Annotated in this window: 60 protein-coding genes, 3 pseudogenes and 1 riboswitch (1 of these 64 only partly in view); of the genes and pseudogenes, 46 read left to right on the top strand and 17 right to left on the bottom strand. The window is 47.1% G+C overall.

The window, feature by feature from the left end:
* Positions 1-63: 63 nt before the first annotated feature.
* The 9 genes from A4U59_RS01295 to A4U59_RS22300 all read left to right on the top strand — a co-directional run bounded on the left by A4U59_RS01295 (position 64) and on the right by A4U59_RS22300 (position 7021).
* Positions 64-429 carry a carboxymuconolactone decarboxylase family protein gene (locus A4U59_RS01295; RefSeq protein ID WP_070119480.1) on the top strand — a complete coding sequence of 122 codons (366 nt, stop codon included), beginning with the start codon at positions 64-66 and terminating at the stop codon, positions 427-429.
* Between the two features lie 252 nt (positions 430-681).
* Positions 682-834 carry a YuzK family famiily protein gene (locus A4U59_RS21580; RefSeq protein WP_169823887.1) on the top strand — a complete coding sequence of 51 codons (153 nt, stop codon included), beginning with the start codon at positions 682-684 and terminating at the stop codon, positions 832-834.
* Between the two features lie 318 nt (positions 835-1152).
* Positions 1153-1938: a Fe-S cluster assembly ATPase SufC gene (gene sufC, locus A4U59_RS01290; protein ID WP_070119479.1), complete on the top strand. Its 786-nt coding sequence runs from the start codon at positions 1153-1155 to the stop codon at positions 1936-1938.
* A gap of 17 nt (positions 1939-1955) precedes the next feature.
* Positions 1956-3269 (top strand): Fe-S cluster assembly protein SufD, encoded by a 1314-nt coding sequence (sufD, locus tag A4U59_RS01285; RefSeq protein ID WP_070119478.1) that lies wholly within the window; start codon positions 1956-1958, stop codon positions 3267-3269.
* Positions 3266-4486 (top strand): cysteine desulfurase, encoded by a 1221-nt coding sequence (locus tag A4U59_RS01280; RefSeq protein WP_070119477.1) that lies wholly within the window; start codon positions 3266-3268, stop codon positions 4484-4486. Before sufD ends, A4U59_RS01280 begins: the two co-directional genes overlap by 4 nt.
* A complete protein-coding gene (gene sufU / locus A4U59_RS01275) occupies positions 4476-4925 on the top strand; it encodes a Fe-S cluster assembly sulfur transfer protein SufU (RefSeq protein ID WP_070119476.1) in 450 nt (149 codons plus the stop codon). The genes A4U59_RS01280 and sufU overlap by 11 nt, the downstream gene beginning before the upstream one ends.
* 84 nt (positions 4926-5009) lie before the next feature.
* On the top strand, positions 5010-6410 hold the full coding sequence (sufB, locus tag A4U59_RS01270) for a Fe-S cluster assembly protein SufB (RefSeq protein ID WP_070119475.1): 1401 nt from the start codon (positions 5010-5012) through the stop codon (positions 6408-6410).
* 55 nt (positions 6411-6465) lie between these two features.
* Positions 6466-6639, top strand: a complete 174-nt coding sequence (locus A4U59_RS21575) for a hypothetical protein (RefSeq protein ID WP_169823886.1) — start codon at positions 6466-6468, stop codon at positions 6637-6639.
* Positions 6640-6889: 250 nt separating this feature from the next.
* Positions 6890-7021 (top strand): hypothetical protein, encoded by a 132-nt coding sequence (locus A4U59_RS22300; RefSeq protein ID WP_281183297.1) that lies wholly within the window; start codon positions 6890-6892, stop codon positions 7019-7021.
* 339 nt (positions 7022-7360) lie between these two features.
* On the opposite strand, the gene A4U59_RS01265 is transcribed toward A4U59_RS22300, so the two are convergent.
* Positions 7361-8956, bottom strand: a complete 1596-nt coding sequence (locus A4U59_RS01265) for a peptide ABC transporter substrate-binding protein (protein WP_070119517.1) — start codon at positions 8954-8956, stop codon at positions 7361-7363.
* A 253-nt stretch (positions 8957-9209) separates the two neighbouring features.
* Between A4U59_RS01265 and A4U59_RS01260 the strand changes: the two genes are divergently transcribed.
* The 9 genes and pseudogenes from A4U59_RS01260 to A4U59_RS01220 all read left to right on the top strand — a co-directional run bounded on the left by A4U59_RS01260 (position 9210) and on the right by A4U59_RS01220 (position 19031).
* Complete coding sequence (locus A4U59_RS01260) at positions 9210-10061, top strand: DUF72 domain-containing protein (protein WP_070119474.1); 852 nt, start codon at positions 9210-9212, stop codon at positions 10059-10061.
* A gap of 12 nt (positions 10062-10073) precedes the next feature.
* A pseudogene (locus tag A4U59_RS01255) lies at positions 10074-10843 on the top strand (sulfite exporter TauE/SafE family protein).
* Positions 10844-10863: 20 nt separating this feature from the next.
* A complete protein-coding gene (locus A4U59_RS01250; RefSeq protein ID WP_070119473.1) occupies positions 10864-12258 on the top strand; it encodes a bifunctional metallophosphatase/5'-nucleotidase in 1395 nt (464 codons plus the stop codon).
* A 75-nt stretch (positions 12259-12333) separates the two neighbouring features.
* Positions 12334-12636 carry a YunC family protein gene (locus tag A4U59_RS01245; protein ID WP_070119472.1) on the top strand — a complete coding sequence of 101 codons (303 nt, stop codon included), beginning with the start codon at positions 12334-12336 and terminating at the stop codon, positions 12634-12636.
* A gap of 347 nt (positions 12637-12983) precedes the next feature.
* A complete protein-coding gene (locus A4U59_RS01240; RefSeq protein ID WP_070119471.1) occupies positions 12984-14105 on the top strand; it encodes an HD-GYP domain-containing protein in 1122 nt (373 codons plus the stop codon).
* Positions 14106-14226: 121 nt separating this feature from the next.
* On the top strand, positions 14227-14979 hold the full coding sequence (gene yunB / locus A4U59_RS01235) for a sporulation protein YunB (RefSeq protein WP_070119470.1): 753 nt from the start codon (positions 14227-14229) through the stop codon (positions 14977-14979).
* A 134-nt stretch (positions 14980-15113) separates the two neighbouring features.
* Positions 15114-15294, top strand: a riboswitch (Lysine riboswitch).
* Between the two features lie 139 nt (positions 15295-15433).
* Entirely contained in the window at positions 15434-17017 is a 1584-nt protein-coding gene (locus tag A4U59_RS01230) for a Na+/H+ antiporter NhaC family protein (protein WP_070119469.1), read from the top strand.
* Positions 17018-17126: 109 nt separating this feature from the next.
* Positions 17127-17909 (top strand): sulfite exporter TauE/SafE family protein, encoded by a 783-nt coding sequence (locus A4U59_RS01225; RefSeq protein ID WP_070119468.1) that lies wholly within the window; start codon positions 17127-17129, stop codon positions 17907-17909.
* A 195-nt stretch (positions 17910-18104) separates the two neighbouring features.
* A complete protein-coding gene (locus tag A4U59_RS01220) occupies positions 18105-19031 on the top strand; it encodes a selenium metabolism-associated LysR family transcriptional regulator (protein ID WP_070119467.1) in 927 nt (308 codons plus the stop codon).
* A gap of 377 nt (positions 19032-19408) precedes the next feature.
* Here A4U59_RS01220 and A4U59_RS21570 read toward each other — a convergent pair whose 3' ends face one another.
* Positions 19409-19594: a hypothetical protein gene (locus tag A4U59_RS21570; protein WP_070119466.1), complete on the bottom strand. Its 186-nt coding sequence runs from the start codon at positions 19592-19594 to the stop codon at positions 19409-19411.
* A 575-nt stretch (positions 19595-20169) separates the two neighbouring features.
* Here A4U59_RS21570 and A4U59_RS01210 point away from each other — a divergent pair.
* Both A4U59_RS01210 and A4U59_RS20720 read left to right on the top strand, forming a co-directional pair.
* A complete protein-coding gene (locus A4U59_RS01210) occupies positions 20170-21678 on the top strand; it encodes a sodium-dependent transporter (protein ID WP_070119465.1) in 1509 nt (502 codons plus the stop codon).
* 1 nt (position 21679) lies between these two features.
* The gene (locus A4U59_RS20720) at positions 21680-21781 is read left to right on the top strand and encodes a methionine/alanine import family NSS transporter small subunit (protein WP_083270582.1); all 102 of its coding nucleotides are present in this window, start codon (positions 21680-21682) and stop codon (positions 21779-21781) included.
* A gap of 119 nt (positions 21782-21900) precedes the next feature.
* Here A4U59_RS20720 and A4U59_RS22295 read toward each other — a convergent pair whose 3' ends face one another.
* A complete protein-coding gene (locus A4U59_RS22295; protein ID WP_281183296.1) occupies positions 21901-22029 on the bottom strand; it encodes a hypothetical protein in 129 nt (42 codons plus the stop codon).
* Positions 22030-22152: 123 nt separating this feature from the next.
* A complete protein-coding gene (locus A4U59_RS01205; RefSeq protein WP_425388865.1) occupies positions 22153-23154 on the bottom strand; it encodes a M23 family metallopeptidase in 1002 nt (333 codons plus the stop codon).
* A 385-nt stretch (positions 23155-23539) separates the two neighbouring features.
* On the opposite strand from A4U59_RS01205, the gene lipA reads away from it, so the two are divergent.
* Complete coding sequence (gene lipA / locus A4U59_RS01200) at positions 23540-24418, top strand: lipoyl synthase (protein ID WP_070119464.1); 879 nt, start codon at positions 23540-23542, stop codon at positions 24416-24418.
* Between the two features lie 105 nt (positions 24419-24523).
* Here lipA and A4U59_RS01195 read toward each other — a convergent pair whose 3' ends face one another.
* A complete protein-coding gene (locus tag A4U59_RS01195) occupies positions 24524-25168 on the bottom strand; it encodes a YhcN/YlaJ family sporulation lipoprotein (protein WP_425388864.1) in 645 nt (214 codons plus the stop codon).
* A gap of 132 nt (positions 25169-25300) precedes the next feature.
* Between A4U59_RS01195 and A4U59_RS01190 the strand changes: the two genes are divergently transcribed.
* Positions 25301-25576, top strand: coding sequence for a YutD family protein (locus A4U59_RS01190; protein WP_070119463.1), 276 nt, complete (start codon positions 25301-25303; stop codon positions 25574-25576).
* Between the two features lie 59 nt (positions 25577-25635).
* Here A4U59_RS01190 and A4U59_RS01185 read toward each other — a convergent pair whose 3' ends face one another.
* From A4U59_RS01185 to glpX, 3 genes are all read right to left on the bottom strand, one after another.
* Positions 25636-25857, bottom strand: a complete 222-nt coding sequence (locus A4U59_RS01185; RefSeq protein ID WP_070119514.1) for a cytosolic protein — start codon at positions 25855-25857, stop codon at positions 25636-25638.
* 224 nt (positions 25858-26081) lie between these two features.
* Positions 26082-26354, bottom strand: coding sequence for a DUF3055 domain-containing protein (locus tag A4U59_RS01180; RefSeq protein ID WP_070119462.1), 273 nt, complete (start codon positions 26352-26354; stop codon positions 26082-26084).
* 112 nt (positions 26355-26466) lie between these two features.
* Positions 26467-27435 (bottom strand): class II fructose-bisphosphatase, encoded by a 969-nt coding sequence (gene glpX, locus A4U59_RS01175; protein ID WP_070119461.1) that lies wholly within the window; start codon positions 27433-27435, stop codon positions 26467-26469.
* A gap of 384 nt (positions 27436-27819) precedes the next feature.
* Here glpX and A4U59_RS01170 point away from each other — a divergent pair, with 384 nt between their 5' ends.
* From A4U59_RS01170 to A4U59_RS01160, 3 genes are all read left to right on the top strand, one after another.
* Positions 27820-28260, top strand: a complete 441-nt coding sequence (locus tag A4U59_RS01170) for a DUF86 domain-containing protein (protein WP_070119460.1) — start codon at positions 27820-27822, stop codon at positions 28258-28260.
* A gap of 110 nt (positions 28261-28370) precedes the next feature.
* A complete protein-coding gene (locus A4U59_RS01165) occupies positions 28371-29000 on the top strand; it encodes a helix-turn-helix transcriptional regulator (protein WP_070119459.1) in 630 nt (209 codons plus the stop codon).
* A gap of 136 nt (positions 29001-29136) precedes the next feature.
* On the top strand, positions 29137-29898 hold the full coding sequence (locus A4U59_RS01160; RefSeq protein ID WP_157888109.1) for a TIGR01457 family HAD-type hydrolase: 762 nt from the start codon (positions 29137-29139) through the stop codon (positions 29896-29898).
* A gap of 234 nt (positions 29899-30132) precedes the next feature.
* Here A4U59_RS01160 and A4U59_RS01155 read toward each other — a convergent pair whose 3' ends face one another.
* Entirely contained in the window at positions 30133-30633 is a 501-nt protein-coding gene (locus A4U59_RS01155; protein ID WP_070119457.1) for a phosphatidylglycerophosphatase A family protein, read from the bottom strand.
* A gap of 206 nt (positions 30634-30839) precedes the next feature.
* Between A4U59_RS01155 and yutH the strand changes: the two genes are divergently transcribed.
* From yutH to thrB, 5 genes are all read left to right on the top strand, one after another.
* Positions 30840-31847 (top strand): spore coat putative kinase YutH, encoded by a 1008-nt coding sequence (yutH, locus tag A4U59_RS01150; protein ID WP_070119456.1) that lies wholly within the window; start codon positions 30840-30842, stop codon positions 31845-31847.
* A gap of 98 nt (positions 31848-31945) precedes the next feature.
* Complete coding sequence (locus A4U59_RS01145; protein ID WP_070119513.1) at positions 31946-32932, top strand: 2-hydroxyacid dehydrogenase; 987 nt, start codon at positions 31946-31948, stop codon at positions 32930-32932.
* Positions 32933-33119: 187 nt separating this feature from the next.
* On the top strand, positions 33120-34421 hold the full coding sequence (locus A4U59_RS01135) for a homoserine dehydrogenase (protein ID WP_070119454.1): 1302 nt from the start codon (positions 33120-33122) through the stop codon (positions 34419-34421).
* Positions 34421-35479, top strand: coding sequence for a threonine synthase (gene thrC / locus A4U59_RS01130; RefSeq protein WP_169823889.1), 1059 nt, complete (start codon positions 34421-34423; stop codon positions 35477-35479). The genes A4U59_RS01135 and thrC overlap by 1 nt, the downstream gene beginning before the upstream one ends.
* The gene (thrB, locus tag A4U59_RS01125) at positions 35476-36393 is read left to right on the top strand and encodes a homoserine kinase (RefSeq protein WP_070119452.1); all 918 of its coding nucleotides are present in this window, start codon (positions 35476-35478) and stop codon (positions 36391-36393) included. Before thrC ends, thrB begins: the two co-directional genes overlap by 4 nt.
* Positions 36394-36455: 62 nt before the next feature.
* Here the strand turns inward: thrB and A4U59_RS01120 are convergent.
* A pseudogene (locus tag A4U59_RS01120) lies at positions 36456-36677 on the bottom strand (NifU family protein); the annotation flags it as partial.
* Positions 36678-36933: 256 nt separating this feature from the next.
* Between A4U59_RS01120 and A4U59_RS01115 the strand changes: the two are divergent.
* Together A4U59_RS01115 and A4U59_RS01110 are read left to right on the top strand one after the other, a co-directional pair.
* Positions 36934-37257 (top strand): YuzD family protein, encoded by a 324-nt coding sequence (locus A4U59_RS01115; protein WP_070119451.1) that lies wholly within the window; start codon positions 36934-36936, stop codon positions 37255-37257.
* A gap of 290 nt (positions 37258-37547) precedes the next feature.
* Positions 37548-37784, top strand: coding sequence for a YuzB family protein (locus A4U59_RS01110; protein ID WP_070119450.1), 237 nt, complete (start codon positions 37548-37550; stop codon positions 37782-37784).
* Between the two features lie 144 nt (positions 37785-37928).
* Here A4U59_RS01110 and A4U59_RS22525 read toward each other — a convergent pair.
* Together A4U59_RS22525 and A4U59_RS01105 are read right to left on the bottom strand one after the other, a co-directional pair.
* Positions 37929-38075, bottom strand: a pseudogene (locus tag A4U59_RS22525) (IS3 family transposase); the annotation flags it as partial.
* A gap of 734 nt (positions 38076-38809) precedes the next feature.
* Positions 38810-39511 carry a DUF2225 domain-containing protein gene (locus A4U59_RS01105; protein WP_070119449.1) on the bottom strand — a complete coding sequence of 234 codons (702 nt, stop codon included), beginning with the start codon at positions 39509-39511 and terminating at the stop codon, positions 38810-38812.
* 381 nt (positions 39512-39892) lie between these two features.
* Here A4U59_RS01105 and A4U59_RS01100 point away from each other — a divergent pair, with 381 nt between their 5' ends.
* The 3 genes from A4U59_RS01100 (at position 39893) to A4U59_RS01090 (ending at position 42660) form a co-directional block, all read left to right on the top strand.
* Entirely contained in the window at positions 39893-41113 is a 1221-nt protein-coding gene (locus A4U59_RS01100) for a NupC/NupG family nucleoside CNT transporter (RefSeq protein ID WP_070119448.1), read from the top strand.
* A gap of 218 nt (positions 41114-41331) precedes the next feature.
* Positions 41332-42198: a diaminopimelate epimerase gene (gene dapF, locus A4U59_RS01095; protein ID WP_070119447.1), complete on the top strand. Its 867-nt coding sequence runs from the start codon at positions 41332-41334 to the stop codon at positions 42196-42198.
* A gap of 108 nt (positions 42199-42306) precedes the next feature.
* Positions 42307-42660 (top strand): HesB/IscA family protein, encoded by a 354-nt coding sequence (locus tag A4U59_RS01090; RefSeq protein ID WP_070119446.1) that lies wholly within the window; start codon positions 42307-42309, stop codon positions 42658-42660.
* A 63-nt stretch (positions 42661-42723) separates the two neighbouring features.
* On the opposite strand, the gene A4U59_RS01085 is transcribed toward A4U59_RS01090, so the two are convergent.
* Positions 42724-43713, bottom strand: coding sequence for an NAD(P)/FAD-dependent oxidoreductase (locus tag A4U59_RS01085; RefSeq protein WP_070119445.1), 990 nt, complete (start codon positions 43711-43713; stop codon positions 42724-42726).
* 390 nt (positions 43714-44103) lie between these two features.
* Between A4U59_RS01085 and A4U59_RS01080 the strand changes: the two genes are divergently transcribed.
* The 5 genes from A4U59_RS01080 to A4U59_RS01060 all read left to right on the top strand — a co-directional run bounded on the left by A4U59_RS01080 (position 44104) and on the right by A4U59_RS01060 (position 47966).
* On the top strand, positions 44104-45315 hold the full coding sequence (locus tag A4U59_RS01080) for an NAD(P)/FAD-dependent oxidoreductase (protein ID WP_070119444.1): 1212 nt from the start codon (positions 44104-44106) through the stop codon (positions 45313-45315).
* 169 nt (positions 45316-45484) lie between these two features.
* Entirely contained in the window at positions 45485-45964 is a 480-nt protein-coding gene (locus tag A4U59_RS01075) for an NUDIX hydrolase (RefSeq protein WP_070119443.1), read from the top strand.
* 513 nt (positions 45965-46477) lie between these two features.
* Positions 46478-46597 carry a YuiA family protein gene (locus tag A4U59_RS21190; protein ID WP_157888106.1) on the top strand — a complete coding sequence of 40 codons (120 nt, stop codon included), beginning with the start codon at positions 46478-46480 and terminating at the stop codon, positions 46595-46597.
* A 182-nt stretch (positions 46598-46779) separates the two neighbouring features.
* Positions 46780-47097 (top strand): YuiB family protein, encoded by a 318-nt coding sequence (locus A4U59_RS01065; RefSeq protein WP_070119441.1) that lies wholly within the window; start codon positions 46780-46782, stop codon positions 47095-47097.
* A gap of 170 nt (positions 47098-47267) precedes the next feature.
* Complete coding sequence (locus tag A4U59_RS01060; RefSeq protein WP_070119440.1) at positions 47268-47966, top strand: 3D domain-containing protein; 699 nt, start codon at positions 47268-47270, stop codon at positions 47964-47966.
* Between the two features lie 207 nt (positions 47967-48173).
* Here the strand turns inward: A4U59_RS01060 and A4U59_RS01055 are convergent, their stop codons facing one another.
* Both A4U59_RS01055 and A4U59_RS01050 read right to left on the bottom strand, forming a co-directional pair.
* The gene (locus tag A4U59_RS01055; RefSeq protein ID WP_070119439.1) at positions 48174-48980 is read right to left on the bottom strand and encodes a cobalamin-binding protein; all 807 of its coding nucleotides are present in this window, start codon (positions 48978-48980) and stop codon (positions 48174-48176) included.
* Between the two features lie 24 nt (positions 48981-49004).
* Positions 49005-49481 (bottom strand): divergent PAP2 family protein, encoded by a 477-nt coding sequence (locus A4U59_RS01050; RefSeq protein WP_070119438.1) that lies wholly within the window; start codon positions 49479-49481, stop codon positions 49005-49007.
* A 186-nt stretch (positions 49482-49667) separates the two neighbouring features.
* Here A4U59_RS01050 and A4U59_RS01045 point away from each other — a divergent pair, with 186 nt between their 5' ends.
* Entirely contained in the window at positions 49668-50048 is a 381-nt protein-coding gene (locus A4U59_RS01045; RefSeq protein WP_070119511.1) for a DUF309 domain-containing protein, read from the top strand.
* 91 nt (positions 50049-50139) lie between these two features.
* Positions 50140-51651 (top strand): leucyl aminopeptidase, encoded by a 1512-nt coding sequence (locus A4U59_RS01040; protein WP_070119437.1) that lies wholly within the window; start codon positions 50140-50142, stop codon positions 51649-51651.
* A 77-nt stretch (positions 51652-51728) separates the two neighbouring features.
* On the opposite strand, the gene A4U59_RS01035 is transcribed toward A4U59_RS01040, so the two are convergent.
* Positions 51729-52247, bottom strand: a complete 519-nt coding sequence (locus A4U59_RS01035) for a DUF3221 domain-containing protein (RefSeq protein ID WP_070119436.1) — start codon at positions 52245-52247, stop codon at positions 51729-51731.
* 164 nt (positions 52248-52411) lie between these two features.
* Here A4U59_RS01035 and A4U59_RS01030 point away from each other — a divergent pair, with 164 nt between their 5' ends.
* Positions 52412-53734 carry a Na+/H+ antiporter family protein gene (locus A4U59_RS01030; RefSeq protein ID WP_070119435.1) on the top strand — a complete coding sequence of 441 codons (1323 nt, stop codon included), beginning with the start codon at positions 52412-52414 and terminating at the stop codon, positions 53732-53734.
* Positions 53735-53897: 163 nt separating this feature from the next.
* On the opposite strand, the gene A4U59_RS01025 is transcribed toward A4U59_RS01030, so the two are convergent.
* Positions 53898-54518, bottom strand: coding sequence for a biotin transporter BioY (locus A4U59_RS01025; protein ID WP_070119434.1), 621 nt, complete (start codon positions 54516-54518; stop codon positions 53898-53900).
* A 168-nt stretch (positions 54519-54686) separates the two neighbouring features.
* Here A4U59_RS01025 and A4U59_RS01020 point away from each other — a divergent pair, with 168 nt between their 5' ends.
* The 3 genes from A4U59_RS01020 to A4U59_RS01010 all read left to right on the top strand — a co-directional run.
* On the top strand, positions 54687-55283 hold the full coding sequence (locus A4U59_RS01020; protein ID WP_070119433.1) for a sulfite oxidase-like oxidoreductase: 597 nt from the start codon (positions 54687-54689) through the stop codon (positions 55281-55283).
* A 170-nt stretch (positions 55284-55453) separates the two neighbouring features.
* Positions 55454-56095 (top strand): PAQR family membrane homeostasis protein TrhA, encoded by a 642-nt coding sequence (trhA, locus tag A4U59_RS01015; protein WP_070119432.1) that lies wholly within the window; start codon positions 55454-55456, stop codon positions 56093-56095.
* A 44-nt stretch (positions 56096-56139) separates the two neighbouring features.
* On the top strand, positions 56140-56455 hold the beginning of the coding sequence (locus A4U59_RS01010; protein ID WP_070119431.1) for a 50S ribosomal protein L11 methyltransferase. It continues 566 nt past the right edge of the window; 316 of the gene's 882 nt are visible here — the first part of the coding sequence; it begins with the start codon at positions 56140-56142; its stop codon lies off the right edge, out of view.

Below are 56455 nucleotides of genomic sequence, written 5' to 3'. Positions count from 1 at the left end.
GGATAGTTCCTATTTATATGCATCATAATAATCACGAACCAAATTCAGATAGGAGTGAAAAGGATGTACCATGAACCACGCAATTCAACAGAAGCAGCTTTGCATGAATACAAAGAAGGGCTGGGGATCTTTACACAAAAAATGCCGGATATCGCCCGCCATTATAATGCATTTACCGAAACATGCTTTGAGGAAGGAATGCTGAGCCGCCGTGAGAAGCAGCTCATCGCCCTGGGAATCAGCCTTAATTCACAGGACGAGTATTGTATCATCTATCACGTGAAAGGCTGTCTGGACGAAGGGTGTTCAGAAGAAGAAATTCTTGAAGCGGTCGGAGTGACGGCAGCCTTTGGAGGCGGAGCTGCCATGAGCCAGGCGGTAACGCTTGTACAGGAAGCAGTATCTGAACTTACCGACCTGAAACAATAAGACTTCAACGATGCGAACTGAATTTTCTAACAAATCCCGCCCAAATAAGAGGATATGATTGCAAATGGGAGCAATAGTGCCCTTTATTCAGCTGAAGTATTCCGGTACCCCGCCAGCCTTTATTATCGTGAAATGTTTACGATATGGGTCTTTGTGGTAAATGTAGTAACGTGATACGATTAATCACGAAGTTAAAACCATTGAAAGGATGGGTTCATTATTAGTGACCTGGAGCTGAATTATACAGCTGAAATGGAAAAGGCGATGTATCAGTCTCATGGAATGGGATATGAGGAGTACGGGCGGAAGCTCGATAAACGCCTCAAGGTGGAAAAACGGCGTGAACAGGAATATGAAAAGAGTTTGCGTGTCGTAGATCAAGCCAGTCGCCGCATCGGATTTTAACTTGAAAATAACGATAAAGCCTATAGCATGATAAACAAGAAAAAAACCAGTTCGTATAACTGGTTTTTTTCTTGTTTATCCGTCATCATAGTGTAGGAAGCTGAAAACGGCACAAAATAAGCGGAGCCGGTTCTTCGCGTGCAGAATACTCTGGGGTGGAACCAGAGCTTCTGTCATGGAAAAAAATGTTTTAGGCTATTGAGGTTGATTATACTTTTCATTTGTTATAACATTGGAATGAGAATAGAATGAGAATACAGCAGTAATAATAAAATTCTAGAAAAAACCAGGAATATTAAGATTATTGGAGGTATAAAAATGGCAGGTTCAACACTTAAGATTGAGAATTTACACGTATCAATTGAGGGAAAGGAAATCCTCAAGGGCGTTAATTTAGAAATTAAAGGCGGGGAAATCCACGCTGTCATGGGTCCAAACGGAACAGGAAAATCAACACTTGCTTCAGCGGTCATGGGTCATCCCAAGTACGAAGTGACTGAGGGCACAATCACGTTTGACGGTCAAGATGTTCTCGAAATGGAAGTGGATGAGCGGGCGCGTGTCGGGATGTTCCTGGCTATGCAATACCCGAGTGAAATCGACGGCGTTACAAATGCCGACTTCCTTCGTTCCTCCATCAATGCACGGCGCGGGGAAGGAAATGAGATTTCGCTCATGAAGTTTGTTAAAACACTTGATAAAAAAATGGATTTCCTCGACATGGATCCAAATATGGCCCAGCGTTATCTGAACCAGGGATTCTCCGGCGGCGAGAAAAAGCGGAATGAAATCCTGCAAATGATGATGCTTGAACCGAAAATCGCAATTCTGGATGAAATTGATTCCGGCCTTGATATCGATGCGTTGAAAGTCGTTTCCAACGGCGTAAACGAAATGCGCGGCGAAGACTTCGGCTGCTTAATCATTACCCACTATCAGCGTCTGCTTAACTACATCACACCTGATAAAGTGCATGTCATGATGCAGGGCAGGATCGTAAAATCAGGCGGACCGGAACTGGCCCAGCGCCTTGAAGAAGAAGGATATGACTGGATCAAAGAAGAGCTTGGCATCGAAGACGAAACAGTAGGCCAGGAAGCGTAAGCGGAAGGGGGATGAACATGTCAGTGGATACGAAGTTACAATACGACCAGGACTACATTAAACAGTTTTCACAGAAAAATGGTGAACCCGAGTGGCTGACGCAATTCCGCCTTGATGCACTGGCAAAAGCGGAAGACCTGCCGATGCCCCGCCCGGATAAAACCAAAATCGATAATTGGAATTTCACGCAATTCAAGCATGATTCCTCTGGTGAAAAAATCAATTCTTTAGACGAACTGCCAGAAAAAATCAAATCGCTGATCGACCTTGAGGAAACGGACAGAAACCTGCTTGTACTGAGAAACAATGCACCTGCATTCAGTTCCCTTTCAGAAGAACTGAAAAACAAAGGTGTGATCTTCACGGATATGCTTACTGCAGCTAAGGAACACGGTGATCTTCTGAAAAAGCACTTCATGAAAGATGCCGTTAAAGTTGATGAACACCGGCTGACTGCTCTGCATGCCGCTCTTATGAACGGCGGGGCATTTGTCTATATTCCACAGGGTGTTGAACTGGAAACGCCTTTCCAGGCCGTTTTCTGGCAGGATGATGCTGAAGCGGCATTATTCAACCACGTGCTGCTGGTTGCAGAAGACAACAGCTCTGTCACCTATGTTGAAAATTATATTTCAACCGGGAATGGAGAAGCTTCTACAGTTGCCAACCTGATTACAGAAGCCATTGTCGGAGAGAATGCGAAAGTAAGCTACGGTGCTGTCGATACACTAGGAGAAGGTGTGACCGGATATGTGAACCGCCGCGGACGTGTTGGACGGGACGGTAAGCTGGAATGGGCACTTGGCCAGATGAATGACGGAAATACCGTTTCCGAAAATCTCACATATCTTATCGGTGACGGATCTTATGGTGATGCGAAAACGGTAACCGTCGGAAAAGCCAGCCAAAAACAAAACTTCACGACAAACATTACCCATTTCGGAAAAAATTCAGAAGGGTACATCCTGAAGCACGCAGTCGTGAAAGACAGCGCAACTTCCGTATTCAACGGCATCGGAAAAATTGAACACGGCGCATCCGGTTCAAATGCCGAACAGGAATCTCGCGTCCTGATGTTAAGTGAAAATGCACGCGGGGATGCCAACCCGATCCTGCTCATCGATGAAGATGATGTCACTGCCGGACACGCTGCTTCGGTAGGCCGGGTTGATCCGATTCAGCTATACTATCTCATGAGCCGCGGCATTACGAAACATGAAGCAGAGCGTCTCGTCATTCACGGATTCCTTGCACCGGTAGTCAAAGAACTTCCGATTGAAACTGTCAAAAAGCAGCTTGTGGAGGTCATTGAAAGGAAAGTAAAGAAATGAACGTAAATGAAATCCGCAAACAGTTCCCGATCCTTGATCAGGAAGTGAACGGAAACCGTCTCGTATACCTGGACAGTGCAGCGACTTCCCAAAAACCTGCTTCTGTAATTGAGACACTCGACAACTATTACCGGGAATACAATTCCAACGTTCATCGCGGCGTCCATACACTTGGAACGAAAGCGACCGATGCGTATGAAGGCGCCCGGGAGAAGGTCAGGAATTTCATTAATGCAGCGTATACGGAAGAAATCATTTTCACGCGGGGAACGACAACCGCAATCAATACGGTTGCACACAGTTACGGACGCGCAAACCTGTCTGAGGGTGATGAGATCGTCATCACCTATATGGAGCATCACAGCAACATTATTCCATGGCAGCAGGTTGCCCGGGCAACCGGTGCTGAATTGAAATATATCCCGCTGCAGGAGGATGGAACCATCAGCCTGGAGGATGTTGAGAATACAGTTACCGAAAACACGAAAATCGTTTCGGTCATGCAAGTTTCCAACGTCCTTGGCACAATCAACCCCGTCAAAGAAATAGCAGCCATTGCCCATAAGCATGGAGCCGTGATGATGGTGGACGGCGCCCAGAGCGCCCCGCACATGAAAGTCGATGTAAAGGAGCTTGATTGTGACTTTTTCGCCTTTTCTGCCCATAAAATGTGTGGCCCGACCGGAATAGGGGCATTGTATGGCAAGAAGGATTTACTTGAAAAAATGGAGCCGGTAGAATTCGGCGGCGAAATGATCGACTTTGTAAACTTATACGATTCCACCTGGAAAGAGCTTCCCTGGAAATTCGAAGGCGGCACGCCAATCATCGGCGGTGCCATCGGCATGGGGGCTGCCATTGATTTCCTGGAAGAGGTGGGGCTTGAAAATATTGAAGCACATGAACATCGCCTTGCCGAGTATGCCTTGAACAGATTACGTGAAATGGAAGATGTCGACGTATACGGACCAGATCAAAGGGCCGGGCTCGTCACCTTTAATCTGAAAGATGTCCATCCACATGATGTCGCGACCGTACTGGATGCGGAAGGCATTGCGGTCAGGGCCGGCCATCACTGTGCACAACCGCTCATGAAGTGGCTGAAGCAAAGTGCGACAGCCCGGGCCAGCTTTTACCTGTATAATACGGAAAAAGATGTGGATGCGTTTATCTCCGGCCTACAAAAGACAAAGGAGTATTTTTCATATGGCTTTTAACAACAACCTTGATACCCTTTACAGACAGGTGATCATGGATCATTATAAAAATCCGCGCAATAAAGGCGCGATTGCTGAAGACAGCGTCACAATCGCGATGAACAATCCTACTTGCGGAGACAGGATCCAGCTTCACCTCGAAGTGGAAGACGGTGTCGTAAAAGATGCGAAGTTCGATGGAGAAGGCTGCTCAATCAGCATGTCATCCGCATCCATGATGACCGAGGCAGTAAAGGGCCTGCCAGTTGAAAAAGCATTGAAACTTTCCTCCATTTTTTCTGATATGATGCAAGGCAATGATTATGACGAAGAAGACCTGGAACTCGGCGATATTGAAGCCCTGCAGGGAGTGGCCAAATTTCCTGCACGGATCAAATGTGCAACACTTGCCTGGAAAGCGATGGAGAAGGGTGTTCAGCAGGATGAAGACGAAAAGTAAACCGTCCGTATGTTAATGGCTTCCTGGCAACAGGGTGCAGGGGTGCCTCCCTGCCGCACGAAAAGATAAGGAGGGCGATTTCGGATGGCAAAAAATATGCCTGATATCAGTGAAGAGTATAAATATGGTTTCCACGATAAAGATGTTTCAATTTTCCGCTCTGAGCGTGGTTTGACAAAGGAAATAGTCGAAGAGATTTCACGCATGAAGGAAGAACCGCAATGGATGCTTGATTTCCGTTTGAAATCTCTTGAGCTATTTTATAAAATGCCGATGCCTCAATGGGGCGGTGACCTGAATGAGTTGAACTTCGATGAAATCACCTATTATGTAAAGCCTTCTGAGAAATCAGAGCGCTCATGGGATGAAGTTCCGGAGGAAATCAAACAGACATTTGACAAGCTCGGTATCCCTGAAGCGGAACAAAAATGGCTTGCTGGCGTATCCGCCCAGTATGAGTCAGAGGTTGTTTACCACAACATGAAGGAAGACCTTGAAGAAATGGGAATCGTCTTTAAAGATACCGATTCAGCACTCAAGGAAAATGAAGATATCTTCAAGGAACATTTCGGAAAAGTCATACCGCCTTCCGATAATAAGTTCGCAGCATTGAACTCAGCGGTATGGTCCGGCGGTTCTTTCATCTATGTTCCAAAAGGAGTTAAAGTGGATACGCCTCTGCAGGCTTATTTCCGCATCAACTCTGAGAATATGGGACAGTTTGAGCGTACGCTGATCATAGCCGATGAAGGCGCACATGTCCATTATGTAGAGGGTTGTACTGCACCTGTTTATACAACGAACTCCCTGCACAGTGCAGTCGTTGAAATTGTAATCAAGAAAGATGCGTACTGCCGGTACACGACCATCCAGAACTGGGCGAACAACGTGTATAACCTGGTAACGAAGCGTGCAGTTGCTGAAGAAAATGCGACAATGGAATGGATCGACGGGAATATCGGATCCAAGCTTACAATGAAGTATCCTGCTGTCATCCTGAAAGGGGAGGGCGCACGCGGCCTGACACTTTCCATAGCGATTGCCGGCAAAGGCCAGCACCAGGATGCAGGTGCCAAAATGATCCACCTTGCACCAAACACGTCATCCACCATCGTATCAAAATCGATTTCCAAGCACGGCGGAAAAGTGACCTACCGCGGCATCGTGCAATTCGGCCGCAAAGCGCAAGGGTCCCGCTCAAACGTCGAATGCGATACGCTTATCATGGATAACAAGTCAACGTCCGATACGATCCCGTACAATGAAATCATGACGGAAAACGTATCGCTTGAACACGAAGCGAAAGTTTCCAAAGTTTCCGAAGAACAGCTCTTCTATTTGATGAGCCGCGGCATTTCCGAACAGGAAGCGACTGAAATGATCGTTATGGGCTTCATCGAGCCGTTCACACGCGAGCTTCCAATGGAATACGCAGTTGAAATGAACCGCCTGATCAGCTTTGAAATGGAAGGTTCGATCGGCTAAATTATAATTGTGAGAAACCGGCATCTGTATTGGCAGATGCCGGTTTTTTGGTTGTATGCTGCAGGTGTATCGGGCGGCAATATGCACACATGCGGAATTTGGAAATGGGCAGGACGATGCGCTTGTTTGTGTATCGGCAGGCGATATGCCGGGAGGAGTCAGGATAAACAGTATATCGGCATGTGATATGACCTGGGAGCTGACCGGGCAACAGTATATCGGCATGTGAAATCTGGAAAGGTGTGCCTAACAGATTCCTGCCACGGCACTTTAAAACGCCGGGAACAGGTGCCGGTTAATCATTAAAAATGGTCAGATTGTGTATTGGAAAGCGCTATGCTGCACTTGGGGATGAGGCAACAGATGGGGCAGTGGTGTATAGCGGGGGGCGATATGCCTGATATTTGGACTGTATCGATTGGCATCAGGCGATATGCTTGAAAAGGCAGGGGGTTGACGCGAAACCTTGAAGTTGCGGCGTGAAAAGGGCCATTTGGCGCGTAAAGTACTTCATACGGCGTGAAACAGGTCCAGTTAGCCGTGAAAAAGCACCTGATCCGCGCGTAATCGGCGTTATCTGGCGTGAAAGCGGCAATCTGCTCTTAGCTTGAGGAACGGTTGGCGTGAAACGGCCAGGATATGGCGTGAAACTGGCCGGCTACGGCGTGAAAACCTCATGCTATGGCGCGAATACCACGGACCATGCCTGAATCGCAAACAGATCTCCTCAAATCACTTATGATTTTAATCAAAAGTGTGTTATATTTCATTTTAGCTGAAGCGCTGACTAACACGCAGGCTCCTGACAACAATTAATGAGAAAATTCCGCCTGGCTTCGCATTCCAAGCAAAAAACCACTATGCTCTTGCCGCACCACCTTCCAAGACAACACCTTATGCACAAAAAAGCACATCCCGCTAACAGCGGAATGTGCTTCAATTTTTATCTGTTATTCAACATGTGCCCATTTCAGAGAGAACTCAGGCCCGAATGGATGCAGGTAAAGGTCTTTAATGAACGAACGCTGCATATAGGCATTACCGCGCTGGTACATTGGCGTAATAGCGGCATCTTCCTCAAGAAGAATGCGTTCTGCTTCCTGAAGCATTTCCCAGCGCTTCTGGACATCGGTTTCCGACTGGGCGTCCTGAATCAATTTATCATATTCAGGATTGGAATAATCCATTTCATTATGAGGGTTCCCGGTTACAAACATATCAAGGTATGTCATCGGATCCTGGTAATCCGGTCCCCAGATGCTGAAGGAAATATCATAATCAAGTTTGGACTCAAGGGCGAGCTTTTGCTTGAAAGGCTGCTGCTTGATTGTCAATGTCAATCCTTCAAGGTTCTTTTCAAGCTGGTTTTTTATATATTCGCCGATTTTTTTACTTGATTCTGTATCAAAATTAAGGAATTCAAGTTCTGCCTGGTCTTTGCCCAGCGTTTGCAGGCCTTTCTGCCAGTGTTCTTTCGCCTTTTCGATATCGGTTTTGTTGAATTCAGGATATTTTTCCCGGAATCCTTCGCCATTTTCATTTGCTACAAAGTCTTTTGGTACAATGAAGTTTGCAGGGATGGAACCGTTGTTCAGGATGACGTCGATCATGCCCTGTTTATCCCAGCCCATGTTGATTGCAAGGCGGATGTCTTTGTTTTTAAGCAATTCATTTGTTTGATTCAAGCGGAAAAATGCGACTGTCGGATCTACAAATGTATTGAACTCTTTGTGATCTTTGTATTGATCGACATATTCAGCGGAAAGCACGGCACGGTCAATGTCGCCGGCTTCGTAAAGGTTTACGCGTGCTGAAGTGTCTTTTATGATGTTATAGTTTGCCTGTTCAAGTTTGACTGTATTTTTATCCCAGTATTCATCGTTTTTCACAAGCTTGAAGCCTTGACCCTGCTTCCAATCCTGCATTACGAATGGTCCATTGTACAGCATTTTATCGTCTTCGAGTGCAAATTGGCTGCCCTGTTCGTTCACATACTCTTCTTTTTGCGGATAAAACGTCGGGAAAGTGGTGAGGCTCAGCAAGTACGGAATCGGCTTGGAAAGCTCCACTTTCAGCGTATGGTCATCCACTGCTGTTACTCCAAGTTTTTCAACCGGCATTTCTCCAGCTTGAACGGCCGCAGCATTTTTGACCGGATCCATAATATACGCATATTCAGAAAGTGATTCGGGGTTGTTCACCTTTCTCCATGCAAACACAAAGTCATGTGCTGTTACAGGGGATCCGTCGCTCCACACAGCATCTTCCCTTAGAGTGAAGGTGTATGTAAGTCCGTCTTCGCTTTTCTGAACGTCTTTTGCCATGCCTTCAACAGGTTTATTGTCTTTGTCGAGGCGATACAGGCCCTCAAATACATTGTTCATAATGTTAAAGGAAACAGCATCAGTTGCCTGGGTAGTGTCCATGGATGGAAGTTCAGCAGACTCATACAGGTTCAATACCTGCTTTTCATTGCCGTCGTCACCGTTGCCGGCATTTTCATCATTGTTTTCTCCACCGCCGCAAGCTGCAAGGAACGTACTCATTGCAAGCAGAAGCGTAAGGAGGACTGGCCATTTTTTCAAGTGAAAAACCCCCTAGATATTTTTCTAATATAAATGCTTTGCAGCATCTTTATTAAGTATAATTCAGATTTTCTAAAATCCATTTATTTTTATTATTGTTAGTATTAAAAGGATTTATTCGATTGTAAGTGTTGTGAAAATTGGAATTTCTGAACACTTTATTTCCTGGATAAAAGATATTTTAATAAAACATTATTATAGAGGAAGGGATTCCATGATTTACATTGGTGTAACGGGATGGGGTGATCATGATACCCTCTACCCGCCAAATCAAAAAAGTCGTGATAAACTGAAAGTATATGCAGGGCATTTTCCGGTTGTTGAGGTCGATTCTTCTTTTTATGCGATTCCGGCCGAAAATACGGCGTTGAAGTGGCTTGAAGATACTCCAGACGGATTCTCGTTTGTCATTAAGGCGTATAGTGCGATGACCGGACATAAGAGAACAGATATCCCGTTTGAAAGCAAAGACGAAATGTATGATGCTTTTTTGTCATTTCTTGAACCTTTTGCAGGGCGGGAAAAGCTTGCGATGGTATTATTCCAATTTCCGCCCTGGTTCGATGCTGCAAAGCCCCATGTCGAGATCTTGCGTGATATTAAGCGGCGGATGGGAAGCATACCCGTTGCGCTGGAGTTCCGGAATCGGACGTGGTTTACGGATGCTTATTACAAAAAAACACTTGAGTTCATGCATAAGGAAAGCTGGATCCACAGTGTTGTCGACGAGCCGGATGCAGGGGTAAAATCGATTCCGACTGTTTTGAAGGCGACAGATCGGGAGAAAACGCTTGTGAGGATGCACGGCCGCAACCGCCATGGATGGAATGGGGCCGCAAAAGGGCAGAACTGGCGGGATGTCCGCTATTTGTACCGCTATAACAAAACCGAACTGCTCGAATGGAAAGAGAAGCTTTTTGCCCTTGAAAAGCAGTCAGGTGATGTATATGTCGTATTTAATAATAACTCGGGCGGGGATGCGGCGGATAACGCGAAAATGATGATTGAGCTGCTCGGGGTTTCCTATACCGAGCTTGCACCGCGGCAGCTTGATTTGTTCGAATAGGCGGTGTGCATATTGGTGGTTCTTATATTGATCTTGATCGGTGTCGTATCAGGGACAATCGGCAGCCTTGCGGGGCTTGGCGGTGGCATCATAACGGTTCCGGCCCTGCTGTTTTTGGGCAGCGCAACAAAACTGCTGCCGCCTGTAACCCCGCAAACGGCGGTCGGGACATCGCTCGCCGTCATTATTTTTACTGCGCTGTCTTCCGCTCTCAGTTATATGAAAGAAGGAGAAGTGGATTATCGGAGCGGATTGCTGCTTTTTGCAGGCAGCGGGCCGGCCGCTCTTGCCGGAGCCTGGTTTAACAAGTTTCTTGATATGAACCAGTTTTATTTCTATTTTGGAATATTTGTCATGGCGATGGCTGGAATGATGTTTTTGAAGGATCGGGCGAAGAAGCATCACCGGAATTCTGCAAAGTCTGTCCCGCTGTTTGGCGGCCTTGCTGTGGCTGTGGCTGTCGGCTTGATGTCTGGGCTATTTGGTATCGGCGGCGGGGCTTTGATGATTCCGGCAATGGTCCTTATTTTTATTTTACTATTCGCACTGCTGTGGCAACGTCCATGTTCATAATCTTTTTTTCCGCCGGACTTGGGACAATTGCCCACATTGCACTTGGTAATGTTTCCTTGCTGTATGCGGCGGGGCTGATTCCGGGAGCGTGGATCGGCGGCAAGCTTGGAGCAGGAATGAATAAACGGTTAAGGAGCCGGACAATTGAACTGGCTTTGAGGGTATTATTGGTTTTAATCGGCATCCAGCTGATGCTGAAAGGAAATTGATGAGAAGCGGGGGATGGAGAATGGAGACGAAACTGTATTTTTATCATTCCAACGATTTGCATAGCAATCTTGGCCAGTGGCCCAAAATGATGGATTATTTCGAAAGTGCCAGGGCGCTCCATGAACAAAAGCATGAAGCGGCCATGTTTTTTGATATCGGCGATCATGTCGACCGTTCCCATCCGATTACGGAATCATCGCTCGGTAAATTCAATGTCGAGCTGATGAATCTTGCCGGCTATGATTTTGTTACGTTCGGCAATAATGAAGGGATCACTCTTCCCCATGAGAGCCTGGATTCGTTGTATGAGGAAGCGAACTTCACCGTGCTCGGCGCCAATCTATATGATGTGGACGGAACGCGTCCTGACTGGGTGAAGCCTTATGGGGTGAAGGAACTTGAAGGCGGCATCAAAGCAGGCGTTATCGGTGTGACCGTGCCATTCAAGTCATTTTACAGGCAGCTCGGTTGGAAAGTCGAGGATCCTTTTGAGATGCTGCAGGACCTCATTATGGAAGTAAGGGAGAAAGCGGATATCATCATTCTCTTATCCCACCTCGGCATGAATGATGACCGCCGCATAGCGGAGCAGATGGCCGGGATTGATATTATTCTTGGCGGGCATACTCACCACCTGCTCAAAAATGGGGAATATGTGAATGGCACGCTGATCGGCCAGGCTGGAAAATTCGGGCATTACGTTGGACAGGTTGCTGTCACATATGATTTGGAAGAGGGGAAAATTACGGATAAGAAAGCCTGGGCTGTGCCTGTTGATAACATGGAAGGAAATCAGAAGGCTTTTTTCGAGCTGCAAAGACTTGAGAATGAAAGCAAGATCATGCTTTCTGAAACGATCACTGAACTGGATGAACCCTTGCCGGTTGACTGGTATGGCGAGACACGGTTTGCCAGCCTGCTGGCAGATGGATTAAAAGATTGGTGCAGTGCGGAAGCTTCCATGGTAAATGCAGGCGTCCTGCTGTCCGGGCTTGGGAAAGGCCCCGTATCAAAGGCCGACATCCACAAAGTATGCCCTCATCCGATTAATCCGTGCAAGGTCGAACTGCCTGGCGATAAGCTGAGTGAAGTCATACATCAGGCATTCACGGATGATATGCAGGGACTGAAAATCCGCGGCCTCGGTTTCCGCGGAAAAGTGATGGGACGCATGGTATTTTCAGGCATTGATGTAAAGACGAAAAAGATGGCGGATGGATTGACGCATGTCACAGAGATCAAAGTGAACGGAAATCCGATTGATGGAGATCGTATGTATGAAATCGCCACAGTCGACATGTTCACATTCGGTCCTCTTTATCCGGAAATCAGCCATTCTCCAAAAAAGCGGTACTATATGCCGGAAATGCTTCGTGATGTCCTCACATGGCAGCTTGGCAGGGTCTTTGGCTGAAACGGGCGCTGATATCGTGAACGTCTCCCTTCTTTCATCATAAATTGGTTATGAACGGAAGGAGGATGATGGAATATGGTCAGCATGTCCCCGGTCACCATTGCAGGGCACCAGTTTACAGCCGTGACTGTCAAGCTTCCGAAAACTAATTTAATGGCTGTCACAAGTGATAAGGGGTACATTATGTGCGGAGCACTTGATATCGCGTTATTTAATGAAAAGTTAAAAGACCGAGGCATTATCGCCGGCCGTGCCGTTGGTGTCAGGACAATCGACCAGCTGCTTGATGCGCCGCTGGAATCGGTGACAATTGAAGCGGAGCAGCACGGCATTACCGTTGGGATGAAAGGCAGGGATGCCCTGCTTAAAATGATATAAACAAAGGAAACCGACCGTCAATCCGGGCCGGATGATATAAGTTGGATGAACCGGTCCGGCAGCTTGCCGGGCCGGTTTCTTTTCGGTAGATAAGAAAGTTTTTTTGAAAGATCAATGTCCAGCTGCGAGTCCTGGCGGCTACCGTCATAAGCATTGCCCCCCCATGAAGGGAGAGAGCGCCCTTCCTGTTGCGGCCCTGCTTATGCGGGTCCCCCCACTTATCCTTATGCCGCTAAGCTGACGCATTGCGTTTTTCTTATGATTTCAAAAAATGTAGAATTACGGCGAATTATGGCAGAATCTCCGGTATAATCAGAGATGTACCCGGTTAATAAAGGAGCAGTCATATGAGACTCATATCAACAAAACAGCTAAAGCCCGGCGATCAGTTACATGATCCGGTATATAACGAACGCGGCGACACCTTGATTCAAAGGAAGATCCCCCTGACTGTACGAATGATCCAGAGGCTCATTGGAATGGGTATTTCCTTTGTGTATGTTGAGGATCCGGCTACTGAAGATGTGGTCATGGTGCATCCGATTTCGAAACAAACAAGAAGAAGAGCCGTTCAGCAAATCCGGACAACCTTTAATGGTTTCGAAGAAGAAAAGTTAAAAAAATCATTTCATCTTGATGAAGCCGTATCTGACTTTACGAATATTGTGAGGGATATTTTGAGTGACCTCCATAAAAACAAAGATGCAATCAACCTGCTGTCTGAGGTGATCGGCTATGACAGCTACATATTCAGTCATTCTGTCAATGTGACAATTTATTCACTTGCACTAGGATTGGAGATGAAAATGCCGCAGCGGCGGCTCGAAGAGATCGGACTTGGAGCGATCCTGCATGATATCGGTAAAATGTATGTGCCGCACCAGGTTCTTAATAAGCCTGGAAAACTGGATGAGCAAGAATTCCAGACCATAAAGGAACATACGACAAATGGTTTTCAGCTGCTTCGCAGCATCCCTGCTATTCCGCTTGTTGCCGCCCACTGTGCGTACCAGCATCATGAACGTCTTGATGGTTCAGGCTACCCGCGCGGCATTTCGTCTGAAGATATCCATCAATATGGAAAACTGATGGCAGTGACAGATGTATTTGATGCTGTGACTTCGAATCGGGTATACCGTCAGGCGATGCTGCCCCATGAGGGAATGGAGCTCTTATATTCCGGAGCCGGAACGCTGTTTGACTCCAGGGTTGTGGAAGCTTTCCGAAGAACGGTGGTGCTTTATCCAAACGGTATCACGATCAAATTGTCAGATGGGACTACAGGTGTTGTCATCCGGCAAAATAAAGGACTTACCGAACGGCCGGTCGTCCGTATTTTGGAAGAAGCGGGCAGAAAAATCCAGCACCCCTATGAAGTGGATCTAAGTAAGGAACTGTCTTTGATGGTTATTGAGTGTCATACTCAAATGAAAGAAGATGAATCAGCAGCATCCCTAAACACGCTGTGACACCAGTCAAGTATTGGATCACTTATGCTGGTAAAGCAATAATAAGTTGTACTTCTCTTCCTGGCCGGGTCATACCCTTTAGTAAAGAGGGAATCCCGTTACGTGCAGGAGGAGATTTTTTATGTCCCGTTTTCGCCGTAAAGGACCGCTGCCGTTCCGGCATGTTATCATTATTACCTTTGTTTTGTTCATCATCTTTACGGTCCAGGGTCTCTGGATCATTAACAGAGGAATCGAACCAGCTTTGATGAGTATTGCCGAAACCGAATCAATGCGGCTGGCACGCCAGGCGATCAACTACTCGATCAGTAAAAAGATTACAGAGGATGTAGAAGCTGAAGATTTGATAGAAGTGGTTGAAGATGAACAGGGGAGAATATCCACTGTTGGATATAATCGAAAAGTGGTAACCGACCTGCTGGCCAAAACTACCCTGAGAGTCCAAAATTACCTGGACAAAATCGGGGAAGGGGAAGAACCTGAAATTGGAGTCCCTCCCGAAATAGAAATCCAGACGGAGCCCGGCACGAATGAGTCGACAGGAATCATTTATGAGATTCCCCTCGGCCAGGCGACCAATAATGCCCTCCTTGCCAACCTGGGGCCGAAAGTGCCGGTCAGGTTCACGGCAATCGGAGACGTTCAGTCCAATATTAGTACAGATGTCACACCTTATGGCATCAATAATATGCTGCTGCATATTTCCATCCATTATGAAGTGAATGTTAAGGTCGTTATTCCTTTTTCGACCAAAACTGCAAAAGTAGCCACTGATATTCCGGTTGATATCCGTGTAATACAGGGAGAAGTCCCTTATTTCTACAACAGCAGTGAAGGAGGTGCTTCTCCTTCGTTCGAAATGCCGGTGGAATAACAACGTACGGTTTGCCGCAGGCTGTGTCTGACATCTGTCCGCATCCACTTTTTTCATTTTATTTTTCAATTGTTTTGCCGCTTGTGATTTGCTATACTGTTTCTATATGTAAACTGCATAACGCCTTATCAGAACGATGAGGTAGAGGTGCACAAAACATCAGTATGCTGTGCGAGGATGACAACGACGACCGCAGCTGAAAGGGTTTTGGGCCGAAGTGAAAATAGGTGTCTGAACTGTTTTTACTGGCAGTACTTTGAAAAAAGGTACTGTTGTCACTGCAATGCAACGCTGCAGTGGAGCGCTACTGATCGTGATGGAGGATAACACGGCATTACAAAGAGTAATGATGGTTATTTTCGATCCATCTTACTTTTTTTTTATTGCTTCTTTCCTTCTCTCCATCCTTTCGTATGCGAACCTCAAGGCAGCCAACAAACTAGGAGGTTTACTCATGGAAGGAACAATTATTTCCCTCATTCCGCCGCTGCTGGCATTAGTTATGGTAGTGATCACAAGGCGGGTATTATTATCACTTGGAACAGGCATCATTGCCGGTGCATTAGTTGTTTCCGATTTTTCCCCGGCAGGCACAGTCAAAAAAATTTATGACAGCTTTGCAGGAACGTTTGTATCTGACGGTGCACTAAATACATGGAATGTTTATATTCTGTTGTTCTTGCTGCTGCTCGGTATGATGACAGCATTCATTTCTATGGCCGGAGGCAGCCGCGCATTTGGCGAATGGGCCCTTAAACGGGTGAAAACCCGGGCTGGAGCCCAGATAGTTACAGCGATTCTTGGTGTATTGATTTTTATAGATGACTATTTCAACAGTCTTGCCGTCGGGCAAGTAAGCCGGCCGCTGACCGACCGTCATGGAGTTTCTCGGGCCAAGCTTGCTTATATTATCGATTCGACTTCGGCGCCAATTTGCGTCGTATCCCCTGTTTCCAGCTGGGGGGCGTATATTATCGCGCTAATAGGAACTGTACTGGCTACACACAGTGTAACTGGCTATAGTGCGTTTTCAGCTTTCATTGCCATGATTCCGATGAACATTTATGTGTTTATATCCATTTTGACAGTGTTTGCCGTTGCTATTTTCAACCTTGATTTCGGGGCAATGAAAATTCACGAAAAACGCGCTCTGAATGAGGGTCAAATGACGGACCCGGACCGCGGAAAAGTGCCTGGAGAATTGAAGGATGATCTTCCTGTCAGCGACAAAGGCACTGTAGGTGCACTTGTCTGGCCAATTGTGGTGTTAATCATCGCCACAGTCGGTTCGATGGTCCTGACTGGCCGCAGTGCAGCGATCGAAGCAGGTACGGAGGTAACGATCCTTACGATTTTTGAAAACACAGATGTAGCAGCTTCCTTGCTGTACGGCGGGCTGATCGGGCTTGCGGCGACAATCGCCTTCTACGTGAAAACCGCCGGGTTTAGCGGTTCGGTGTTTAAAACTGGTATAGTGGAAGGGATTCGTTCCATGCTTCCGGCTGTCTATATTCTTGTTTTCGCCTGGTCGATTGTTACGATCATTGATGAACTTGGCACAGGTGCCTATCTTGCAGGACTTGTTGAGCAATCCAATATGAATGTTGACTTCCTGCCGGTCGCCCTTTTTGCAGTGGCAGGCATTATGGCGTTCGCTACAGGGACTTCATGGGGAACGTTTGGCATCATGCTGCCGATCGCAGGTGAAATTGCGGCTGCTTCTGATATCACGCTGCTGCTCCCTTCACTGGCGGCTGTTCTTGCCGGATCCGTATTCGGAGACCACTGCTCGCCTATTTCTGACACGACGATTCTGTCATCGACGGGCGCAGGAAGTCATCATATTGACCATGTGATCACGCAGCTTCCATATGCAATCAGCAGTGCCGTTATCTCAGCAATCGGCTTTGTTGTCCTTGGCCTCACCGGAAGCACATGGATTGCCCTTGCAGTTGCCATCATTTTATTGGCGGCAGTTGTTGCGGTATTGAAATTAAGTGTCGGCAAATCCTACCGTGAAGCTAATGAAAGCGTATAATCCATTTTTTGCATAAACGCTATGCGGAATACGATGCACCGTATTTACTGTGCGGTGGTATAGTGTTAGTAGAGCAACAGCTAATCACTACACAGGAGGCATATCGTTTATGGAATTATCAGTAGGTTACATTATCGTGCTATTTGCGATCGGATTTTTCGGATCGTTTATTTCTGGAATGGTTGGCATCGGCGGATCGATCATCAAGTATCCGATGCTGCTTTTCATCCCGCCGATGCTCGGCCTGGCAGCCTTTAATGCCCATGAGGTATCCGGAATCAGCGCCGTTCAGGTGTTTTTCGCGACAATCGGCGGTGTCTGGGCATTCCGCAAAGGCGGTTACTTGAAAAAAGACTTAATCCTGATCATGGGACTCAGCATTTTAGCCGGAAGCTTCATCGGCGGATATGGTTCTAAAATGATGTCCGGTGACCAGATAAATATGGTTTATGCCACACTTGCGACCATCGCGACAATCATGATGTTTTTGCCTAAGAAAAACGTCAATGACATTCCGATGGATCAGATTTCGTACAATAAGACGCTGGCCGGGTCACTGGCATTCATCATCGGCATCGCAGCGGGGATTGTCGGAGCAGCAGGCGCATTCATGGTTGTTCCGGTCATGCTTGTTGTCCTGAAAATCCCGACCCGTGTGACGATTGCAACATCACTTGGAATCACATTCCTATCTTCCATCGGATCCACCATCGGCAAAGTGGCGACAGGCCAGGTGCTTTTCTGGCCGGCGGTTATAATGGTTGTGGCTTCCCTGCTGGCTGCGCCGCTTGGAGCGAATGCTTCCAAGAAAATCAACCCGAAGGTTCTTGAAGGAATTCTCGCCGCATTGATTTTAGGAACAGCCGTTAAAATTTGGTCTTCGATCCTTTAATATAAGGTTTTTAAAAGAGCGAGCCGGGAAAAGTTACCTGAATCGCTCTTTTTCACTTCAATGGAGGCATTGGAACATCCGGGTTATGATGATTTCGGCCCGAATCTTCCTTTACAAAGATTCTGATGGTCTGCAATAATATTAAACAGAAAATAAGTGGGAATCAGCCTGGCTGAAAAAGAAAAGAGGGTGCTTATGATGGACTTGATCCAGCTGGAGGTTTTTTTATCGGTCGCCGAAACAAAGAGTTTTTCGGAAACAGGGAGAATTGTCCACAGAGCGCAATCCTCTGTGACACGGACAATCAAGCAGCTTGAAATGGAATTGGGTACGAGTCTGTTTCACCGCACCACTCATGCGGTCGAACTGACACGGGCAGGGCGTGCGCTCGTCCCTTATGCAAAAGAGATGCTCAATCTCCAGGAGAAATTGATCCGCAGCATCTCCATTATAGAAAAGAAAGTTTCCGGCCCGTTAAAAATTGGTGCGAGTTTAACGATAGCAGATGCAGTACTTCCCCATCTGCTCGAAGAATTTATAAGCCTTTATCCACAGGTCAAATTTAAAGTTACGATTGACACTTCGCATAATGTCATGCAGGCCCTCCAAAACCGTGGCATTCATTTTGCCCTGACAGAAGCAGAAATACCTGCCAATGACAGCATCTCTGTCAAACCATTCAAGGAAGATGAACTTGTTGTGATCGTAAGGCCAGACCATCCTGCCGCCCAGAAGAAGAGCATTTCGCTTGCCGAGCTTTCCAAGCTGCCGCTTGTCATGCGCGAAAAGGGCTCCGGTATGCGGGCTTTCACAGAAAGGATGTTCAGCCAGGAGGGTATTTCATTTGATGATCTAGATATCGTCATGGAACTTAATAGCACAGAAACAATAAAAAAGATGACAGCCAACGGCCTTGGAGCCGCCATCATCTCGAAATCCTGCCTGAACCGGGAACTCGAACTGAAATTGCTGAAGCCTCTTTCCATAAAGCCCACGCCTTTGAAACGGAATTTTTATTATGCTTACAGGGAAGAAGGGTCCTTATACCCTTCTATCGAAGCGCTCCAGGATATTCTTCTCGATTTGTACGGCGGAAAGAATCGAATAATGGATGAAGAATGAACCCGGCGGAATGCCGGGTTTTTGCTGTAAACGCAGGGGAACTTACCAGCCAGGAAGTAAGCGTATTGGAAAAATGAATTGGGATCACTTGCGAGCATTGAGTTGAGGTCTGTGGCTGTAGAGGAGATGGGGGCGCTCTCTGAATATAGGAAGGAAGGGAGGTTATGTGGTTGAAATATGCCAGGTTACTTTGAAAATAGGCACGGTAATAAGGGAGGGCTATATTTTTTATAAAAAGACGCAAACAAATACACCGATTCTTTTTGGTGAAAGAAAAAACCATGCCTTTAAAGCCCGGAAAATAGTGAGATTTAGTGTTTTAATTCCAAGAAATCAATCATTTCACGCTTCCAAGTCCAATATTGCGGCTGAAACGACTAAAACAAGCCAATTTTCATGCACCTGGTCAACTTCGTCTGCTTCCACTTACTGCTTTCACGCCTTAACTGCTTAAATTCACGCCAAACAGTGATGCTTTCATGCCAAGCAAGCCAATATTCACGCGAAACCAGCCCTGTTTCACGCCAAGCCACCTGATTCACGCCATAAGCAGCCCGATTCACGCCAAACCTGCCAACATCATGCCAACGCGGCTCCCCGAACCACCTGCCAACTCAGTGCATCAGCACCACACTGTTAACCCGCGCCTTTCAAACCGCGATGTGCTCTCCCCCATCTCCACAGTAAAAACAAAATTATCGCTCGCAAAAATGTTGTGTTTGCAACACTTCACAAACACGCCAGCCCCGCAACAGCAAGCAGCCTGTGGCCCGGGTCATCGCGGAATCCGGCTTCCTATCACTTTTCACAGTAAGCAAATCATTAACATTTTCATAATTATTATCGGACCAAACGCACACAGCCAGGCGGGTGCTGCTGCCCGCATCTTCCAATAGCTTGCAATATTTTTGTGATGATTGGGAGGATAGAAAAATATATTCTTTATAAAAGGGGGAAAAGCAGTGAGCACAACCTGACACAAATGGAAAAATTTTTGTGAAAGAATGTTTTGACAATATTCGAGGCACAGGCTATACTATCAGGTAGATAAATAAAATTATCAGAAAAATTGAAATGTTCTTGCAAGCCGGCTTAGGTGTACCGGCGAGGCAAAGGACAAAAGGAGGAGGAAGACTTCATGGAAAACCGTCAACAGTGGGGGACGAGAGCTGGTTTTATTTTGGCGGCTATGGGTTCAGCCATCGGTCTGGGAAACATATGGAGATTTCCTGCGACTGCGTATGAGAATGGCGGAGGCGCCTTTTTCCTGCCGTATTTGTTTGCACTATTAACTGCAGGGATTCCGCTGCTTATCCTTGAATTTACAATGGGGCATAAGTACCGGGGATCAGCGCCGCTATCTTATGCAAGGATGAACAGGAAATCAGAATGGATCGGCTGGTGGCAAGTAGCGGTATCATTTGTTATTTCAACTTATTATGCAGTCATCATTGCGTGGGCGATGGCATTCACTGTTTTTTCATTTTCCCAAAGGTGGGGAAGCGACACGGAAGGATTCCTGTTCGGCGAGTATTTGCAGCTTGCTGATGTGGGAGAAGTCGGAGGCATTGTCCCGGGTGTATTCATTCCACTCGTTCTCGTGTGGGCGATCACGCTCGGCGTATTGTTCAAAGGCGTAAAGAAAGGGATTGAAGTCGCAAACAAAATTTTCATCCCGACACTCGTCGTCCTGTTCCTGATTATCGTACTTCGTGCAGTTACTCTCGATGGTGCGGCTGCAGGGCTTGAAGCATTCTTCAAACCGAACTGGGATACGATTTTGGATGGTAACGTTTGGGTAGCGGCTTACGGACAGATTTTCTTCAGCTTGTCCATTGCGTTTGCTATTATGATCACTTATTCAAGCTACCTGCCGAAAAAATCGGACATTACCAATAATGCATTCATCACCGGTTTCGGTAACTCGGCGTTTGAATTGCTGGCTGGTATAGGGGTTTTCAGTGCCCTCGGTTTCATGGCGACACAGGCCAACGTACCGGTGGGAGAAGTCGTATCAGGCGGAATCGGCCTGGCATTTGTTGTGTTCCCGCAAATCATTAATGAGTTCCCGGCTTTGAACGGCCTGTTTGGGGTCCTGTTCTTCGGTTCACTTGTTCTTGCCGGACTATCTTCACTCATTTCAATTGTGGAAACCTTTGTCGCGGGTGTCCAGGATAAGTTTAAAGTGTCGCGTACGACATCCGTATTGGTCGGCGGCGGTTTGTCTGCTGTCGTTTCGATTTTGTACGCAACAAAAGGCGGACTTTACTTCCTGGATGCAGCCGACCACTTCATTAACCAGTTCGGTGTTGCGCTTTCAGGCCTCATTGAAGTTGTTGCAATTGCGTGGTTTGCCAAGAAACTCGGCCTTTTCGAAAAGCATGCCAACAGCTTATCTGATATCGCGCTTGGTATATGGTGGAAAATTTCACTTGGCTTCATTACGCCTCTTGTACTCGGTTTCATGATGTTCGACAACTTCAGGCAGAACCTGACGGAAAACTATGAAGGTTATCCGACCAGCTTCCTTCTTTACTCAGGCTGGGGTGTGGCAGCAGGAGCGCTCATAATAGGCTTCCTCTTCTCCATGAAGCGGTGGGATAAGCAAACCCAACTGACAGTCGACTCTGAAAAGGAGGTCGTGTAACATGACAGGAAGTGCAATTACCATGATGGTTATCGGTATGGTCATTATTTGGGGCGGCCTGGCCGCAAGTATCACCAATGCGGTAAAAAAAGCGAAGGAATAAAGAAGAGGGGCGGGAATTTTCCCGCCTCTTTTGTACTTGTTTAAAAAAATATAAAATTTTTTACGTTGTAGATAAAAAGCCAAAAGGGAGTCATCCAGCTCAAGATCCAGCGGCTATCGTTATAAGCGGTGGTCCCCTTCGGCAGGAAAGATCACCTTCCTGCGGGTACCCATGCTTATGCGTACGCCGCAAAGCAGGCGCTTTGCGCTTTTGTTCATCCAGCTCCAGGCGCCAGCGGCTATCGTCATAAACGGTGATCCCCTCCGGAAGGGAAACCCGCCTTCCTGCGGGCACCCCCGCTTATGCGTACGCCGCTAAGCGGTGCCTTACGCTTTTGTACGTGCAAAATCAGTCACATAGTGCCCGCCGGATTATTTATTCTTCTGTCGCTCTTTCCGTTCCCACACTTTCAGGTACGGATATGGATCATAAGACCATTCGACCGCACCGTTATCCCGGTATATTCCATAATGGAGGTGCGGCGGGAATTTTCCTTGAGTTCCCGGCTTTCCATAACCGGAACTTCCGACATAGCCGATGACGGTTCCGGGTTTGACCGTCTGCCCTTCTTTAATGCCGTCGGCAAAACCGCGTAAATGGGCAAAATAATGGTAATTGTTGTTGATATCCCTGATGCCGATGCGCCACCCGCCAAAGCGGTTCCAGCCCTTCATTTCAATCACGCCGTAACCGGTTGCCCTTACAGGGACCCCATAATCGGCGAAAATATCGGTGCCTTCATGGATTCTTAACCCGCCCCAGCCGCGCCGGTCCCCCCACGTGCTCCGGTAGCTGTAGTTGACATTGAGCGGTACCGGAAAGGCATGTTCAACGAGGTCAATGCGGTTGTAGGTTTTGAATAATAACGCATTTGCCATGACGATATTGACAGCCTGTTCCCTATTATAATATTCCCACAAGGCGATGGTGAAGTTATCATCATCATGGCCGTACCCTTCCAAATAGTGCGCAAGTGTATAAAGGACATCTTCATCATTTGTCTGCTCGGCTTTGCCGTCACCGTTTCCGTCTTTGCCCATCCCGCCAAATAAACCGATAGAAGCAGGATTCGTATCTTCCTGATTCGGGTTAAGCGGCCCGCTCCATTGAGCAGGAGAAAAAAACACAGCAATCAAGCCTTCCGCTTCAGGCCGGTCCTTTCGTGCCCGGCGGACGCTTCTTTCGTATTGATCGACCGCTGCCAGAAAATACCACGGAATTCTGGTGACTGCTTCCGTTTTCTTATATAATGCCATGCGCTGACTGTATTCTTCTGCCTCACTCTGAGACCCTTCGGCATACGGACCAGCCGGGAAGGCTAAAAACAAAAGAATGGCGGCAAGTAAAAGCGTAACGCTTTTCAGCACGCGTATCGCTCCTTTCTCTCCAATTCACTGTTAATAGTGTGTGGAAAGAGGCACAATTAATGAACGGAATATGCTGGTAATCAACATCCCTTTAAATTGCCGGTGCGGCTTTGTTATGATAAAGTGACAAGTATAAGGCGTTTTTTAGGGCAAGCTGTGTTTCAATTCCACTGGATTAACTTAATACTCCAACTGGAAAGCAGGCGTTTTCACGGCGCTTGTATCAGCATCAGCTGATATAGCCTATTATAAAAATTGCATGCAGCACCAACATCACCGCGTTTGGAAAACGTGCTGGGCAGCATCCAGTGCGGTACTCCATGAAAATGCAATATGCAGATGTGGCTGCAAAAGATTTGAATGATTAAGTTGGATACAGGGGTGATGACTTTTGGCTAAGAAAGAAGAATATATCCGCAAGCCGGATTGGCTTAAGATCAAGTTGAATACAAACGATAATTATACCGGCCTAAAGAAAATGATGCGTGAAAAGAACTTACATACAGTATGTGAAGAAGCGAAATGCCCGAATATCCATGAGTGCTGGGCTGAAAGGAAAACAGCTACGTTTATGATTCTCGGAGATGTTTGTACGCGCGCCTGCCGTTTTTGCGCCGTAAAGACAGGGCTTCCTTCCGAATTGGACTGGCAGGAACCGGAACGGGTTGCAGACTCTGTTGAGATGATGGGTCTGAAGCATGCTGTCATTACGGCAGTTGCCCGAGATGATCTGAAAGACGGCGGTGCCGGCGTCTTTGCCGAGACTGTCAGGGCGGTCAGAAGGAAAAATCCTGGTACAACGATTGAAGTGCTGCCATCCGATATGAATGGCGTCTATGAGAACCTAAAAACGCTGATGGATGCAAAACCGGATATCCTGAACCATAATATCGAAACCGTGCGCCGTCTCTCCGACCGGGTAAGGGCACGGGCAAAATACGACCGTTCCCTTGAGTTTTTACGCCGTGCAAAAGAAATGGAACCTGATATCCCGACGAAATCAAGCCTAATGGTGGGACTTGGCGAAACGAAGGAAGATATCCTCGAAACAATGGATGACCTTCGGGCGAATGATGTTGACATCATGACCATCGGCCAGTATTTGCAGCCTTCCAGAAAACACTTGAAGGTTGAAAAGTACTACCATCCTGATGAGTTTGCAGAATTGAAAAAAATCGGACTTGAAAAAGGATTCCGTTATGTGGAATCAGGGCCTCTTGTTCGTTCTTCCTACCATGCAGATGAACAGGTGGACGCTGCTGCGGAATAAATATGTTCGCCGCATCTTGTTTTCACGGTTCAAAAAATTAAAAAGCCATAACAAAACCCGGAGCCGAGACTCCGGGTTTTTGTCGCAGCAGTATGGTCATTGCGTTTAACGGTTCATTCCCCTGTCTTCGTACTCACCGTTCATTTCTCCGCTCATTTCACCGTTTTCATTTTCGCCATCGCTCAGCTTTTTGCCTTGCGGTGATTTTTTCATTTCAGCGATGGTTCTGTCGATGATTTGCTCAATGTCACGGTTGTTTGAGCCATTATTTCCGAACCGTTCGATCTGGTTGATCATGTTCGGATTGTCCGATACGTAAACATGGTAATAACGGGGAACGACAGATATGGCTGTTTTCTTTACCATATCTGCAGTCTGATTCCTGTCAGCTGACTCGGTGTCATAGGCCACCAACACTTCTTCGTCGGTAACGAGTGTGGCAATATCATCGACTTCAGGAAGCTGCCTGCCCATGCGGCTAATCGCATCTGCGAGACCTTCCCGGTCAATATACATGGCATCGTTATTCCGGTTTGTGCGATCATTGGCAACATCGCTTTTTTGATATCGCACATAACCGAATTGATCCGAATCCTGGTTTCGATTGTTTAATTCATTGCGGTCGCCGACATTTATCGTATCGCCGCTTTCTTCGTATATGTCATCAGGCTGCGCACCCATCTGGCAGGCGGGTAAAACAAGCAATGTGCTGACCGCGGCTGCACCTATCACTTTTTTTATCACTTGCATCACCTCCTTACCTTTAAGATGAGCAGTCCGGGGAAAAAGTTGTGTAGTAATTAATGCTAAAGGCAAAGAAATAGAGCTTGAACGCAAGCTGTCAAGGTGTGGTAAAATAAAAAAGAATTGAGGTGAGCCAACATGATATGTATAAATAACCATTGCTGGGAAATTGTCGAGGAAAGCAAAAATGGATTCGATGAAGAAACCTTCAAAGCGCGGTACAGTGAAATCTTAAATAAATATGACTATATTGTTGGCGATTGGGGATATGACCAGCTGCGGCTAAAAGGTTTTTTTGACGATCACAATCAAAAATCAAGCTATGACACAAAAATAAGCACGCTGTCTGAATACCTTTATGAATACTGCAATTTTGGCTGTGCCTATTTTGTCCTGAAAAAAGTGAAAAAGTAACTGTCTTTGGAAACAGGAACGGAAGTTATGTATCTGGAGTAAAAAAAGGCGAACCGTCATTAATCCGGTTCGCCTTTTCCTTCTGAGTGCGGCGGGTGGGCAGGTTCCATTCCCTGGCGCGGGATGTTGTAGTGGAGATTTTTGAACTCATAGTTAAATGCGCTGTAATATCGCTGACTTTCACGCCAAGGTGTGCTTTTGTTTTGGACAGGCTCATGCTTATTCCGCGGAGCGCCATACGGGCCTTCCGGCAGCTGTTCCGGTGTGATATAATTCCGCATATTTTCGACATTTTGAAAATCAGAATACTTTTTAGCACTCGGATTTAATTGATCACCTGTCAATTTTTTGCCTCCTTAAATTAGGGGGTACTCATAGTGTAACCCGGCAAGGAAACTAGATGCGGTGTAATTTTTGGGTTAAAAAATATGGATAAGTGCATATCATTCCATTTGCGTAAAAAGCCGGAAACGGCCAGCTGCCGTTTCCGGTTTTCCAATACTTCTTATACTGAGACAACTTCACGAAGAAATTCACGCAATTCTTCGCCATCTTCTTCATTCAAGTTAAAGGCATGCTCCAGATACCCTTCTTCATCAAGGTCATCCGAGCCGATTATCGCAAAACGTCCGCTCAGGATATCAAGGACGATGCTTTTGCCGTAATAACGGTCTGTGTTCATGATGCCCAGGTCAAATCGATGGTTTGTTCCCATGAAACTGACGAAGCGTGTTTTTGTGTCCGCTGTTTCATCGTATAAATAATGCCGTTCGCTCACTGTGTATCCCCTTTCTGTCCAAGTGGTCTTGGAATGTGTGCGGGAATCCGCCCAGGGCTGACTTCCGCCTCTTAGTTGATTTCTTGATTTCTGCTTGAATTCCTTCCGCCTTTTATTCCATCACGAGATGAGGTTTATACTCAAGATGATGGTTGGCTTTAATGGACCGGACCGTCCTGGTTTTGGCCCTCATGACAATTGAATCGGTTTCCACAAGATCCCCGCCAAGGAATCGGACTCCTTCAAGCAGCTCGCCTGCTGAGACGCCCGTCGCTGCAAAAATGGCATCATCCCCGCGGACCAGGTCATGGAGCTTCAATAGCTGACGCGGGTTTTCCAACCCCATTTTAATGCACCGTTCTTCTTCTTCTTCGTTATGCGGGACAAGGCGTGCCTGCATGTCGCCTCCCAGGCATTTGATCGCTGCGGCGGAAATGACCCCTTCCGGCGCTCCGCCGGTACCGACGAACAAGTCGACTCCTGTAGAGGGCATTGCTGTTGCGATTGATGCAGCGACATCGCCATCTCCAAACAGCTTCACACGCGCACCTTTGTTTCGGATGCGCTCTACAAGTTCATCATGGCGCGGACGCTCCTGAATAATAACCGTCAAATCCCTGATTCGTTTATTATTCGCTTCTGCCACAATTTCAATCGTCTTTTCAATCGGATCATCCAGGCTGATTTTACCTGCAGCATTTTTCCCGACAGCTATTTTTTCCATATACATATCAGGCGCATGTAAAAGGGTGCCGCGGTCAGCCGCCGCGATGACAGCCATCGCGTTGGCATGGCCTTTTGCTACAATATTTGTTCCTTCCAGAGGGTCAACGGCAATATCGACAGCCGGCCCGTTTTTCGTCCCCAGTTCTTCTCCGATATAAAGCATCGGCGCCTCGTCAAGCTCTCCTTCGCCAATGACCACAATGCCATCCATATTGACAGAGTCAAACATCGCCCGCATTGCGCTTGTCGCTGCCTGATCCGCTTCATTTTTTTTGCCCCTTCCGAGCCACTGTGCCGATGCGATAGCCGCGGCTTCGGTAACCCGGACAATTTCCAGTGCCAGTTCACGTTCCAACGTTTTCTCCTCCATTTCGCCTGAATCCTATACACATGATAGCAGAACAGTCCTGCTCTGTCTCACCTGATGCCAGAAGTCAGACCTATGCAAACGTTTCAGTGAAGTTAGAAAATAGCCTGGCAATATGCAAGTGAATGCTCATCATCAGGAGAGCCGTCCCCAAAAGAGGCGAGCATGGCCAAACCGATCGTGAATCCGCATAAATGTGCCCCAAAAGACGGCAAAGGCCAAAACGGTCACACCCTGCATTTGGAGGTGAAAACGGCACCGGACTTGAACGCCACATTATGATAAAATAATACCTGAACTTTGAATCGCCTTATGCAGCAAACGGACGCAGGACACTTGTCATTAATTGACTGGTAAACAGGAGGAATGGCCATGTATTTTGTTGACAGAGGTAAAATCGAAAGCACGCTCTCATATATGGAAAAAATGGATTCGCTGTTCAAGCAGCATGACAGCTGGGAGAGCAGCATGGATAAACTCGCACTGGAACGGATCGTCCATATGATGATTGAAGCGGTCATTGATGTGGGAAATGCGATGATTGACGGCTTCATTATGAGGGATCCGGGGAGTTATGAAGATATCATCAGCATCATGCTTGATGAAAAAGTGGTGACAGAAGCTGATGCAAAGAGTCTTACTGGACTCATACGGTACCGTAAAGGCCTCGTTCAGGAGTACACCAGCCTGGACCATGCTGAATTGGTTTCTGTCCTGAATGAGAATGCTGCTGCAATTGAACGGTTTCCTGCCAGTATCCGCAGATATCTTGATGAAGAACTCGGGCCGGTCTCGGCATTCTCACCACATTAAGAGTGAATTGGAATCTGCAGGCAGAACGTTACCCCTTTTTCCATACTTTTTTGTTTAAAAATTTACTTGCAGTGCAAAATGAAGTAAAATGGGATGAGGTGGTGAGAGCTATGCAAACACGATCCTCGTCCACACGCGACCAGATTCTCAACCTTCTGAAAATAAACAAGCGCATGACTGTTACAGAGCTTGCGAAGGAGTTAAGTATTACCGAAATGGCTGTCAGGCGCCACTTGAATACACTTGAACGGGATCATTTCATCGAAACCGAACTTGTTCGGCAGTCAATGGGACGTCCGGCAAATGTGTTCAGACTGGCCGAAAAAGGGGAGGAACTGTTTCCCCGCAATTATAAGACCATGACAATCGAATTTCTTGAAGATATAGAAGAACTTGAAGGCAGGCCGATGGTGGAAAAGCTGTTTGTCCGCCGTGAAGAACGGCTGAAAAACCGGTACAGCAAGCAGCTGGAAAGCAGTTCATTTGCCCAAAAAGTGAAGCAGCTTACACATATCCAGAATGAAAACGGATATATGGCGGCATTGCAGGATAACGATGGGGAATACATTTTGACAGAATTCAACTGTCCGATTGCCGAAGTGGCAGGGCAGTATCCAATTGCCTGTGATTGTGAATTACGGCTCTTCCGCAATGTGCTGGGCACTGATCAAGTCACATGCACAAAGTGTGCGGCTAAAGGCGATGACATTTGCGAGTACCGGATCAAAAAGCCGGAATAAACAAAGAATGCTTTCCCCGCGGAAGCATTTTTTCTTTTTGCAGGATTTTTTAATAACAGTTGAAACATAAGAAGCTTATGAACATGGATATAATTAAAAGCAGCTTGAAAAAGGGGAAAAGGCTATTATGAGAAAATTGACCGATTACAAAGGATACTTGATTGATTTGGATGGGACGATGTATAAAGGTTCTGAGCGCATTGAAGAAGCGGGGGATTTTGTGAACAGGCTTAAGGAAGCCGGAATCCCTTATTTGTTTGTGACCAATAATTCATCGCGGCGCCCTGACCAGGTGGCGGATAAACTGAGGGGGTTTGGTGTGCCGGCTGATGCTGATCACGTTTTCACAACCAGTATGGCGACGGCAAGCTATATCGCTGAACAAAAACCCGAAGCTACCTATTATGCGATCGGTGAAGAGGGAATAAAAACGGCACTGGAAGAACAGGGGCTCGTCTATCAGGAAGAAAAGCCGGATTTTGTTGTTGTTGGGATCGACCGCAGTGTCACTTATGAAAAATTCGCTATCGCAGCGCTTGCTGTCAGGGCAGGGGCAACCTTCATTTCAACGAATGGGGATGTTTCGATTCCGACAGAAAGAGGGTTTCTGCCCGGAAACGGATCACTGACTTCGGTTGTGACAGTGTCTACCGGAGTACAGCCGATCTTCATTGGAAAACCGGAGCCCATCATCATGGACCAGGCCATGGAGGCGCTTGGCGCACCAAAGGAAGATGTGTTGATGGTGGGTGACAACTATGATACTGACATACTGGCGGGAATCAATGCCGGCATCGACACGCTTATGGTCCATACTGGCGTGACGACACCTGAACGGCTCAAGGACTATGAAGTGCAGCCGACTTACACGATCATGTCTCTTGATGAGTGGAAGTGAACCGGATCAGCATGACGAATTGAAGAAGCCGGAACGCAATGTCAATTGTGTTCCGGCTTCTTTGTTGTTGAAATTATAAATTTTTTGCGATGTGGATTAAAAAGCCAGAAGGGAATCGTCCAGCTCCAGGCGCCGGCGGCTATCGTCATAAGCGGGCGCCTTGTGCTTTTGTTCTGGTTAATCAGTCAAAACTGCAGATGTTGTGAAAATATTGTCTGCCCGGGACTTCTCGTATTATTCAACGTGTGCCGCTCTATGGGCAAGTCGACTGGAGGCTGCGGCGGCTATTGCGCCTACGATGTCATCGAGAAATGTGTGGATTTCTCCTGTGCGTTTATCATTCAGAGCCTGTAAGATACCCGGTTTTTGTTTGTCGATATATCCATAGTTCGTAAAGCCGATGGAACCGTAGACGTTGACGATGGAAAGGGCGATGACTTCATCTATTCCGTATAAGCTCTCATCACGGGAAATGATGTCAAGCAATGGTTCTTCAAGCAGTTTTTTTTCGGCAAGGCGGTCAAGCGCGATACCGGTTAAAATCGCGTTTTGCACTTCGCGTTTCGCCATGACGCGTTCAACATTGTGGAGGCAGACTTCCATCTCCAGGTCCTCATGATATTTAGACTGCAGAAAGTATACAAGCTCTGCGATATCTTCAACCTTAACACCACGTTCATCAAGCCATTTCCTGGCGGTGCTTTCTAATTGGGTTACTTCTTTTTCTGTCTTCAATCAATTCACCCCTGTTTTCACTTTTATGGATATTGCCGGTACTGCGGCATGTATTGAGCATGAAGGCCGATTTCCGCGGTATGTTCATCCTTTATTCTTTTCGTTTTTCTTAATAATTTATTCGGGGATTTGAGCTGAATATGACAAAAGTACATAATCGGTTTCATAGGTATGAACGAGAGTAACAATCAGCCGGGGGGATAAGAATGATGAAATATCACCATAATGCTTCTGAAGGTGCTGGGCGTCTATTTCAAGTGAACGGCTATCAGGCATTCATGCAGGAAGGTTTTTTATATCTTATTGTTCCGGCGGACGATTTGGAACCGGAAGATCTGGAGGAACTTCAAAAAGTCAGCACCCATCTTGCCGGACAGGGGGACAGGACGATCGGAACGATTCATCCTTACGAAGGAAGAGAAGAAAACAACGGCAAATCCATCTTGATAAGAGGAGGAAGGGCAGCAACAGGAACAGTAGGAAGGACCGGTCAGGAGCTTGCAGTTTTCCACCAGCGCGGCCGGATGTACAGGGGAGCTTTTTCAAAAAGGGACCGGTACGGTGCCTGGCACGATTACTGGGTGGAGCGGATCGATGCACTTGAAGAATGGCGGAACAATTATAAGAGCCGGAAGCACACAGAGTTTGAAGCACTGTTTCAGGAAACATATCCATATTATCTGGGACTCACTGAAAATGCTGTCCAATACCTTGTGGATACGGAAATCGATGTGCCGAGACAGCAGTCCGATGCAGGGACGATTTGCCACAAGCGCTTTGACCGGCAGGCTTGGATAGAAAATGGACGGTTAAAAATGCCGCACCTGTGGGTATGGGATCACCCGGCAAGGGATCTGGCCGAGTGGGTCAGGAGGGAATGCGGTCCCGGAAGCCGGCCGGATCAGCAAATGGTTCTCAATTTCTTATATGAATACGCCCAATATCAGCCGCTCAGTCCATATGGATGGCGCCAGTTTTTTGCCAGGCTGCTGTTTCCGCTCCATTATTTTGAAGCGGTAGAGGGGTATTATCGCCATGAGGGCGCTGTTGATGAACAACTCCGCTATGAAAGAAGGCTGAATCGGATTGTGGAAAATGCGCAAGGGTACGAAAGGATGCTGAGACAGATGCCGGCTGTCATCGAGCGGGTCAGCCAGGGGGCGCAAGTTCAGCCCTTGGACTGGATGCAAGATTCGCTGCAAAAGAAGAAATAGGATTTTTGCCTGGAAGGAAATCGCGCGGCAAGCGAGAAGTATGGGGTAACGGTCTTAAACCGAAATGTGAAAGCGTAGTGGAAAGGTTGTGGAAACAGTTGGAGGATAAGCACTTTGTATACGTTGCACGAAAACTTCCCGAAGAAGAACTGGAATCATTGAGAGAGATCGCCGAAATCGAGATGTGGGATAAAGAAGAGGAGCCTGTTCCGCGCTCTGTCCTTCTTGAAAAGGCGGAGAGGGCCGATGCGTTGCTGACGATGCTGTCAGATCGTGTGGATGAAGAACTGCTTGAGCGGGCACAAAATCTAAAAACCGTATCCAACATGGCGGTAGGTTATGACAATATTGATGTGGAAGCGGCGACCGGACATAATGTCATAATCGGGCATACTCCTGATATTCTCACGGATACGACAGCCGACCTTGCCTTCACCCTGCTGCTCGCTTCAGCCCGGAGAATTGTAGAAGCTTCTGAAATTGTGAAGGAAGGACGCTGGGCCCACTGGTCACCCTTTTTCATGGCCGGATCGGATGTGCACCATAAAACAATCGGAATTGTCGGTATGGGGCGGATCGGCGAAGCTGTCGCAAAAAGGGCAAAGGGGTTTGATATGGAGATCCTTTATCACAACCGTTCGCGGAAACCGGAAGCAGAGGAGCAGCTTAATGCAGTATATTGCGATTTTGAAGAACTCCTCAAACGGTCGGATTTTGTTGTCTGCCTGACTCCGCTGACTGAGGAGACCCGTCATTTATTCAACAAAGCGGCATTCCAGGCGATGAAGCCTGAGGCATTATTCATCAATGTCGCAAGAGGGGCGGTTGTTGATGAGAAGGCGTTATATGAAGCATTAAAAGAAGGTGAAATTGCTGGAGCCGGATTGGATGTATTTGAAAAAGAACCAATCCCTGCCGACCACCCGCTGCTGTCTCTCAAGCAGGTGACAGCATTACCGCATATCGGCAGTGCAAGTACGGAAACAAGGCACCTGATGGCGCGCACGGCCGTTGAAAACATTTTCCATGTGCTGTCAGACCGGCCGGAAGAGGCCAAAGTTGTAAACAGTGATGTCCTTTCATAAACCGGCTGGTTAAGCCGGTTTTCTGCTATCCCCCTTCTCAAGGTGTTTTTCGGACAACCACTGCAGTATCAGAAAGCAGGTTACTGCTTTAAGGGAAACCCCTTGTAAATTTTCAGAATTGAATTTATAATGTCCTTTATATATAAACAGATGTATTTTATATAAAAACACTTGTGGGGTGAAAAAAATGGCAGAAAACATTTCAGTCGGGCTTCTTGGTTTGGGAACAGTCGGAAGCGGTGTGGTTCGAATTATCGAGAATCACCAGGATAAACTGATGCATCAAGTCGGCTGTTCGGTTGATATCAATAAAGTGCTTGTAAAGGATATGAAGAAAGCCAGGAAAGTGAAAGTGGATGAGGGACTTTTGACAAGCGACCCTTATGAGGTTCTCGATAATCCGGACATTGATGTCGTTATTGAGGTAATGGGCGGAATTGAAGAATCACGGGGATATATCCTTCACGCCCTGAATAATAAAAAGCATGTTGTGACTGCGAATAAAGACTTGATGGCACTTCACGGAACGGAGCTGCTGAAGGCCGCTGCCGAAAACGAATGCGACCTTTTCTATGAAGCAAGTGTGGCGGGCGGCATTCCGATTCTGCGCAGCCTTGTAGAAGGCCTGGCATCAGACCGGATTAAAAAGATGATGGGCATCGTGAATGGGACGACAAATTATATTTTGACGAAAATGTCCCAGGAAGGCAGAGCTTACGATGATGTATTGAAAGAAGCCCAGGAGCTCGGATACGCTGAATCAGATCCGACTGCCGATGTAAGCGGGCTTGATGCGGCCCGCAAGATGGCGATCATGGCGACGCTCGGTTTTTCGATGAACATGGACCTTGATGATGTTGAACACCAGGGGATCGAAAATGTGACAGAGGAGGATATCAAATACGGAAAGCAGCTTGGCTATACGATGAAACTGATCGGGATCGCCGACCGGGTTGAAGACAAAGCGGAAGTCAGCGTCCAGCCGGCTTTCCTTCCGGAGGATCACCCGCTTTCCTCTGTCCATAATGAATTCAATGCAGTGTATGTATACGGCGAAGCTGTCGGAGAAACGATGTTTTACGGACCGGGTGCAGGAGAACTCCCTACCGCAACGGCTGTCGTCTCTGACCTTGTTGAAGTGATCAAGAACAAGCGTCTCGGTGTAAACGGGCAGTCAGCGGTCACTCCGCAATATCCAAAAAAGCTGAAAGAAAGCAGTGAAGTGTTTGCGCAGTATTTTTTCCGTCTCCATGTCATTGACGAGGCAGGGGTATTGGCGCGGATCACCACTCTTTTTGCAGATGAAGGGGTCAGCTTTGAAAAGATCCTGCAGCTGCCTTTAAAAGAAAAAGGAACGGCCGAGCTTGTGCTGATCACCCATACTGCGTCGAAATCGGCATACGAAAACATTAAGCAGCGGCTGGAAGAGGCGGATGCCGTCCTGAATGTGAAAAGTGTTTACAGAGTCGAAGGAGGCAGAGAATCATGATGTGGAAAGGCTTGCTGTCGGAGTATGAAGATTTCTTGCCTGTAACTGAAAAAACACCTGTCCTTTCGCTGAACGAAGGCAATACTCCGCTGATTCCCCTTGTCCATCTATCCGAGCAATGGGGAATCGAGCTGTATGTGAAAGTGGAAGGGGCTAATCCAACAGGTTCGTTCAAAGACAGAGGCATGGTGATGGCTGTCGCCAAGGCGAAGGAAGAAGGAAGTGATGCCGTTATATGTGCATCGACCGGAAACACATCCGCTTCAGCGGCAGCTTATGCGGCCCGGGCCGGGATGCGGTGCATCATCGTCATCCCCGACGGCAAGATTGCCATGGGAAAACTGGCGCAGGCTGTCATGTATGGAGCGGAAGTATATGCGATTAAAGGAAACTTTGACCAGGCGCTGACAATGGTGCGGAATATCAGTGAAGAGGGATCTTACACCCTTGTCAATTCCGTCAATCCATACAGGCTTGAAGGGCAAAAAACGGCTGCATTCGAGGTATGCGACCAGCTCGGTAAAGCACCTGATATCCTTGCTATTCCGGTCGGCAATGCCGGAAATATATCCGCTTACTGGAAAGGATTCAAGGAATACCATGAGAAAAAAGGGACTGCCCTCCCGGAAATGCGCGGATTTGAAGCAGAAGGGGCAGCGGCGATTGTCCGCAATAAAGTCATTGAAGAACCGGAAACAATCGCAACGGCAATCCGGATCGGAAATCCCGCCAGCTGGGATAAAGCTGTAGCTGCCGCTGAACAATCAAATGGAAAAATCGGCGAAGTGACAGACGATGAAATACTTGAGGCATACACCCTTCTTGCCGAGACAGAGGGAATATTCGCCGAACCGGCATCATGCGCTTCCATTGCCGGCTTGAAAAAACAGATTGAGAGCGGGGAGGTCAAACGGGGATCTGTCGTTGTCGCTGTTTTGACTGGCAATGGACTAAAGGATCCTTCTGTTGCCATCGATACAGCAGAAATCGAGCCTGTTGTCTTGCCGAATGAAGAGAAAGAGGTCAGGAGCCGTATCGAAAGGGCTGTCCACCAATGAAGCCGCCTTTTTCCATCAGGGTTCCGGGCAGCACATCAAACCTGGGACCTGGATTCGACTCTATCGGCCTTGCAGTTAACCGATATTTGCAGCTGGATGTGTTCCCGGCTGAAAATTGGCAATTTCATCCCCGATCTTCAGAAGTGATCGGAATTCCTGCGGACGAACAGAACCTGATATACCAGGCTGCCGAGTTTGCCGCTGAGCAAAACGGCCGCCGTGCTTCCGATATGCAACCGTGTGAAGTATTTGTCTCAAGTGAAATTCCAATGGCGAGGGGGCTTGGCAGCAGCGGAGCAGCGATAACCGCGGGAATCGAGCTTGCCGACCAGCTGTTAGCCCTCGGTCTGGCGAAAGCGGAAAAAGTCCGGATCGGCTCCCTTTTTGAAGGTCATCCGGACAATGTTTCCGCATCCTATTACGGTGGGTGTGCCATCGGTTTTCATACTTCCGAAGATACGAAAACGGTTCAGTCTGGGGTGCCCGACCTCGACATCGTAGCAGTCATCCCGAATTATGAATTGCGGACAAAGGATGCCCGCAACGTTCTACCTGAACAATTCAGCCGCCGGCAGGCCGTTTCCGCAAGCGCTGTGACGAACGTCCTCGTTGCCGCCTTCTTTCAAAAAGATTGGATCCTTGCCGGCCAAATGATGGAACAGGATTCATTCCATGAACCTTTCCGCGCCAGCCTCGTTCCCGAACTGGAACTGGCCAGAAAGGCAAGGAATAAAGTGGGGGCCTACAGTGCAGTGCTTAGCGGAGCAGGGCCGACTGTGCTGTTCTTTGTGCCAAAAGGCAAGGCCGCTGAAGTACAGGAAACACTCGCACTTATGTATCCGGAGTGGCATACAGAATGCATGGAACCTGCTGAAAAAGGGCTTGCCGTTCTTCAGCAGGGTGAAAGAGTATAAGACATGAAATCAAAAAAAGCTCCCGCATGGAAACTTGCGGGAGCTTTACGAGCATTATGAAATTAAAATACTTGCTCAACTTCGAGTACGCCCGGAACCTCTTCCATCAGGGCACGCTCAATACCTGCCTTCAAAGTGATTGTGGAGCTCGGGCAGCTTCCGCATGCACCCATGAGGCGAACTTTCACGATGCCGTCTTCAATATCTACTAATTCAACATCCCCACCGTCACGAAGCAGGAAGGGACGGAGTTTATCCAAAACTTCTTTCACTTGTTCTGTCATCATTTATCGACTCCTTTCCATACCCATATTATAATAGGTCCAAACATAAAAATCTATCCGACGGCCTCAATTTTTTTGGCAGGAATCATTTTTTTACAATATATTCCGTTGTCGCCAGTATACGTACATCGTCATCCTGTGGTGACTTCTTCTCCTGTCTTGTGAATGAAAACCGCCTGCTCATGCAAACAATAAAAATATACAGATGCGAAATTTCTGCTAAAATGGGAGTAAGGACATAACAGGGGGAAACAATATGACAGAAGGAAGCGTAACCATTTATGTATACGGTGCCGAGCAGATTTGCGCAAGCTGTGTCGGAATGCCGTCATCCAAAGAGACATACGAATGGCTAAAAGCGGCTATTTCCCGCAAATATCCGGACCAGCCATTCGGCATCGAATATGTCGATTTCCAAAATCCGCCGGAATCCGAGAAAAAATTTGCCGAACGGGTTCTTGAGGAAGATCTCATTTATCCGGTTGTTGTCATTGATGGCGAAATAATTGCCGAGGGGAATCCGAGGCTGAAGGACATCTATAAAATAATGGAAGACCGGGGATATGAACCGGTTCGCTAGACACTTGCCCGGACACGTTCCGGGTTTTTAAAATTGTTAAAATGTAAGCGTTGTGGATAAAAAGCCGGAAGGGAATCATCCAGCTCCAGGCGCCAGCGGCTATCGTCATAAGCGGTGATCCCCTCCGGGAGGAAAGAGCACCTCCCTGCGGGAACCCCCGCTTATGCGTACGCCGCTAAGCGGGCGCCTTGCGCATTTGTTCATTCAAGGAAGAAAAAGAGGGACCTGTTTTGTTGACGGAAAGGCAGGTTTTCGTTAGCATAGTAGTGGTAATTGAGAGGTGATTGGAAATGATGCCTTTAGTGGAATTTTGCATCAGCAACCTGGCAAGCGGTTCCCAAAAAGCGAAAGAACAGCTTGAAAAAGACCCGAATCTGGATGTGGTCGAGTATGGATGTCTGGGTTATTGCGGCAAGTGCTTTGAATCCCATTACGCGCTTGTAAATGGTGAGGTCGTCACCGGAAATACACCGGACGAGCTTGTCAAAAACATTTATCAATTTATTGAAGAAAATCCGATGTTTTAAGATGCAGAGGCTGATACGCTGCATGACATAAATCAGAGACGCCTTAAACGGCACATTAAAGGACACTGCACGAAAATAAGAGTTCTGATAACATGGAGAAAACTGTCCCCTGTCAAGTAGACAGTGGAAATAATAAAAAGTGGTCTAAGCGGCTTTAGCTCTATATTCAATAGGGCTAAGGCCGTTTAGTCGTTTTTGGTATCTTTCATGATTATCGAAATGTATATACTGCTCTACCGGTTTGGATAGCTCTTCAAACGTTTCGTATTTGTGCAAATAATATTTCTCACTTTTAAGTGTTCCCTAAAAGGATTTCAGGGGCCCATTATCGATGGATCTGCCTACCCGTGACATACTCTGAGTCATCCCGGCTTTATCAATCCTTCGCTTAAAGCCTTGAGAGGTATACTTGAATCCACGTCACTGTGAAGAAGGGGCTGATCCCATCCAGGTGCTCTGTTATCAGGCCAAGCGTCTCGAATACAAGGGCATTGTCATTGGAATGCCCAAAGACCTAGCTGACAATTGAGCCATCGTACAAATCAAGAATGGCGCTTAGGATAAGCTTTCTTTGCGGAGCCATACTTGAATTCGTGTGACATCCGTTACCCATTTTTCATTTGGATTTTCAGCCTTGAATTCACGATTTAATATATTATCGGCGACATGTTGGAGGCTTGAACACTTATAACGTTTCTTCGTATGACGGACTGTGAACCAATGGCTCTCATCAGCCTATACTAGCGTTTGTGGTTGATGTTCTGTCCGAGCTTTCGATTTATATGCATCATCATTCGACGAACATTTCCTATGCCCTTTTGGCCACAGTAGCCTCATAGTAAGATAGCAAACAACTAATGACTTAACAGCCTAATCCCTCAATTGCAACATTTATTGTAATTTGCATGCTATCAATGTAAAAAAGCATACCAATTCCGATGTCAATTGATATGCTGATTCATCTGCTATTAAATTTTTCCACGTAAAGGGAACTGCTTAAGCCTAAAAAGCGGTTTTTTTATGCCTTAAGGCTTCGGAGGCGTATCGCCCTCTTTAATCAGGTAGTACTGCGTACGAGCGGCTTCCGCAAGCTGCGGCTCATAGGCCTTGTTCTTATGGTGGAGGACTTTCGAGAAATACGGTATGGCTTTCCGGCCTTGATCAAGCCGCCTGTATAGTTCCCCGATCAAATAATGCAGCCGCATTTCACTCATGCCGCTTACCGCGAAATCTCCAGTTATATCAGATTCCAGGTAATGGGTGAGTGCCATGTTTAAAAATCTATTTTCGTTTTGACTATCGCCATTTTTCCGGTATACCCATGCGGCCCTCAGGCATAATCCGCCAAGTACCTGGTTGTTCTCCTGAAGCAGTTTGCCGGTATAGATAGCCAGCTTATACGTTTCAGCCGCTTTTTCAACTGTCCTGATGTGCGAATAGGAATCACCCTGCCCCCATTTCGCACCGACTTCTTTTCGAAATACTATACGTGCTTCATCTGTTAAAGTGTCTTTGGACAGATCTCCTGCCGCAAAGCCGCAGGCCGGGCAAATGTGTATGAAATAAAGGTCGGGATCATATTCAGGGTGTTTGTACCAGATGCAAAAATCGGCATCGCGCGTTTCAGTCCTGACGAAACGGGATCGCAGCTGCTTACTCGAATAGCTGGCACCGCATTGCGGGCATGTATATGTTTTATCGTAGAGAGGCTGAATTTCCTGTGTCATTTGCTGACATCCTTTCCTGGAAAAAGAAACAACTTTTGTTCCACTTTACTAAATCGGATGAAAAGTTACAATGGATATTCGGTGAAGATAAACAACCGGTTTGCCGCCTGGAAGAAAGGGCTATAGTAAAGTGGCCCAGCGTCAGATCTATTTTTGTTTAAAAGAACAGCGTTGAAAAAGTGTTTAAATTTAACATTATTTTTCACTTGTAATTTTGGTGTAATTTGATAGGATATAACTTGTAAGACATAAGAGGTCAGACGACATACCTTGAGGGTTGAAAAGAAAGCGGTTACGAATCGGGCTGTTTGTTAAAACTTATAGAACAATGGATTTCAAACCTGCTTTGTCAGCAAGAATTAAACATTTGGGGTGAGTGAGATGACAAATATTTTATGGGGTCTCGGAGGGATTGCGGTCCTGTTTGGAATCGCTTTTATTCTTTCAAATGACCGCAAATCCATCCGTCTCCGGACAATTCTCGGAGGCTTTGCAATCCAGCTGACTTTTGGATTTATCGTGTTGAAATGGGGTCCGGGGCGCAAGGCGCTTGAATGGGTGACGAAAAAAGTCCAGAATGTAATCGATTATGCTAACGAAGGTGTCGACTTCCTATTCGGCGGCCTGTTTGCAGCGGAAGGCATCGGCTTTATTTTTGCGTTCCAGGTTCTGACGGTCATCATTTTCTTTTCTTCATTAATTTCTGTCCTTTATTATCTGGGTATCATGCAAGTGGTTATCCAATTCTTTGGAGGCGCGCTTTCCAAGCTGCTCGGGACAAGCAAGGCCGAGTCCCTGTCAGCGGCGGCCAATATTTTCGTGGGACAGACCGAAGCGCCGCTTGTCGTCCGTCCTTATATTGCCAAGATGACGAACTCCGAGTTGTTTGCTGTCATGACCGGCGGCCTCGCTTCTGTGGCCGGTTCTGTACTGTTTGGTTATGCGCTGCTCGGGGTACCGCTTGAGTATTTGCTTGCAGCAAGTTTCATGGCTGCGCCATCCGGACTGATTATGGCGAAAATGATCATGCCGGAACGGGATACGCCTGAAACAGTGGAAGACATCACCATGGATAAAGATAAAGCGACCGTAAACGTCATTGATGCGGCAGCAAAAGGTGCGTCTGACGGCCTTGGCCTTGCCTTGAATGTCGGAGCAATGCTTCTTGCTTTCATTGCACTCATCGCAATGGTCAACGGTATTCTCGGCGGCATCGGCGGCTGGTTCGGTGCAGAGAACCTTTCACTCGAATTGATTCTCGGTTATGTTTTTGCACCGCTCGCATTCGTCATCGGTGTGCCGTGGGGCGAAGCTGTCCAGGCAGGAAGCTTCATCGGCCAGAAGCTCGTTTTGAATGAATTTGTTGCTTATTCCAACTTTGCGCCTGAAATTGGTAATTTCTCTGCAAAAACGGCAGCAATCATCAGCTTTGCATTGTGTGGATTCGCAAACCTGTCATCTCTTGCCATCCTGCTTGGCGGCCTTGGCGGACTTGCGCCTAACCGCCGCCCGGATATCGCACGTTTCGGTGTACGCGCCATCATCGCGGGTACACTCGCCAACCTGCTGAGTGCGGCAATTGCGGGCATGTTGATTCTTTAAAATGGAGTGAAGCTCCCGGCTTGAGGCCGGGAGTTTTTTGTTGGCTTTTTTGTTGGCTTTTTTGTTGCCTGGCAATTGCCAGGCATTATTTGCAACTAGATTGCCAGGCAATCAACTCGGTCCACATCCAACTCGTCACACACCACACACAACAATTGTCACGCACCGGTTCTCTCGGCTATACTTTATTAAAGAAGAAAAGCGAGGCGGGGATCTGAATGGAACGAAATGAGTTTGCGTTTACAAAGATGCATGGGCTAGGCAATAATTACATATATGTGAATCAGTTTGAGGAAAACCTTCCGGAAGAGCGGCTGTCTGAGATTGCGGTAAAAGTGTCTGATATCAATACGGGCATTGGCTCTGACGGGTTGATTTTGATTGCGCCGTCAGACAGGGCGCCTGTGAAGATGAGGATTTTCAACAACGATGGATCTGAAGCGAAGACATGCGGAAATGGATTGCGCTGTGTGGCACGCTACGCTTATGAAAAAGGCATTGTAGCAGGCACATCTTTTCAAATTGAGACACTTGCCGGCATTGTCGATGCAGAGGTCCACCCTGAGAATGGCATTGCCCGAATGGTCACCATCGATATGGGAGAGCCGCGCCTTACTAGAGGCGAACTGCCGATGGCAGCGGGAAGAGAAGATGACAGCGTCATCAATGAACCGATTGAAGTCGATGGCAAAACGCTGTCTATGACCGGGGTTTCAATGGGGAATCCACATGGTGTTTTTTTTGTTGATGATATCGATTCAGCACCGGTGCTGACAATTGGGCCGAAGCTGGAAAAAGACGGGCGGTTTCCGGAAGGGCTGAATGTCGAATTCATTGAAATCGTGAACGAAACGGAAATGCACTTCCGCGTCTGGGAACGCGGGTCTGGCGTCACCCAGGCTTGTGGTTCAGGTGCTTGTGCTGCCGTTGTTGCCGGGGTACTGAACAAGGCAACTGCGCGCGGAAAAGCCGTAACCGTCCACCTTGCCGGCGGCGACCTTGAAATCACCTGGACTGAAGCAGGCCGGGTATTGATGACGGGTCCGGCCGATATCATTTGCACAGGTTCCTTTTACCTGGATTAAGCGTCCGAAAAAATAGGCGCGGATGAAAACAAGTTTATGGTAGTGGAAATGTTGAGAGATGATTCCATACACTGTATAATTTAAGTAAGAGTTGAAAGGAGGGTCTGCATGCTTACCATTACAGAAGCAGCAAGTCACCAGATCCGTGAAATGATGGAGGCGGAGGAACAGGATAACCTTAGGCTTCGCCTTGCTGTAAGAGGCGGCGGCTGCAGCGGCCTGTCATACGGCATGGGTTTCGACGCGGATGCAGAGGAAAATGATACTGTACTTGAGGTCCAGGGAATCCCTGTAGTTGTTGATAAAGAAAGTGAGCCAATTTTAAAAGGCGTTGTCATTGATTATAAACAAAACATGATGGGCGGCGGCTTCACAATCGACAACCCGAACGCCATCGCTTCATGCGGGTGCGGTTCTTCGTTCCGTACAGCTACGAATGAAGGTGCTCCGGAAGAGTGCTGACATGAAGAAAAGCCAGCAGCTGAGATCAGCGCTGGCTTTTTAATAAGTTTTTTTAACGTGTCATTAGAACATGCTTGAACTGTGCATCGGCTGCAAGCGGGCATTCGGGTCAATGAACGCTTTGGCATTATTGACGGCTGTCGGTGCTTCACCGAATCCGGATGCAATAAGCTTGACCTTGCCGTCATATGTTGCAACGTCGCCGGCAGCATAAATGCCTTGGATATTCGTTTCCATTCGAGAGTTGACGATGATGTTGTTCTTCTCGATCTCAAGACCCCATTCTTTAATCGGGCCGAGCGAGGATACAAACCCGAAGTTGACGATAACATCATCGACTTCAAGAACTTCTTCTTCATCAGACTTCACTTTATTCAGAATTACTCTTTCCGCTCTGTCTTCCCCGACGAGTTCTTTTGGAACGTAAGGGGTTTTCACATTGACTTTTGAATTCATCAAGTTTTCGACACTGTGCTCATGGGCGCGGAATTTGTCACGGCGGTGAATAAGCGTCACATTCTTGGCGATCGGCTCAAGCATCATTGCCCAGTCAACTGCAGAGTCTCCCCCTCCGCAGACAAGAACATTGCGGTCTGCAAAATTGTTCAGATCATCAATGTGATAGTGGACGTTGACACCAGCAAACTTGTCTTCACCTTCACAGCCCAGTTTACGCGGCTGGAATGCTCCTGAACCGGCAGTGATGATGACGGTTTTGGAGTAGTGGACTTCCTTATCGGTCGTCAGTTTGAACGTCCCGTCTTCCTGCTTTTCAACATTTTGAACGGATTGCTCAAGAACAACAGTCGGGTCGAATTTATCAGCCTGCTCAATCAGGTTGTCGATCAATTCCTGGGCCCGTACTTTCGGGAAACCGGCAACATCATATATGTACTTTTCAGGATATAATGCAGAAAGCTGCCCGCCAAGCTGCGGCAAGCTTTCGATGATTTTCACGCTTGCCTGCCTCATTCCGGCGTAGAAAGCCGTGAAAATACCAGTCGGGCCCCCGCCGATTACCGTGATGTCATAAACCTTTTCGTTCTCGCTCATCTTCATTCCCCCAGTAATGTCGTAGTGAAAATGCTAGCAAATCCAGAGATTCCACCTTATATATTAACATAAAATATGAGGTTTCATGCTACTTTCTAAGCAGGCGGGACCCCTGTATTCCTCCCAATCCCTCTTATTTTACCACAAATGGCCCACAATTGTGAAAAGGGTTACAATACTGGCAATTCTTACTGTTGCAGGAAACAGGTTTCGACACTTGAAAAAAGAGATAAAAAAGAATAAGATGGGAGATGGACAATTATTAAGATTTTGTGACAGTTTTCATGATTTTTTGTGAATGAATTCGTGAAGAATGTCACAAGATTTAGAATGCCGCTTGGAATGTGGCTGGACGAGCGGAAAATATTTTAAAAGGTGGATGTGATAGGGTTGAATAGACCAAAGATTTTAATATTAGGTGCAGGTTATGGCGGCATCATGACAGCTGTGAATCTGCAGAAAGAACTGAAGATTGATGAAGCGGAAATTACGCTGATCAACAAACATAATTATCATTACCAGACAACCTGGCTCCATGAAAATGCGGCAGGCACCCTCCATCATGATAAAACAAGGATTCCCATTTCCGACATTATTGACAAAAATAAAATCAATTTTGTTGAAGACAGCGTAACGGAAATCGAACCGGATACCAAACGTGTGTTGACCGAAAATGGCGAGTACACATATGACTACCTAGTCGTAGCCCTTGGCTTTGAAGCTGAAACATTTGGAATCAAAGGGCTGAAGGAGAATGCATTCACGATCAACAATATCAACTCGGCCCGCCGCATCAGGGAACATATTGAATATATGTTCGCGCAGTATAATCAGGAAAAACGTGATGAGCTTCTTACGATTGTCGTGGGCGGGGCCGGCTTTACCGGTATCGAATTTGTCGGTGAATTAGCCAACCGCATCCCTGAACTTTGCAGAGAATTTGATATTGACCGCGATAAAGTCCGCCTCATCAACATTGAAGCGGCACCGACCGCGCTTCCAGGATTTGACCCTGAACTTGTCGAGTACGCAATGAACCTGCTTGAACGCAAAGGGGTAGAGTTCAAAATCGGCACAACAATCAAGGAAGCTACAGAAAACAGCATCATCGTTTCTAAAGATGATGTTGTTGAAGAAATCAAGGCGGAAACGATTGTATGGGCTGCCGGCGTTCGCGGTAATTCCATTGTGGAAAAATCCGGATTCGAGGTCATGCGCGGCCGGGTGAAAGTGCGTAACGACTTGCGGGATCCGAACCATGATGATGTTTTCATTGTCGGTGACTGCGCATTGATCATCAATGAAGAAATCGACCGGCCGTACCCGCCGACAGCACAAATTGCCATCCAGGAGGCGGATACTTGCGCAGCTAACCTGACTAAGCTTATCCGCGGGGAAGAGAACCTGGAAGAGTTCCACCCGGAAATTAAGGGTACCGTGGCATCACTTGGCGAAGGAGAAGCCATCGGTGTTGTATTCGGCGATAAAAAATTATTCGGATCGACTGCCGCCGCAATGAAAAAAGTGATCGACAACCGCTACTTGCTGAAGCTCGGCGGACCGTCCATGGTGCTGAAAAAAGGAAAACTGAAATTGTTTTAATTTTAATCGACCTTTCAAGATATAATGAAAGCAAAGGCCTGTCGTCGGCCTTTGCTTTTTCTTTGTCTCCTTTTAGATCACAAAACAGAGAGAGGGACAGGGGTTATGTTGAGCGTTTCTGATACACTTATATATATGGAGCTGAATACCGCAAACAGGGGGGAGAAATTTGAGTTCAAACAAACGGGCAAATGTATGGCTTGGCGTGGCAGGCCTCATTATAAAAGATGGAAAATGGCTTGTCGTCCGGAAAAAATACAGCGGCCTGAAAGGAATGTGGTCGCTGCCGGCAGGTTTTGTCAATCCAGCCGAAACAATAGATGAAGCGGTCATCCGTGAAGTGAAAGAAGAAACGGGTATTCTATCAGAAATCACTGGACTCATCGGGATGCGTTCCGGCGTCATTAATGGAGAGGTAAGCGACAACATGATTGTTTTCAGGCTTGAACAGACAGGAGGACGGCTGCTCCCGCAGTATGATGAATTGGACGACGCTGTTTTTATTAGCCCTGAAGAACTTCGCCGGGATCCCAGGACATCGGAAATGCTTCACTTTTTCCTTGACCGCGCCCATCATAACGTACTCGATATTATCGATTTCAACCCGGGAGACCATTTCGGTTACACATCTTACAAACTGCTCGTTTAGGGCAGTTTATTTATTTTGGCTGAAATATTTTCCGTGGTTAGTGTTTAGATTCCCGGAAAAGGGGGGGATCCATTTCCCTTTATAGTCTGCAGCGGAAATCAACTCCCCATTTAACAGGCAATGTTTCCGAAAACACGCTGAAAATCAGGTTTATTCTTTTAAAGGGTGCTTTAATAGAAGGGCTGTGTTAAAGCTCGATGTTGATTTTTTAACTAGTTGATTGGAGTGGAAGGTGAGCCAATAGCATAAGACAATAAAAAGAAACGCTCCGAACATTTTTTACGTTGTTTTACGTTCCACTTGTAATGTTGTATTTCACAAATCGAACCCATCAGGCTAACAGAGCCTTTTTTCAAAAAAACTAAATTAATGAGAAAAAGGCTATAAAAAGGAGATAACACATCTTGTTTACGCTTTCATACGTTAATTTGCATGTTTTTTCCTCTTTTCAATTACCGGAAAAGCTGATATATTATCAGAAAATTAAGATTTATCAGAAAGGGGACCAGCTCCATGAGAACGAACAAAAAAGAACGGAAAGATTGTCCTTACTGCTCCGGGCAGGGATATTTCCAGCTGCTGCTCGGCGGATCTGAAACTTGTGACCACTGCCACGGAAGCGGCGAAAAGTAAACCGTCAGCATATTTCACTTCACCAATAAACAACCACCTGTAAAAAAGCGTCCGGGATGGACGCTTTTTTGCATTTCACTCGCTCTTTTGGCCAGTTGCTCTGTCAGTTATATAGAACTTCGCGATTGACGGTTCAGTATCAATTCAGTAAACTTACTATGGAACCAGATGGAGGTGGTTATGTGAGCATACCCCAATTGATCATCTCAATGCTTTTGTTTATCGTGTTATTTTTCGGCATTGGATTTTTGTTGAATATGCTTCTTCGTGCGACATGGGTAATGGCAGTCATTTATCCGGTTGTCGTAATCCTTATTATTGATAATGTCCGTTTTTTTGAATATATCACAAAACCCGGATCGTCCTTCAGTGCGCTTTATGAGAACTTTTTATCACTAGGCACCGGTGATGTCATCATACTGGCATCCGGCTTGATCGGAGCGGTTCTGGCAGGCATTGCAATTAAAGCGCTCCGTGTCCGTGGATATCAAATGTTTTAGAAATTTATTATATTAGGAAAAGACTTTCTTGTTGGCAGAAAGTCTTTTATTATGGAAAAATGTTGTAAATTAAGATGAAATTAATGGTATTTCAACTTTTTTTCTTTTTTTACGAATAACTTTTGCTCTCTCTGGGAAAGAATAGTCGAAGAGAGGAGTGAAAGTTTTTAATGAAGTTTATTACTGAATTAGGAATACGATTCATGATCACAGTACTGTTCCTTGCAGCGGTGTTGACCACATTTGAATCGGTTTCGGGGGTAAAGGCAGCTGGACTGTCAACATGGATCAGCCAGCAGGATTATCCGATCGTCAGTAAACTTTTTGCTGCAAAAGATTCTGATCCAAAAGAAATTTCATTACAACATAAAGAGCTTCCGAAAGTGAAACCGATGACCACTTTGATTTCAAGCCAGACAGAAGAGAAACCTAAAACACTGCATGAATCAAAGGACTGGAGTATCTATCCCTCGGTAACGGTGACCGCGACCGGTTATACGGCAGGTATCGAATCAACAGGGAAAACCCCTGGACATCCGCAGTATGGGATTACATATTCCGGAATTAAAGTAAAGCGGGACCTGTATTCGACCATCGCAGCCGATACAACGGTCTTTCCAATCGGGACCATTCTTTACATTCCGGGTTATGGATACGGTGTAGTGGCTGATACAGGCAGCGCCATCAAAGGACATAAAATTGACCTTTACTATGAAACGGTCGATGATGTCTATGAACAATGGGGAAAGCAAAAAATTGATGTATATATCATCGAAAAAGGCAATGGGTCCATAACTGAAGAGCAGCTGAAGGAACTGAATGAAGATGAAGCGATGCAAGTGTTCCGGAAGCAGATTATAAAAGGTTGATAATATGGTGTACAAAAGGAGTCCGCTTGCTGCGGGCTCCTTTTGCTTCGCTTAACCAGTTTTTTGTACTCCAACTTCACATCATAAAAGGTGAAGGGCAAGCAGCCTGTTTTACGTGCCCTAAACCCATAACGGAAACAAGTTTAGGCAATGCAAGTATTTTCGCAAAACCTCCATGCCTATAAGAGGTGCACATTCCTATTTCGATCATGCAAGCGGGTCAACACCGTCATTCACGGGAAAAACCGCCGGATGGATGAGAGGGGCAAGTTTTTTCAAGCCGAGTAAAAGGCGCGGAGAAGGCCTGCAATATAAAGACTCTTCAAGAAGATGGATATGCCTCTTTTTTACCGCATCCAGTTCTGCCCATCCTGGCCGCTTTTCTATAAGTTCGGGCTTCATTTTATCTTGCTGCACGCCGACCCATGCCATGCCGATGTGGTCCGGATTTCGTTCCTTAACGGTTTCCCAGTCGGTTTTGAAGCTGGCCTGGTCAATATCGGCAAAAACATTTTCAGCACCTGCCAGCCGGCTGATTTCGGTAAGCCAATTTTTCCCGCCGGGTGTAAAGACAGGCTTCGGCCACCATTCCCAGTAAATCGAAGGCCTGTCGGTTACAGCGGAAGCGAGCTGTTCATATTTTTCAATGAAGGCATTGAATGCTGCAGCCGTTTCAGCGGCTTTTTCTTCTGCACCAGCTGCGTTTCCCAGTGTGAGCAAGTCGGCTGCAATTTCATCAAGTGTATTTGGATTGAGCACGATATGTGGCAAGCCGCGTTTCTTCAGTTCTTCCACATTTTTTTCCATCCCCGGCACGCTGAGGGAAGCGACGACCAGATCAGGTTTTAGAGCTTCGACTTTGTCCATATCAATGTCCAAGTCAGGTCCCAGGCGCGGCAGTCCGTTGACTTGTTCGGGCCAATCGGAAAAGTCATCGACGGCAATGAGCTGGCCGGTGAGGCCGAGATAATGGATCAGTTCGGTATTACTCGGGCAAATCGATACTATTTTCATTGTTGCCATCCCTCCTGGTCAGCATTAATAAATCGTGTAATATGCAAAGATAGCGATCAGGATTCCGGTAATTCCCCCGAAAAAGACTTCAATCGGTTCATGGCCGAGCAATTCTTTCAGCTCGCTCCGCTTTTCTTCTTCCTTTTTCTTCGGCCAGTTGATCGCTTCATCCACGAGGCGGTTGAAGTCAGTGACGAGTTGGTTCAATACGGTTGCCTGCCTGCCGGCGTGGCGGCGCACCCCCGTTGCATCAAACATGGTGATGATGGCAAACAAAACGGCTACCGAAAACACACTCGAATCAAGCCCTTCCTTCAAACCGACAGCAGTTGCAAGCGAGGTGACTGCAGCCGAGTGGGAACTTGGCATTCCGCCAGTACTCGTAATCAAGGACCAGTCCAATTCCCTTGTCGCTATGTATTGGATCGGCACTTTGATAAACTGGGCAAAAAAGATGGCAAATAAGGCCGTCCAAATCGGGAAATTCGCAAAAAGCTCCATGACGGTCTTCCTTTCTTTCTGTGTATTGGTGTTTATGTACTATTGTAACGTATAATCACTATTGCCGTTCAGAAGATTATCTAATCTTATTATGGTTTGCTATGATGGATGAAAGCAAGTATGATTGCCTGGCAATTGCGGGGCAATTGCCAGGCAATTTCAGTTTTTTCCGGGGAGGTCGCAGGGATGAGCCAGTACCCGCTTGAATACTATGAGTTTTTTGTTAAGTTCAATGAAGGGGATTATTATACGTGCCATGATTTGCTTGAAGAGATTTGGATGACGGATAAGGACAATACTTTTTTGAAGGGCCTGCTGCAGATGGTTGTCGCCATGTATCATTATGGATACGGCAATGTAAAAGGGGCGAGGATGATGATGACGGCAGGGCACCGATATATTCAGAAGTACCGGCCTTTTTACTGGGGTGTCGATCTGGAAGAGGTGAATTCATTCATAGAGGAATGCCTTTCCGTCATCCCGGAAGACGTTGAACGGGTTTCATTCGAAAAAATGAGGGAATTACCGGCATTGCCGGATCTTATTTTGTATTTGCAGGAAGACTGACAGGTACCGGACACGTGCCATTCGTATTTGAACCCTAATTTTTATATAATTGAAGAAGTGCACCGGTTATAGAACTTTTGGAGGTGGAATGATGTTCACAATTAATGAAAAGCTGCAGGCTGATGAGAAAATCCAGGCGCTTGTCATTGGTGTTTTCCACAAACATCAAAAATTGGAAGGAACGCTTGCTTCACTTGATGAAAAACTTGAGGGACAGATTAAGGAGATGCTGAAAGACGGCGATATTTCTCCGGAAAAGAAACAGGTCACAAAGATACATACCCTCGGCAAAACAGGAACGAAACGGATTTACTTTGTTGGTCTCGGCGATAAGGAAGAGACCGGTTTCAAGGTGATCCGTGAAGCGTTCGGAAATGTGTTCAAAAAGTTGGACGGCGATAAACTGACTGAAGCAGCTATTGAACTGGACAGTTTCGTTTCTGAAAAAGCGGATGTGTATGATGCTGCGCATGCACTTGGAGAAGCACTGCCGATGGCGACATACCAGTTCAACCATTACAAGAAAAAATCGAATGAGCCTGAAAAGGAACTGTCGAGCCTCAAAGTCATTTCCACAGCGGAAAAAGAAGAGGTGCACGCCAGCCTTTCTGTCGGCTATGCGCACGGAAAAGCGACGAACACGGCACGGACGCTGGTCAATATGCCGGGGAATATGCTGACAGCAACAGACTTAGCGGAAGTGGCAGTCCAAATTGCCGATAAGTATGACATGGAATATGAAATTCTTGATAAAGAAGAAATGGAAAAGCTCGGCATGGGAGCGCTCCTGGCCGTCAATAAAGGCTCCACCCAGCCTCCGAAGATGATCGTGCTCAAGTATAAAGGCACCGATGAATGGAATAATGTCCTTGCTTTGGTCGGCAAAGGCATCACGTTTGACACAGGCGGATACTCCCTGAAGCCGAAAGACGGAATTGTCGGCATGAAAACCGATATGGGCGGTGCGGCAGCCGTTTTAGGCGCAATGGAAGTGGTCGGGGAACTGAAGCCGGAACAAAACGTCATGGCAGTCATCCCGTCGACCGATAACATGATCAGCGGTGATGCGTTCAAGCCTGATGATGTGATCACTTCTTTAAGCGGGCGTACAATCGAAGTGCTTAACACTGATGCAGAAGGGCGCCTTGCGCTTGCGGACGCCGTCACGTATGCCAAACAGCTTGGCGCGGGTTATATCGTCGATGTTGCCACGCTCACAGGCGGTGTTGTTGTCGCGCTCGGCGATGTAACAACAGGGGCCATGACGAACAATGAATCATTTTTCGAGGAAGTGCTGTATTCTTCGATTGAAACGGGGGAGCCGATCTGGCAGCTTCCTTACTTTGATGTATATAAAGAAAAAGTGCGCGGCAGCAAAATGGCCGATCTTAACAATTCGCCGGGCCGCAAAGCCCATCCGATCATGGCCGGCGCGTTCATTGGCGAATTTGCGGAAGATACGCCGTGGGTACACCTGGATATTGCAGGAACTGCGACCACAGAAAGTGACCATGACCTGGGGCCTTCCGGTGCAACTGGTGTCATGACCAGGACGCTGGCCACGCTGGCGGAACGTCTTGCAGAGATGAAACTGAATAAGTAACGCTGGAAAGCCAGCCGGAGTGTTCCGGCTGGCTTTTCCATGTTTTTACAATGAAAGGTTTTGGAACTGTCTCTGCTTCAATCTTTGCCGGTACTATCATCAATTAAAAATTCCATTTGCCCCGCTTCCTGACTCGATGCAGCGATCGGCTGGAGTACGACGCTCCATTGTGCGAAATCCGGAAGGTATTCGATGTTGTGTACACCTAAAAGCTCTTTCTTGCCGACTTCTTTAAGAACGGACCTTAATGCTTCTTCCTGTGTGATGGAAGCGCCGGAAGGCTTTTCGGCTTTTGCTGTTTCGATGTTCACTTCGTCGGCCTGCAGCGGGAACGATTCGTTTACAGGACCGGTGAACTTCACTTTTACATATTCTCCGGGCGATACCTTTTTAAAGGCAGGAATGGTTATCCACGCAGCATTATAAAAGTCTTCGTTTTTCCCTACGACCAGTGCCTGTTTCCCTTCTATTTGCATGATATACCCGGTGATGTCAGGGTCGGTGACTTTTTCATTGTGTTTGTTCATGTCGAAGAATAAATAGGCTGCCAATCCTGCTGCCGCCAGTGTCAACAGGACGAGGACGCTTTTCTTCATCACGGTCATCTCCTATCTGTAAAAATCCCATCTGTTGTATGAGACGTTGAAAAGGCGAATGATGTTTCATCCTTTATTGACAGGACATCCTAATCATGTTAAATTGTTTTAGTGCTTTATTTGTTTAGCAAGATAAAGGATTTTGAATGATGGAGGATTTTTTTATGAATGCAGTTGTCATCGCAGTACTTGTTATGCTGCTCCTTAGTTTATTTAGAGTTAATGTAGTAGTCGCACTTGTTATCGGCGCCTTGATTGGCGGGGTGACAGGCGGCCTGGATACGGCTAAAACGATTGAAGTGTTCACAGGCGGGCTTGGCGGAAGTGCTGAAGTGGCACTCAGCTATGCGCTCCTTGGAAGCTTTGCAATTGCCCTGTCAAAAACCGGTTTGCCGGATGCACTTGTTGATTTTGTCCTAAACCTTGTCGGGCGTGAAGGGAAGGGGGCCAGAAGGCCTGTTGCCATGGCGCTTGTCGTGGTGCCGCTGCTCCTCATGTCCATTTTCTCGCAGAACCTGATTCCGATCCATATCGCATTTATTCCGGTTCTGGTACCGCCGTTATTGAAGATTATGAGCGAAATGAATATTGACCGCCGGCTCATCGCATCTGTGCTGACATTCGGGCTGACGGCTCCGTATATTTTGCTGCCGACAGGATTTGGTGCCATTTTTCATGATATCTTAGGCACAAACATGGCGGAAAGCGGATTTGAGATTGATAATGCCCTTATTCCTGAGGCGATGCTTATCCCGACTGCCGGGCTGGTTGTCGGGCTTGCTGTTGCCACCTTTATCAGTTACCGCAAGCCGCGGCAGTATGAAACACCAAAAGTTGCTATTAAACAAAAGGAAGGCGAAGCATATACTGCGAAAAGCCTCCTGTTTGCGACAGCCGCAGTCATTGCTGCGCTTGGTGTCCAGTTATGGACCGATTCGATGATTGTAGGGGCGCTTGCCGGGATCATCGTCCTTTACTTGAGCAGGGAAATGCGCTGGAATGAAGCGGATGATATCCTGACAGGCGGGATGCGGATGATGGCATTTATCGGCTTTGTCATGCTGGCCGCTTCCGGTTTTGCGGCTGTCTTGAAAGAGACCGGCCATGTGGATTTGCTTGTTGAGGCATCGACAGACTTGATCGGAGGAAGCCAGGCTCTGGCAGCCCTGATGATGCTCATTGTCGGCCTGCTTGTCACGATGGGAATCGGATCATCGTTTTCAACGATTCCAATCATCGCAACCATCTTTGTTCCGATGGCGGCCGAAGTCGGCTTCAGCCCAATGGCGACAATCGCTCTCATCGGTACTGCGGCAGCACTGGGAGATGCAGGCTCACCGGCATCTGACAGTACACTCGGACCGACATCCGGCCTGAACGCCGACGGCCAGCACAACCACATCTGGGACACCGTCGTGCCGACATTCCTGCACTACAACATCCCGCTCATCATCTTCGGATGGATTGCGGCGGTATTAGTATTTTAATAGAATAGTTGCCAATGAGATTGCCAGGCAATTGCCTCGCAATTGCCTGGCAATCAAATGAACAAAAAAATGCCAAAACCCTCGGGTTTTGGCATTTTTCATATGTTATTTGTGTAGACAGCTTGATTAGCAGCATTGGAATTGTGCACTTGCCTTACTAAACTTATGCCACGTCGTTGCTGCGTGCCCTTGTTAAGGCATGCGAGCGGCTGATCACCCTGTACAGTCTTGGTGCGACCATGGCTGCGACTGCTGTGAATGCGGCATCTTTTACGGCGAAGAGCATCATGCCCGCCCATGCCTGGGCGTAGCTGATTTCAGCTCCGATCCAGGTGTTGACCGCTGCGTACATATAGTTGGTGCCAAGGAAGTAGTTAAGGAAAATACCAGTGAACGCGGCTGCGAAAAAGTGCGGCAGCCCAGGCTCCCCATCCGCTTTCTCAATGATTTTGCCCGCCGCATATGCAACTGCAATAAATGAAAGAAGAAAGCCGCCAGTCGGACCGTATAGTACAGTCAGGCCGGTGCTGAACTTGGCGAATACCGGAGCGCCTGCCAGGCCGATTGCGATATAAACAGCCATTGCAACAGCACCAAGCCTGCTGCCGAGCAGAAGTCCTGCCAGGACAGCGAAAAACGGCTGCATCGTAAGCGGGATGCCGGCTACCTGCAAAAACGGGGCCCACGAAGTAATATTGGCGCCAACCGCCATCAGGGCGGCAAACATCCCAACAAGTGTGATCTCAATTGGTGTGAATCTCAATCCATTTCTGTATGTACTCATAAACTACCAGCCTTTCTGTTACAATTATGTGAATAATTAAATAGTAAAAGAATCGGTTTTTATTGTCAACCAATTAAGTTGAATTGGTTAACAATAGAAACATTTTCAGAAAAGGTGGTAATATAAACTCTGACAGAATACGAAAACTAATAGGAGGAGTGATTCGCGATGTATTTCGGGAAGAAACGGAGCAGCGAAAATGATCGGGTGCCGCCCAATCAAAATGTGACAAAAGCCTGGCCGGTTCTGCATGCAGGCGGGGTGCCGCAGTATAAAGACGACCTGTCCGATTGGGACCTGAAAATCTACGGCCTCGTCGAACATCCGCTCATTTATACATATGAGGAATTTATGGAACTGCCGCAAGCGGAAACCAGCAACGACATTCACTGTGTGACGGGGTGGTCAAAACTTGATAACACATGGCAAGGTGTCTCGGTGAAAGACGCAGTCAAGGAAACCGGAATCAAACCGGAAGCCAAATACGTACTGCTGCATGCCGAAGAAGGCTGGACGGCAAACCTGCCGATTGAAGATTTTATGCGGGAGACGAGCTTGCTGGCGCACTCACATAACGGTGAAACGCTTGCCCCCGAGCACGGGTTCCCTGTCAGGGCGGTTGTGCCGCACCTGTATTTCTGGAAAAGCGCGAAGTGGCTTCGGGCAATTCAGTTCACCGCGACGGACCAGCCGGGCTTCTGGGAGCGGAATGGGTATCATATGTACGGGGACCCGTGGAAAGAAGAGCGTTTCAGCTGGGACTGATGAAGCTGCTGCATGCAAGCTGACCATTAAGAATATTCATCCGTTCACAAGGCTGTACGCTCTCTAACTTTAAATAATCTTGGATTCTCCTGTATAATGAACACTAAGGTCATAAAGCACGGAAAAACATAAGATGATAGCACCCATTTTGAAAGGGCGGAGTTAAAAGAATGGCAGATACACATACGTATACACGGAAAGAAGAACTCGTCAATGCAGTGACGCATGGGGTCGGTGTGCTTTTGAGCATTGCGGCACTTGTTTTGCTGATTGTTTACGCATCTATGGAGGGAACAGCCTGGCATGTCGTTTCGTTTACGATTTATGGGGTGACGATGCTGATTTTGTATGCTTCCTCTACGCTTGTCCACAGTTTTCCGGAAGGGAAAGTGAAGGACGTCTTTGAATTTTGCGACCACGCCGCGATTTACTTATTCATCGCGGGGACGTATACGCCGCTGCTTCTCGTAGTCATAAGGGGTGCGCTTGGATGGACGCTTTTTGGAATCGTTTGGGGGATTGCGATCGCGGGTGTGGTTTTCAAAGCCTTTTTCGTAAAAAAGTTTTTATTCACTTCGACACTCCTCTATGTATTCATGGGCTGGATCATTATTTTTGCGTGGGGGCCGCTCGTGGAAAGCTTTTCGGCTGCCGGCCTATGGCTGCTGGTGGCAGGGGGGATCACGTACACAGTCGGCACAGTGTTTTACGTATGGCGGGGATTCCCTTATCACCATGCCGTCTGGCACGTTTTTGTACTTGCCGGCTCTGCCGTACACTTTTTCGCGATTTTAAAAACCCTTCCGGCCTAACCGGGATTGCCTCCTGGCAATGATCAAGAAAAGGATGACTGGAAATGTTACATGAATTTACGGTTCGCCTTTCGGAAAAGGAATTGGAACAGGCGATTGAAAAGCTTACTGCAGCAGGTATAGTCAACATGTATTACGAAACGCCGTTTGAAGTTGTTCAGGATGACAACGGCTACGGCTATGTAGAAAAAGAAGACGTGGAAATTGAGCTTCACATCTACGGTGAAGAAGGCGACATGGAAGGTTTGCCTGATACCATGTACACAAAAATCCACGACGTACTCGGATTATCCAAACATGAACTGGCTTATGCCCCGGTAAATGATCAATGGCACAACAGTTTTGAAGATATCGATCTGG

The organism is Bacillus marinisedimentorum (assembly GCF_001644195.2).
In the GTDB taxonomy this organism is placed as follows: Bacteria; Bacillota; Bacilli; order Bacillales; family Bacillaceae_O; genus Bacillus_BL; species Bacillus_BL marinisedimentorum.
The sequence above is the reverse complement of the archived record's forward strand: the minus strand, read 5'-3'. Positions and strand labels throughout refer to the sequence as shown.

Excerpts from the sequence above, each read along its gene's own strand:
- A4U59_RS01295 (WP_070119480.1), top strand. The coding sequence starts at position 64 with ATGTACCATGAACCACGCAATTCAACAGAAGCAGCTTTGCATGAATAC.
- A4U59_RS21580 (WP_169823887.1), top strand. The coding sequence starts at position 682 with ATGGAAAAGGCGATGTATCAGTCTCATGGAATGGGATATGAGGAGTAC.
- sufC (WP_070119479.1), top strand. The coding sequence starts at position 1,153 with ATGGCAGGTTCAACACTTAAGATTGAGAATTTACACGTATCAATTGAG.
- sufD (WP_070119478.1), top strand. The coding sequence starts at position 1,956 with ATGTCAGTGGATACGAAGTTACAATACGACCAGGACTACATTAAACAG.
- A4U59_RS01280 (WP_070119477.1), top strand. The coding sequence starts at position 3,266 with ATGAACGTAAATGAAATCCGCAAACAGTTCCCGATCCTTGATCAGGAA.
- sufU (WP_070119476.1), top strand. The coding sequence starts at position 4,476 with ATGGCTTTTAACAACAACCTTGATACCCTTTACAGACAGGTGATCATG.
- sufB (WP_070119475.1), top strand. The coding sequence starts at position 5,010 with ATGGCAAAAAATATGCCTGATATCAGTGAAGAGTATAAATATGGTTTC.
- A4U59_RS21575 (WP_169823886.1), top strand. The coding sequence starts at position 6,466 with ATGCTGCAGGTGTATCGGGCGGCAATATGCACACATGCGGAATTTGGA.
- A4U59_RS01265 (WP_070119517.1), bottom strand. The coding sequence starts at position 8,956 with ATGAGTACGTTCCTTGCAGCTTGCGGCGGTGGAGAAAACAATGATGAA.
- A4U59_RS01260 (WP_070119474.1), top strand. The coding sequence starts at position 9,210 with ATGATTTACATTGGTGTAACGGGATGGGGTGATCATGATACCCTCTAC.
- A4U59_RS01250 (WP_070119473.1), top strand. The coding sequence starts at position 10,864 with ATGGAGACGAAACTGTATTTTTATCATTCCAACGATTTGCATAGCAAT.
- A4U59_RS01245 (WP_070119472.1), top strand. The coding sequence starts at position 12,334 with ATGGTCAGCATGTCCCCGGTCACCATTGCAGGGCACCAGTTTACAGCC.
- A4U59_RS01240 (WP_070119471.1), top strand. The coding sequence starts at position 12,984 with ATGAGACTCATATCAACAAAACAGCTAAAGCCCGGCGATCAGTTACAT.
- yunB (WP_070119470.1), top strand. The coding sequence starts at position 14,227 with ATGTCCCGTTTTCGCCGTAAAGGACCGCTGCCGTTCCGGCATGTTATC.
- A4U59_RS01230 (WP_070119469.1), top strand. The coding sequence starts at position 15,434 with ATGGAAGGAACAATTATTTCCCTCATTCCGCCGCTGCTGGCATTAGTT.
- A4U59_RS01225 (WP_070119468.1), top strand. The coding sequence starts at position 17,127 with ATGGAATTATCAGTAGGTTACATTATCGTGCTATTTGCGATCGGATTT.
- A4U59_RS01220 (WP_070119467.1), top strand. The coding sequence starts at position 18,105 with ATGATGGACTTGATCCAGCTGGAGGTTTTTTTATCGGTCGCCGAAACA.
- A4U59_RS01210 (WP_070119465.1), top strand. The coding sequence starts at position 20,170 with ATGGAAAACCGTCAACAGTGGGGGACGAGAGCTGGTTTTATTTTGGCG.
- A4U59_RS20720 (WP_083270582.1), top strand. The coding sequence starts at position 21,680 with ATGACAGGAAGTGCAATTACCATGATGGTTATCGGTATGGTCATTATT.
- A4U59_RS22295 (WP_281183296.1), bottom strand. The coding sequence starts at position 22,029 with ATGACGATAGCCGCTGGCGCCTGGAGCTGGATGAACAAAAGCGCAAAG.
- A4U59_RS01195 (WP_425388864.1), bottom strand. The coding sequence starts at position 25,168 with ATGCAAGTGATAAAAAAAGTGATAGGTGCAGCCGCGGTCAGCACATTG.
- A4U59_RS01190 (WP_070119463.1), top strand. The coding sequence starts at position 25,301 with ATGATATGTATAAATAACCATTGCTGGGAAATTGTCGAGGAAAGCAAA.
- A4U59_RS01185 (WP_070119514.1), bottom strand. The coding sequence starts at position 25,857 with ATGCGGAATTATATCACACCGGAACAGCTGCCGGAAGGCCCGTATGGC.
- A4U59_RS01170 (WP_070119460.1), top strand. The coding sequence starts at position 27,820 with ATGTATTTTGTTGACAGAGGTAAAATCGAAAGCACGCTCTCATATATG.
- A4U59_RS01165 (WP_070119459.1), top strand. The coding sequence starts at position 28,371 with ATGCAAACACGATCCTCGTCCACACGCGACCAGATTCTCAACCTTCTG.
- yutH (WP_070119456.1), top strand. The coding sequence starts at position 30,840 with ATGATGAAATATCACCATAATGCTTCTGAAGGTGCTGGGCGTCTATTT.
- A4U59_RS01135 (WP_070119454.1), top strand. The coding sequence starts at position 33,120 with ATGGCAGAAAACATTTCAGTCGGGCTTCTTGGTTTGGGAACAGTCGGA.
- thrC (WP_169823889.1), top strand. The coding sequence starts at position 34,421 with ATGTGGAAAGGCTTGCTGTCGGAGTATGAAGATTTCTTGCCTGTAACT.
- thrB (WP_070119452.1), top strand. The coding sequence starts at position 35,476 with ATGAAGCCGCCTTTTTCCATCAGGGTTCCGGGCAGCACATCAAACCTG.
- A4U59_RS01115 (WP_070119451.1), top strand. The coding sequence starts at position 36,934 with ATGACAGAAGGAAGCGTAACCATTTATGTATACGGTGCCGAGCAGATT.
- A4U59_RS01110 (WP_070119450.1), top strand. The coding sequence starts at position 37,548 with ATGATGCCTTTAGTGGAATTTTGCATCAGCAACCTGGCAAGCGGTTCC.
- A4U59_RS01105 (WP_070119449.1), bottom strand. The coding sequence starts at position 39,511 with ATGACACAGGAAATTCAGCCTCTCTACGATAAAACATATACATGCCCG.
- A4U59_RS01100 (WP_070119448.1), top strand. The coding sequence starts at position 39,893 with ATGACAAATATTTTATGGGGTCTCGGAGGGATTGCGGTCCTGTTTGGA.
- dapF (WP_070119447.1), top strand. The coding sequence starts at position 41,332 with ATGGAACGAAATGAGTTTGCGTTTACAAAGATGCATGGGCTAGGCAAT.
- A4U59_RS01090 (WP_070119446.1), top strand. The coding sequence starts at position 42,307 with ATGCTTACCATTACAGAAGCAGCAAGTCACCAGATCCGTGAAATGATG.
- A4U59_RS01085 (WP_070119445.1), bottom strand. The coding sequence starts at position 43,713 with ATGAGCGAGAACGAAAAGGTTTATGACATCACGGTAATCGGCGGGGGC.
- A4U59_RS21190 (WP_157888106.1), top strand. The coding sequence starts at position 46,478 with ATGAGAACGAACAAAAAAGAACGGAAAGATTGTCCTTACTGCTCCGGG.
- A4U59_RS01060 (WP_070119440.1), top strand. The coding sequence starts at position 47,268 with ATGAAGTTTATTACTGAATTAGGAATACGATTCATGATCACAGTACTG.
- A4U59_RS01055 (WP_070119439.1), bottom strand. The coding sequence starts at position 48,980 with ATGAAAATAGTATCGATTTGCCCGAGTAATACCGAACTGATCCATTAT.
- A4U59_RS01050 (WP_070119438.1), bottom strand. The coding sequence starts at position 49,481 with ATGGAGCTTTTTGCGAATTTCCCGATTTGGACGGCCTTATTTGCCATC.
- A4U59_RS01045 (WP_070119511.1), top strand. The coding sequence starts at position 49,668 with ATGAGCCAGTACCCGCTTGAATACTATGAGTTTTTTGTTAAGTTCAAT.
- A4U59_RS01040 (WP_070119437.1), top strand. The coding sequence starts at position 50,140 with ATGTTCACAATTAATGAAAAGCTGCAGGCTGATGAGAAAATCCAGGCG.
- A4U59_RS01035 (WP_070119436.1), bottom strand. The coding sequence starts at position 52,247 with ATGAAGAAAAGCGTCCTCGTCCTGTTGACACTGGCGGCAGCAGGATTG.
- A4U59_RS01030 (WP_070119435.1), top strand. The coding sequence starts at position 52,412 with ATGAATGCAGTTGTCATCGCAGTACTTGTTATGCTGCTCCTTAGTTTA.
- A4U59_RS01025 (WP_070119434.1), bottom strand. The coding sequence starts at position 54,518 with ATGAGTACATACAGAAATGGATTGAGATTCACACCAATTGAGATCACA.
- A4U59_RS01020 (WP_070119433.1), top strand. The coding sequence starts at position 54,687 with ATGTATTTCGGGAAGAAACGGAGCAGCGAAAATGATCGGGTGCCGCCC.
- trhA (WP_070119432.1), top strand. The coding sequence starts at position 55,454 with ATGGCAGATACACATACGTATACACGGAAAGAAGAACTCGTCAATGCA.